44 protein-coding genes and 1 tRNA gene (1 of these 45 only partly in view) are annotated in these 57,671 nt (G+C 65.8%); 24 read left to right on the plus strand and 21 right to left on the minus strand.

Going from position 1 to position 57,671, the window contains the following annotated elements; translation table 11 throughout:
* Positions 1 to 410: 410 nt before the first annotated feature.
* The 7 genes from PI990_RS09480 to PI990_RS09510 all read right to left on the minus strand — a co-directional run bounded on the left by PI990_RS09480 (position 411) and on the right by PI990_RS09510 (position 8,089).
* A complete protein-coding gene (locus PI990_RS09480) occupies positions 411 to 2,051 on the minus strand; it encodes a BatD family protein (protein ID WP_271660461.1) in 1,641 nt (546 codons plus the stop codon).
* The gene (locus PI990_RS09485; RefSeq protein ID WP_184490694.1) at positions 2,048 to 3,790 is read right to left on the minus strand and encodes a VWA domain-containing protein; all 1,743 of its coding nucleotides are present in this window, start codon (positions 3,788 to 3,790) and stop codon (positions 2,048 to 2,050) included. The genes PI990_RS09480 and PI990_RS09485 overlap by 4 nt, the downstream gene beginning before the upstream one ends.
* Entirely contained in the window at positions 3,787 to 4,806 is a 1,020-nt protein-coding gene (locus PI990_RS09490) for a vWA domain-containing protein (RefSeq protein ID WP_021217381.1), read from the minus strand. The genes PI990_RS09485 and PI990_RS09490 overlap by 4 nt, the downstream gene beginning before the upstream one ends.
* The gene (locus tag PI990_RS09495) at positions 4,799 to 5,293 is read right to left on the minus strand and encodes a DUF4381 domain-containing protein (RefSeq protein WP_271660462.1); all 495 of its coding nucleotides are present in this window, start codon (positions 5,291 to 5,293) and stop codon (positions 4,799 to 4,801) included. Before PI990_RS09495 ends, PI990_RS09490 begins: the two co-directional genes overlap by 8 nt.
* Complete coding sequence (locus PI990_RS09500; protein WP_184490695.1) at positions 5,290 to 6,225, minus strand: DUF58 domain-containing protein; 936 nt, start codon at positions 6,223 to 6,225, stop codon at positions 5,290 to 5,292. Before PI990_RS09500 ends, PI990_RS09495 begins: the two co-directional genes overlap by 4 nt.
* Positions 6,226 to 6,228: 3 nt before the next feature.
* Positions 6,229 to 7,188, minus strand: a complete 960-nt coding sequence (locus PI990_RS09505; protein ID WP_021217378.1) for an AAA family ATPase — start codon at positions 7,186 to 7,188, stop codon at positions 6,229 to 6,231.
* Between the two features lie 151 nt (positions 7,189 to 7,339).
* On the minus strand, positions 7,340 to 8,089 hold the full coding sequence (locus tag PI990_RS09510; protein WP_271660463.1) for a carbonic anhydrase: 750 nt from the start codon (positions 8,087 to 8,089) through the stop codon (positions 7,340 to 7,342).
* Positions 8,090 to 8,424: 335 nt separating this feature from the next.
* Here PI990_RS09510 and PI990_RS09515 point away from each other — a divergent pair, with 335 nt between their 5' ends.
* The 10 genes from PI990_RS09515 (at position 8,425) to PI990_RS09560 (ending at position 26,253) form a co-directional block, all read left to right on the plus strand.
* Positions 8,425 to 13,290 carry an NAD-glutamate dehydrogenase gene (locus PI990_RS09515; protein ID WP_271660464.1) on the plus strand — a complete coding sequence of 1,622 codons (4,866 nt, stop codon included), beginning with the start codon at positions 8,425 to 8,427 and terminating at the stop codon, positions 13,288 to 13,290.
* A 320-nt stretch (positions 13,291 to 13,610) separates the two neighbouring features.
* On the plus strand, positions 13,611 to 16,346 hold the full coding sequence (locus PI990_RS09520) for a type VI secretion system Vgr family protein (RefSeq protein ID WP_271660465.1): 2,736 nt from the start codon (positions 13,611 to 13,613) through the stop codon (positions 16,344 to 16,346).
* A gap of 4 nt (positions 16,347 to 16,350) precedes the next feature.
* On the plus strand, positions 16,351 to 17,124 hold the full coding sequence (locus PI990_RS09525) for a hypothetical protein (RefSeq protein ID WP_271660466.1): 774 nt from the start codon (positions 16,351 to 16,353) through the stop codon (positions 17,122 to 17,124).
* Positions 17,084 to 17,470 (plus strand): DUF7079 family protein, encoded by a 387-nt coding sequence (locus PI990_RS09530; protein ID WP_271660467.1) that lies wholly within the window; start codon positions 17,084 to 17,086, stop codon positions 17,468 to 17,470. Before PI990_RS09525 ends, PI990_RS09530 begins: the two co-directional genes overlap by 41 nt.
* Positions 17,471 to 17,527: 57 nt before the next feature.
* A complete protein-coding gene (locus tag PI990_RS09535; protein WP_271660468.1) occupies positions 17,528 to 19,699 on the plus strand; it encodes a lipase family protein in 2,172 nt (723 codons plus the stop codon).
* A complete protein-coding gene (locus PI990_RS09540) occupies positions 19,696 to 20,484 on the plus strand; it encodes a hypothetical protein (protein ID WP_271660469.1) in 789 nt (262 codons plus the stop codon). The genes PI990_RS09535 and PI990_RS09540 overlap by 4 nt, the downstream gene beginning before the upstream one ends.
* Before the next feature lie 4 nt (positions 20,485 to 20,488).
* Positions 20,489 to 20,908 carry a hypothetical protein gene (locus PI990_RS09545; RefSeq protein WP_271660470.1) on the plus strand — a complete coding sequence of 140 codons (420 nt, stop codon included), beginning with the start codon at positions 20,489 to 20,491 and terminating at the stop codon, positions 20,906 to 20,908.
* 483 nt (positions 20,909 to 21,391) lie between these two features.
* Positions 21,392 to 21,769 carry a PAAR domain-containing protein gene (locus tag PI990_RS09550; RefSeq protein ID WP_271660471.1) on the plus strand — a complete coding sequence of 126 codons (378 nt, stop codon included), beginning with the start codon at positions 21,392 to 21,394 and terminating at the stop codon, positions 21,767 to 21,769.
* A gap of 3 nt (positions 21,770 to 21,772) precedes the next feature.
* A complete protein-coding gene (locus PI990_RS09555) occupies positions 21,773 to 22,933 on the plus strand; it encodes a hypothetical protein (protein WP_271660472.1) in 1,161 nt (386 codons plus the stop codon).
* Positions 22,934 to 22,971: 38 nt separating this feature from the next.
* Entirely contained in the window at positions 22,972 to 26,253 is a 3,282-nt protein-coding gene (locus tag PI990_RS09560; protein WP_271660473.1) for an ImcF-related family protein, read from the plus strand.
* A 95-nt stretch (positions 26,254 to 26,348) separates the two neighbouring features.
* Here PI990_RS09560 and PI990_RS09565 read toward each other — a convergent pair whose 3' ends face one another.
* Positions 26,349 to 27,221 carry a DUF6685 family protein gene (locus tag PI990_RS09565; RefSeq protein WP_271660474.1) on the minus strand — a complete coding sequence of 291 codons (873 nt, stop codon included), beginning with the start codon at positions 27,219 to 27,221 and terminating at the stop codon, positions 26,349 to 26,351.
* A 148-nt stretch (positions 27,222 to 27,369) separates the two neighbouring features.
* On the opposite strand from PI990_RS09565, the gene PI990_RS09570 reads away from it, so the two are divergent.
* The gene (locus tag PI990_RS09570) at positions 27,370 to 27,591 is read left to right on the plus strand and encodes a DUF2835 domain-containing protein (protein ID WP_236209426.1); all 222 of its coding nucleotides are present in this window, start codon (positions 27,370 to 27,372) and stop codon (positions 27,589 to 27,591) included.
* 53 nt (positions 27,592 to 27,644) lie between these two features.
* Positions 27,645 to 28,670 carry a quinone-dependent dihydroorotate dehydrogenase gene (locus tag PI990_RS09575; protein WP_271660475.1) on the plus strand — a complete coding sequence of 342 codons (1,026 nt, stop codon included), beginning with the start codon at positions 27,645 to 27,647 and terminating at the stop codon, positions 28,668 to 28,670.
* 95 nt (positions 28,671 to 28,765) lie between these two features.
* On the opposite strand, the gene rmf is transcribed toward PI990_RS09575, so the two are convergent.
* A complete protein-coding gene (gene rmf / locus PI990_RS09580; protein WP_081672218.1) occupies positions 28,766 to 28,981 on the minus strand; it encodes a ribosome modulation factor in 216 nt (71 codons plus the stop codon).
* 429 nt (positions 28,982 to 29,410) lie between these two features.
* On the opposite strand from rmf, the gene rlmKL reads away from it, so the two are divergent.
* The gene (rlmKL, locus tag PI990_RS09585) at positions 29,411 to 31,597 is read left to right on the plus strand and encodes a bifunctional 23S rRNA (guanine(2069)-N(7))-methyltransferase RlmK/23S rRNA (guanine(2445)-N(2))-methyltransferase RlmL (protein WP_021219583.1); all 2,187 of its coding nucleotides are present in this window, start codon (positions 29,411 to 29,413) and stop codon (positions 31,595 to 31,597) included.
* A gap of 123 nt (positions 31,598 to 31,720) precedes the next feature.
* Positions 31,721 to 34,504, plus strand: a complete 2,784-nt coding sequence (locus tag PI990_RS09590; RefSeq protein ID WP_271660476.1) for a sensor domain-containing diguanylate cyclase — start codon at positions 31,721 to 31,723, stop codon at positions 34,502 to 34,504.
* A gap of 36 nt (positions 34,505 to 34,540) precedes the next feature.
* On the opposite strand, the gene dacB is transcribed toward PI990_RS09590, so the two are convergent.
* A complete protein-coding gene (gene dacB / locus PI990_RS09595) occupies positions 34,541 to 35,983 on the minus strand; it encodes a D-alanyl-D-alanine carboxypeptidase/D-alanyl-D-alanine endopeptidase (RefSeq protein WP_021219581.1) in 1,443 nt (480 codons plus the stop codon).
* A 231-nt stretch (positions 35,984 to 36,214) separates the two neighbouring features.
* Here dacB and PI990_RS09600 point away from each other — a divergent pair, with 231 nt between their 5' ends.
* Positions 36,215 to 36,553 (plus strand): 50S ribosome-binding protein YggL, encoded by a 339-nt coding sequence (locus PI990_RS09600; RefSeq protein WP_021219580.1) that lies wholly within the window; start codon positions 36,215 to 36,217, stop codon positions 36,551 to 36,553.
* An 84-nt stretch (positions 36,554 to 36,637) separates the two neighbouring features.
* Here the strand turns inward: PI990_RS09600 and PI990_RS09605 are convergent, their stop codons facing one another.
* Positions 36,638 to 39,598: an HD domain-containing phosphohydrolase gene (locus PI990_RS09605; RefSeq protein WP_271660477.1), complete on the minus strand. Its 2,961-nt coding sequence runs from the start codon at positions 39,596 to 39,598 to the stop codon at positions 36,638 to 36,640.
* Positions 39,599 to 40,010: 412 nt separating this feature from the next.
* Between PI990_RS09605 and PI990_RS09610 the strand changes: the two genes are divergently transcribed.
* Positions 40,011 to 40,670, plus strand: a complete 660-nt coding sequence (locus PI990_RS09610) for a response regulator transcription factor (protein WP_021219578.1) — start codon at positions 40,011 to 40,013, stop codon at positions 40,668 to 40,670.
* Positions 40,671 to 40,803: 133 nt separating this feature from the next.
* Here PI990_RS09610 and PI990_RS09615 read toward each other — a convergent pair whose 3' ends face one another.
* From PI990_RS09615 to PI990_RS09640, 6 genes are all read right to left on the minus strand, one after another.
* Entirely contained in the window at positions 40,804 to 41,895 is a 1,092-nt protein-coding gene (locus tag PI990_RS09615; protein WP_021219577.1) for an FUSC family protein, read from the minus strand.
* Between the two features lie 49 nt (positions 41,896 to 41,944).
* On the minus strand, positions 41,945 to 43,276 hold the full coding sequence (locus PI990_RS09620) for a deoxyguanosinetriphosphate triphosphohydrolase (protein ID WP_271660478.1): 1,332 nt from the start codon (positions 43,274 to 43,276) through the stop codon (positions 41,945 to 41,947).
* A gap of 106 nt (positions 43,277 to 43,382) precedes the next feature.
* The gene (locus tag PI990_RS09625) at positions 43,383 to 44,546 is read right to left on the minus strand and encodes an EAL domain-containing protein (protein ID WP_184489204.1); all 1,164 of its coding nucleotides are present in this window, start codon (positions 44,544 to 44,546) and stop codon (positions 43,383 to 43,385) included.
* A gap of 112 nt (positions 44,547 to 44,658) precedes the next feature.
* Positions 44,659 to 45,003 carry a hypothetical protein gene (locus PI990_RS09630; protein ID WP_184489205.1) on the minus strand — a complete coding sequence of 115 codons (345 nt, stop codon included), beginning with the start codon at positions 45,001 to 45,003 and terminating at the stop codon, positions 44,659 to 44,661.
* Complete coding sequence (locus PI990_RS09635) at positions 45,000 to 45,392, minus strand: phage holin family protein (protein ID WP_442969323.1); 393 nt, start codon at positions 45,390 to 45,392, stop codon at positions 45,000 to 45,002. The genes PI990_RS09630 and PI990_RS09635 overlap by 4 nt, the downstream gene beginning before the upstream one ends.
* 2 nt (positions 45,393 to 45,394) lie before the next feature.
* Positions 45,395 to 45,709, minus strand: a complete 315-nt coding sequence (locus PI990_RS09640) for a DUF883 family protein (protein WP_021219572.1) — start codon at positions 45,707 to 45,709, stop codon at positions 45,395 to 45,397.
* A gap of 353 nt (positions 45,710 to 46,062) precedes the next feature.
* Here PI990_RS09640 and PI990_RS09645 point away from each other — a divergent pair, with 353 nt between their 5' ends.
* Positions 46,063 to 47,271, plus strand: coding sequence for an ammonium transporter (locus PI990_RS09645; protein WP_184489207.1), 1,209 nt, complete (start codon positions 46,063 to 46,065; stop codon positions 47,269 to 47,271).
* A gap of 76 nt (positions 47,272 to 47,347) precedes the next feature.
* On the opposite strand, the gene PI990_RS09650 is transcribed toward PI990_RS09645, so the two are convergent.
* The 3 genes from PI990_RS09650 to PI990_RS09660 all read right to left on the minus strand — a co-directional run bounded on the left by PI990_RS09650 (position 47,348) and on the right by PI990_RS09660 (position 50,238).
* On the minus strand, positions 47,348 to 48,643 hold the full coding sequence (locus tag PI990_RS09650; RefSeq protein WP_184489208.1) for an OprD family porin: 1,296 nt from the start codon (positions 48,641 to 48,643) through the stop codon (positions 47,348 to 47,350).
* 105 nt (positions 48,644 to 48,748) lie between these two features.
* Entirely contained in the window at positions 48,749 to 49,615 is an 867-nt protein-coding gene (locus PI990_RS09655; RefSeq protein ID WP_271660479.1) for an MBL fold metallo-hydrolase, read from the minus strand.
* A gap of 29 nt (positions 49,616 to 49,644) precedes the next feature.
* Entirely contained in the window at positions 49,645 to 50,238 is a 594-nt protein-coding gene (locus PI990_RS09660) for a glutathione S-transferase family protein (protein ID WP_271660480.1), read from the minus strand.
* 156 nt (positions 50,239 to 50,394) lie between these two features.
* Here PI990_RS09660 and PI990_RS09665 point away from each other — a divergent pair, with 156 nt between their 5' ends.
* The 7 genes from PI990_RS09665 (at position 50,395) to PI990_RS09695 (ending at position 57,424) form a co-directional block, all read left to right on the plus strand.
* Complete coding sequence (locus PI990_RS09665) at positions 50,395 to 50,976, plus strand: TetR/AcrR family transcriptional regulator (RefSeq protein WP_021219567.1); 582 nt, start codon at positions 50,395 to 50,397, stop codon at positions 50,974 to 50,976.
* A gap of 108 nt (positions 50,977 to 51,084) precedes the next feature.
* Positions 51,085 to 52,245 (plus strand): DUF5610 domain-containing protein, encoded by a 1,161-nt coding sequence (locus PI990_RS09670; protein WP_271660481.1) that lies wholly within the window; start codon positions 51,085 to 51,087, stop codon positions 52,243 to 52,245.
* Positions 52,246 to 52,291: 46 nt separating this feature from the next.
* Positions 52,292 to 52,531 carry a glutaredoxin family protein gene (locus PI990_RS09675; RefSeq protein ID WP_021219565.1) on the plus strand — a complete coding sequence of 80 codons (240 nt, stop codon included), beginning with the start codon at positions 52,292 to 52,294 and terminating at the stop codon, positions 52,529 to 52,531.
* 194 nt (positions 52,532 to 52,725) lie between these two features.
* Positions 52,726 to 53,202 carry a MarR family winged helix-turn-helix transcriptional regulator gene (locus PI990_RS09680; protein ID WP_265167983.1) on the plus strand — a complete coding sequence of 159 codons (477 nt, stop codon included), beginning with the start codon at positions 52,726 to 52,728 and terminating at the stop codon, positions 53,200 to 53,202.
* Positions 53,195 to 54,676 (plus strand): efflux transporter outer membrane subunit, encoded by a 1,482-nt coding sequence (locus PI990_RS09685; RefSeq protein WP_271660482.1) that lies wholly within the window; start codon positions 53,195 to 53,197, stop codon positions 54,674 to 54,676. The genes PI990_RS09680 and PI990_RS09685 overlap by 8 nt, the downstream gene beginning before the upstream one ends.
* 14 nt (positions 54,677 to 54,690) lie before the next feature.
* The gene (locus PI990_RS09690; protein WP_043243899.1) at positions 54,691 to 55,878 is read left to right on the plus strand and encodes an HlyD family secretion protein; all 1,188 of its coding nucleotides are present in this window, start codon (positions 54,691 to 54,693) and stop codon (positions 55,876 to 55,878) included.
* Between the two features lie 10 nt (positions 55,879 to 55,888).
* Entirely contained in the window at positions 55,889 to 57,424 is a 1,536-nt protein-coding gene (locus PI990_RS09695) for a DHA2 family efflux MFS transporter permease subunit (protein ID WP_021219561.1), read from the plus strand.
* A gap of 177 nt (positions 57,425 to 57,601) precedes the next feature.
* Here the strand turns inward: PI990_RS09695 and PI990_RS09700 are convergent.
* Positions 57,602 to 57,671: transfer RNA gene (locus tag PI990_RS09700), tRNA-Pro, on the minus strand (it continues 7 nt past the right edge of the window).

Genomic DNA, 57,671 nt, shown 5'->3' on the forward strand with positions numbered 1-57,671 from the left:
CCGGGCTTCAGCCCGGGAGCGCAGCCCCGCCTTCCCCGCGCTGAAGCACGGGCTACGAGGCAGTCACAGGTTTTAGGTAGGTCGGGTGCAACCCGACAGGCCTGGCACGAGATTTCGGTGGGTTCCACCCGCCTTACGCGAATACACCCGGCACCGTAGCCCGGGCTTCAGCCCGGGAGCGCAGCCCACACCTTCCCCGCGCTGAAGCACGGGCTACGAGGCAGTCACAGGTTTGTAGGTCGGATGCAACCCGACAGGGTTCGGCACGAGGCTCCGGCGGGTTTCACCCGCCCTACAGCGAGCACATCCTCACCCTGTAGCCCGTGCTTCAGCCCGGGAGCGCAGCCCCGCCTTCCCCGCGCAGAAGCACGGGCTACGAAGTGGCACTCCGGGTTTGGGTTGGGAGCGGATCAGCGCGGATAGAGCGGCGGCAGCCCGCTTTCGCCAGCGGCCTGTTGCTGCACCTGCGGCGTGGGCAGGGCGCGGATGGCTTTCCACAGCTCCTCACCCTGCCAGTGCTGGCCGCTTTCGCTGTAGAGGGCGCCGTTGAGCCCGTCCATGGCGTCGGACAGCGGCACGAAGCGCGCGGCCATGTCGGCCAGGGTCTCCGGCTGCTGGCGGGCCCAGGCATCCAGGGCCTGGCGCGTGGCGTGGGGATCGTTGGCCTGGCAGGCGCGCTTGAGGTCGTCCAGCAGGGTGCGCGGGCTCGGGCCGGTCTGCGCGGTGGGCAGGATCGCCGGCTGGCGGCGGGCGTGCCACCAGAGGCCGAAGCCCAGCAGAGTGGTCAGCGCCAGCAGCAGGGTGGCGAGCTTCCACGGCCAGAGCGGCGGGCCTTCCACGGCATGCGGGTTGCCATTGCTGCTTTCCACGGGCGCTTCCGGCTCCAGCGTGGGATTGGCGGCGACTTCCAGGGTGCGGCCCGGTAGCTGGCTGCGCTCCAGGTGATCCTCGCGGGTGTTCCACCACACCACTTCCACCGGCGGCAGCTCGATGCGGCCGGCGGCGGTCGGCACCAGCGCCTCGCGCTCTTCGCGGCTGCCGAGCAGGCCGCGCTCGCTGGACTGGTTGGCCAGCTGCGGCTGGTCGGGGTAGCGGCGCAGGTTGGTCACGTTGGTGGCGGGCAGGGCGGGCAACTGGGCGCTGGCCAGGCCTTCGACCTTGACCATCAGGCTGCGGGTCAGCGAATCACCCACCTGGGCCTTATCCGGCTCCGGGCTCCAGGCCTCGGCCAGGGTCAGGTTGCGCGCTGGCAGCCAGGGCGCGTTGGCCGGGTAGTCGGCGGGCTTGGCTTTCACCACCAGCGGGATCTGCGGCGAGCTGACCCGGGTCAGGCGCCCGGGACGCGGGCCGAAGGGCTGGTAGTCGTCCTGCCCCGAGCGCTCCACCAGGGTGGCGCTGAACACCTGGGCGGGGATGCTCAACTGGCCGCTCTTCTGCGGGAAGATCGCGTAGCGCAGCTCGATCACACCGTGGCGCACGCCATTGATTTCTTTCTCGTAGGTGCGCGGCTCGCCCAGTTGCTCGACCCGCGCGTCGGCCATCTGCAGCGGCGTCAGGCTGCTGTCGTCATACAGCGAGACCGAGTGATAGATGCGCAGGGTGAGGATGGTCTGCGCCTGCACGTAGACGCTTTCCTCGTCCAGGCTGGCGTCGATGAACACCGGCGCTAGCTTGCTGTTGCCGGCGGCGTTGTCGCTTTTCTGGATGTGCAGGGTGATCGGCTTGGTCTCGGCTTCGCCCAGGCGCAGCGGCGGGATGACCACGAAGCCGTTCTGCTTCGGCTGCAGGGTGACGATCCAGCGCGTGGCGCGATCGTCCTGGCCGTTCAGGGTGCTGATGCGGTTGATCTGGCGCGTGCCCAGCACCTCGAACTGCGATTCCAGCGGCTTGAGGTCCGGCTTGCCGAACAGCGTCGGGTCGGAGGACTCCAGGATCAGCTCCACGGTTTCGCCCTCGCTGAGGCGTGCGCGGTCGACGCTGGCGGTGAAGCCCGCCGCGCTGGCGGTGCAGGCCAGCAGGCTGAGGAGGAGGGCGCAGAGAAGGCGCATCATTCTTGGTTTTCCTGGCGGCGTTGCTGTTCGTACCAAAACTTGCGGCGCAGCAGTTCGGCGGGGTCGTCGGGAATCTGCCGCAGCCATTGCTCCAGGGACTGCCGGCGCTCGTCGCCCAGGGGCTCGGCCTGGCCCGGCGCGTCGCTGGGCTGTTGCTCACCGGCGGGTTTCTGCCCGGGCTCGGCGGGTTGGCCGTCGGCGCCGGCCTGTTGGCCCGGCTGCTTGTTCTCTTCGGGCGGGGTGGTGGAGGCGCCTTCGGCAGGCTGCTGCTCCTTGTCCTCGCCTTTTTCCGGGTCGCCACCCTGGGCGGCAGAAGGCTGTTCCTGGGGTTGCTGCTGGCCCTGCTGATCGTCCTGCTGCTGTTGCGCCTGTTGCTGTTTTTGCTGTTGCAGCAACTGCTCCACCAGGGCCTTGTTGTTCAGCGCCGGCTGCAGGTCGGGCTCGCGCTCCAGGGCGGATTCGTAGGCATCCAGCGCGGCTTCCAGCTGGCCGGCCTTGGCCAGGGCATTGCCGCGGTTGTAGTGGTCGGCGGCGCTGTCACCGCCAGCGAAGCGTTCGGCGGCTTCGGCGTGCTTGCCGGCCTGGTAGAGCGCATAGCCTTGCCAGCGCGGGTCCTGGAAATGCTGCGCGGCCTCTGCCGGTTGCTGGGCCTCCAGCAGGCGCTGGCCCTGTTGGTCGGGGCGCAGCCACAGGTCTTCCATTTCGAAGGCCAAGGCCGGGCGGGGCAGCACGAAGAACAGCGGCAGGCAGAAGATCCAGCCACGGCGTCCGGCGCAGGCGGCGATCAGCAACAGCGGCAGCAGCAGCCAGTGGCCCTGGTCGGCCCAGGCTTCCAGGCGCGTGGTTTCGCGGCTTTCGCGCAGGGTGCGGGCGCCCCCCAGCAGGCCGAGGGTGCGCAGGTCGCGTTCGTCGACACGGGCGCTGGCGTACTTGCCACCCAGTTGGTTGGCAAAGCGTTTGAGGCTCGCGGCGTCCAGGCGTGGCAGAAGGATGGCGCCCTGGGCGTCCTTGATGAAGCCGCCGTTTTCCTGGGCGATGGGCGCGCCCTCGGCGGTGCCGATGCCGAGGATGCTCAGGCGCTCGCTCTTCGAGCCCAGGGCATGGCGGATGCCGTCACGTTCCGCCTCGCTCAGGCTGCTGGTGATCAGCAGCAGGCGACCCTGGCCCTGGGCACCTTGCTTGAGCAGGGCCAGGGCTTTCTCCACGGCGAGATCGGCGCGTTGGCCAGCCTCCGGCATGATCGACGGCTTGAGCGCCTCCAGCAGGTTGCCGGTGGTCATCAGGTCATCGGAGAGGGGCACCAGGCTGTGGGCGCTGCCGGCGTAGACGACGATGGCGGTCTGCGCATCGCGGCGGGCATCCAACAGGTCGCGCAGCTTGCGCTTGGCCTGCTCCAGACGTGTGGGCGGCAGGTCGGAGGCGAGCATCGAAGGCGTCAGCTCGAGGATGACCACCAGCGGGTCGGCGCGCTTCTGCGTGCTTTGCTCCACCCGTTGCCAGCTGGGGCCGATCAGTGCCAGCAGGCCCAGGCTCCAGGCCAGGCCTAAAGCGATCCATGGCAGGCGGCTGCTGCGTTCCCGGCCACCGCCCAGCAACCAGGGCTGGAAGGCGATGGGCAGCAGTTGCTGCCAGCGACCGCTGCGGCGCTCGCGGTGCCAGAGCTGCCAGATCAGCCAGGCCAGCAGCGGCAACAGGAGCAGCCAGAAGGGGCGCAGCCAGTGCGGCCAGAGTTCGCTCATGGGCGCCTCCGCAGCCACTGCGGGCGTTGCTGCAGCGCGTGGGGCCAGAGCTCACGGCTGATCAGCAGCAGGCTCAGCAGCATGGCGCCGGCCAGCGGCCAGGAATACAGCGCCAGGGCCGGGCGGGCCTGGCTGGGCAGTTGCGAAACGGGCTCGAGCTGGTCCAGGGCGTGTTCGATTTCTTCCAGCTCCTTGCTGGAGCGGGCGCGGAAATAACGGCCGCCGGTCTGCTCGGCGATGCTGCGCAGGGTGGGTTCGTCCAGGTCCAGGCCGGGGTTGAGGCCGAACATGCCGAGCACGCCGCCCTGTTCCGGGTCGGCACCGATGCCGATGGTGTAGATCTTCACCTGCTCCTCGGCGGCGAGGCGTGCGGCGGTGAGCGGTTCGATCTCGCCGCCGGTGTTGGCGCCATCGGTGACCAGTACCAGCACGCGGCTATCGGCGGGGCGCTGGCGCAGGCGCTTGACCGCCAGGCCGATGGCATCGCCGATGGCGGTGTTCTTGCCGGCGATGCCGATCAGCGCCTCGTCGAGCCAGATGTGCACGGTCTGGCGGTCGAAAGTCAGCGGCGCCTGCAGGTAGGCCTGGCTGCCGAAGAGGATCAGGCCGATACGGTCGCCGATGCGGCCGTCGATGAATTCGCCCATCAGGTGCTGGACCAGGGTCAGGCGGCTGACTTGCTTGCCGTCCAGCTCCATGTCCGCGTAGTCCATGGAGCCGGAGACATCCACCGCCACCAGCAGGTCGCGGCCGCTGGCCGGCAGGGGTTGCGGCTCGCCCACCCATTCCGGGCGCGCGGCGGCGCACAGCAGCAGCAGCCAGAGCAGGGCGAAGGGGGCCTGCTGGCGCCAGGCCGGCAGGTTGGCCCGGGCGCGGCGGCCGGCGAGGGCTTCCAGCTCGCCGAGGAAGCTCACCTTGAGCGCAGCCTCGCCGCTGTCGGCGGGGGGCAGCAGCACGCGCAACAGCCAGGGCAGCGGCGCGAGCAGGAAGATCCACGGCCAGGCGAGTTCAAACATGCTTGCGAATCCAGGTGTCGACCGCCTGGGTCAGGCCCTCGATGGCCTTGTCGTCGAGCTTGCACTCGGGGCGGTAGGCGCCCTCCACCAGCACCATCCAGCGGGTCAGGCCGGCGGCGGGGCAGCGGTTGTCCAGGTAGGCCAGCCAGGCGCGGCCGCTGAGGGTGAGGCTTTGGTCGTTGGGGTAGTGCAGGCGGCACAGGCGCTTGAGCAGGCCGTTGAGCTGCTGCAGCCAGAGGCCCGCAGGTACGCCGTCATAGGGTTTACGCAGCTGCGCGAGCTCCCTGAGCGCCGCCTCGCGCATCGGCTCCAGGGGTTGTTCGGCGCGCTCGCCGCGTTGCCGGCGGGGCAGGCGGTGGCGCAGGCGCCAGAGGCCCCAGAGCAGCAGCGGCAGCAGGGCGGCAAGCACCCACCAGCCCGGCGCGGGCGGCCACCAGGGCACGGCGTCGGGGGCGATCAGCGGCTCCAGCTGGTCGAGCGGGTTCATCGCTTGCCACCCCGGTGGTGCAGGTGGTCACGCAACTGGTCGACCATGCCGGCCTGGGTACTCAGGGGCAGCAGCAGCACCCCCAGGCGCTGGGCCAGGCGTTGCCAGCGCGCCTTGCGCGCATCGCCCAGGTCACGGTAGGCCTGGCGCAGCTCGGGGTTGTGGGTGTCCAGTTCCAGCTTGGCGCCCAGCTCGGTGAAGCGCAGCAGCCCGGCGGCGGGCAGGGCATGGTCGAGCGGATCGGACAGCGGCAGCAGGATCAGGTCGGTGTGGCGGGCGAGCAGGGCGAGCTGCTGCTCCGAGGTATCGGACAGGGTGCGTTCGTCGCAGAGGATCACCACCAGGCTGCCGGGGCGTAGCACCTCGCGGGCGCGGCGCAGGGCCAGGCTGAAGCCTTCGCGGGTGGTTGTCTGCTGGGGGCCCAGGGCCTGGTTGGTGCGCACCAGGCGGTTGAGCAGTTGCAGCAGGCTCTGCTTGCTGCGCCGGGGCTTGATCTCGTGGTGCTCGTTGTCGCTGAAGACCAGGCCGCCGATGCGATCGTTGTGGCCCAGGGCGGCCCAGCCGATGAGGCTGGCGGCGTGGGCGGCGAGCACCGACTTGAACATCTGCCCGGAGCCGAAGAACAGCCGCTGGCTCTGCTCGACCATGATGAACACCGGGCGCTCACGCTCCTCGTGGAACAGCTTGGTGTGCGGCTCCTGGGTGCGTGCGGTGACGCGCCAATCGATGGTGCGCACGTCATCGCCCGGCTGGTAGACCCGCACCTGGTCGAAGTCGACGCCGCGACCGCGCAGCTTGGAGTGGTGCAGGCCGATCAAGGGGCTGCGTCGCGAAGGCGTGGAGAACAGCTGCACCTCGCGGACGCGATGGCGCATGTCGATCAGCTCGGCGAGGCTGACCTTGATGCCGGTCTGGGCGGCTGGGCTGTCCATGGGTCAGGCGACGGCGACCACGTCGAGGATGCGCTGGATCACGCGGTCCTGGTCGATGCCGGCGGCCTCCGCCTCGAAGGACAGGATCAGGCGGTGGCGCAGGGCGTCGAAGAGCACGGCCTGGATGTCCTCGGGACTGACGAAGTCGCGGCCGGCCATCCACGCATGGGCGCGGGCGCAGCGGTCCAGTGCGATGGAGCCGCGCGGGCTGGAGCCATAGGCCAGCCACTCGGCCAGCTCACTGTCGAACTTGGCCGGGGTGCGCGTGGCCATCACCAGCTGCACCAGGTACTCCTCCACGGCGTCGGCCATGTACAGGCCGAGGATTTCCTTGCGCGCGGCGAAGATCGCCTGCTGGCTGACCTGGTGCTCGGGGCGGGTCTCGCCGTTGAGGGCGACGCCACGGGCCTGCTGGAGGATCTTGCGTTCCACCGAGGCTTCGGGGAAACCGATCTTCACGTGCATGAGGAAGCGGTCGAGCTGGGCTTCGGGCAGCGGGTAGGTGCCTTCCTGCTCGATGGGGTTCTGCGTCGCCATCACCAGAAACAGCGGCGGCAGTTCATAGGTGGAGCGGCCGATGGACACCTGGCGCTCGGCCATGGCTTCCAGCAGCGCCGATTGCACCTTGGCCGGTGCGCGGTTGATCTCGTCGGCCAGCACCAGGTTGTGGAAGATCGGACCCTGCTGGAACACGAAGCTGCCGGTTTCCGGGCGATAGATCTCGGTGCCGGTGATGTCCGCCGGCAACAGGTCGGGGGTGAACTGGATGCGATGGAACTCGGCTTCGACCCCTTCGGCCAGGTCCTTGATCGCCTTGGTCTTGGCCAGCCCGGGCGCGCCTTCCACCAGCAGGTGGCCGTCGGCGAGCAGGGCGATGAGCAGGCGGTCGATGAGCTTTTCCTGACCGAGGATCTGGGTGGACAGGTACTGGCGCAGGGCGATCAGTGCTTCGCGGTGTTCCATCGTTGGGCTCGCTCGGGTTGGACGGGGGCAGCCAGGCCCCCGGAGAAGGCGAAGTACTTTAATCCAAGCAGAGGCCTGCGGCCTAGGCGAGCGCGTGGACGCGCAGCGAAATCGTGACGGGCCGAGCGCTATTCGCCCGGCCCGCGAAGGCTCATGCGATCAGCTCGACCTTGCCGCTGGCCAGCCGGTAGATGCCGCCCACCACCTTCAGGCGCCCTTCGGCAATGGCGTCGCGCAGCAGGCTGGAGCGCTTGATGAGCTGCTTGAGGTTGTCCCGCACGTTCTGTGCGATGGCGTTTTCCAGAACGTCGCCCTTATGTTTGAGCACCGCCTGCGCCGACGGCGCGATGGCTGCTGCCAGGCCCTGGATATGGCCGGGGTAGCTGGCGCCGTCGCGAGCCATCTTGAGGCCGGCCTCCACCGCGCCGCAGCCCTCGTGGCCAAGCACCATCAGCAGCGGGATGCCGAGCACGGCCACGCCGTATTCCAGGCTGGCCAGGCCGTCGTCGGTCACCAGGTTGCCGGCCACGCGGACGGCGAAGAGGTCGCCCCGGGCGGTGTCGAAAGCGTATTCCGGGGCGATGCGCGAGTCGGCGCAGCCCAGCACGGCGGCATAGGGGTTCTGTGCGGAGACCAGGGCCTCGCGTTCGGTGAGGAAGTCGTGGCGGCGGGTCAGCCCATCCACATAGCGTTGGTTGCCCTGCATCAGGCGTTCCAGGGCAGCGTCCGGGGCCAACTGGTTCTGTGGCTTGGGCGTGGGGGCCGCAGCCGGGGTGGCGGCCAGGGCTGTGTTGCTCAGCAGGGGCGCAGCGGCCACTGCTGCGGCGGTCATTCCGGCCAGGCGCAGGAAACGCCGGCGCTCCGGGCGGTCAGGGGTATGCGGTTCGTGGCAGGTGCACATGGTGGGTGCTCCGGTGGGAAAGGGGAGTGGCGAGTCTAGGGGCCGCACCGGGTCTGCCGCTGTGGGCGCGCTGTAGGCGCTACCGAAGTGCTCGTGTCGTCTTTTTTCCGTGATCCATGTCGGCTTGCTGAAGGCGGCTGTCCGAGATTGACCGAATATGTCGCAGGGCTAAAAGCGTCGCACCGGGTGCCGCCCTTAATCTGTCCACGAGGATGACTGGTCGGTCCCAGGCGGCTCCGACTCGTCACACTGCCTTGAATCTCCTCCTGATCCATCACCGCGCGATAAGCGTTCTACGCTTAACCCCCAACAACAGAGCCAAGCGGAGCACAACCATGGCGTTCTTCACCGCGGCCAGCAAAGCCGACTTCCAGCATCAACTGCAAGCGGCCCTGGCGCAGCACGTCAGCGAGCAGGCCTTGCCACAAGTAGCCCTGTTCGCCGAACAATTCTTCGGCATCATCGCCCTCGACGAACTCACCCAGCGCCGGCTCTCCGACCTGGTGGGCTGCACCCTGTCGTCGTGGCGCCTGCTGGAACGCTTCGACCCGGCCAAGCCGCAGGTACGCGCCTTCAACCCCGATTACGAGAAGCACGGCTGGCAATCCACCCACACCGCGGTGGAAGTGCTGCACCCCGACATCCCCTTCCTGGTGGATTCGGTGCGCATGGAGCTGAACCGCCGCGGCTACAACATCCACACGCTGCAGAACAGCGTGCTCAGCGTGCGCCGCAACAAGAAGGGCGAGCTGGTCGAGGTTCTGCCCAAGGGTGCCCAGGGCAAGGATGTGCAGCAGGAATCGCTGATGTTCCTGGAGATCGACCGCATCGCCGCGCCCGCCGCCCTCAAGGCCCTGGAGAAGGCCATCGAGGAGATGCTCGGCGAGGTGCGCATCGCCGTCGCCGACTTCCAGCCCATGACCGCCAAGGCCCGCGAGCTGCTGGCCTGGCTGGACAAGGCCAAGCTGAAGGTGGACAAGGCCGAGCTGGCCGAGATCAAGGTCTTCATGAACTGGTTGCTGGACAACCACTTCACCTTCCTCGGCTACGAGGAGTTCACGGTGGTGGATGAGGGCGAGGCGGGCGGTCACCTGGTCTATGACGAAGCTTCCCTGCTCGGTGTCTCGCGCCTGCGCCGCACCGGCCTCAGCGCCGCCGACCTGCATGTCGAGAAGGAGGCCGTCGACTACCTGCGCGGCCCAGTGCTGCTGTCCTTCGCCAAGGCCGCCGAGCCGAGCCGCGTGCACCGCCCGGCCTACCCGGATTTCGTCTCCATCCGCGAGCTGGATGCCAAGGGTCGCGTGGTCAAGGAATGTCGCTTCATGGGCCTGTACACCTCCGCCGTGTACGGCGAGAGCGTGTCGGAGATCCCCTTCATCCGTGGCAAGGTCGCCGAGATCCAGCGTCGCTCCGGCTTCGACGCCCGCGCCCACCTGGGCAAGGAACTGGCCCAGGTGCTGGAAGTGCTGCCCCGCGACGACCTGTTCCAGACCCCGGTGGATGACCTGTTCTCCACCGCCATGGCCATCGTGCAGATGCAGGAGCGCAACAAGATCCGCCTGTTCCTGCGCCGCGATCCCTATGGCCGCTTCGCCTACGCGCTGGCCTATGTGCCGCGCGATGTCTACTCCACCGAAACGCGCCTGAAGATCCAGCAGATCCTCATGGACCGCCTGCAGGCTAGCGACTGCGAGTTCTGGACCTTCTTCTCCGAATCCGTGCTGGCGCGCGTGCAGTTCATCCTGCGCCTGGACCCGAAGAACAAGGCCGTGGTCGACCCGGTGCGCCTGGAGAAGGAAGTGATCCAGGCCTGCCGTTCCTGGAAGGACGACTACGCCAGCCTGGTCAACGAAAGCTTCGGCGAGGCCCAGGGCACCCGTGTACTGGCCGACTTCCCGAAAGGTTTCCCCGCCGGCTACCGCGAGCGCTTCGCCCCGCACTCGGCCGTGGTCGACATGCAGCACTTGAACAGCCTCTCCGACGAGCGCCAGCTGGTGATGAGCTTCTACCAGCCGCTGACCCAGGGTGAGCAGCTGCTGCATTGCAAGCTGTACCACGCCGACACGCCGCTGCCGCTGTCCGACGTGTTGCCGATCCTGGAGAACCTGGGCCTGCGCGTGCTCGGCGAGTTCCCCTACCGCCTGCACCGCCAGGATGGCCGCGAGTTCTGGATCCACGACTTCGCCTTCACCAGCGCCTCGGGCCAGGAAGTCGACATCCAGCAGCTCAACGACACCCTGCAGGACGCCTTCATCCACATCGTCGGCGGTGACGCCGAGAACGACGCCTTCAACCGCCTGGTGCTGACCGCCTCCATGCCCTGGCGCGACGTGGCGCTGCTGCGCGCCTATGCCCGCTACCTGAAGCAGATCCGCCTGGGCTTCGACCTGTCCTACATCGCCAGCACGCTGCTGAACCATGTGGACATCGCCAAGGAGCTGGTGCGCCTGTTCAAGACCCGCTTCTACCTGGCCCGCAAGCTCACCGCCGAGGACCTGGAAGACAAGCAGCAGAAGCTCGAACAGGCCATCCTCGGCGAGCTGGACAACGTCGCCGTACTCAACGAGGACCGCATCCTGCGGCGCTACCTCGACCTGATCAAGGCGACCCTGCGCACCAACTTCTACCAGCCCGATGCCAACGGCCAGAACAAGGGCTACTTCAGCTTCAAGCTCAGCCCGCGGCTGATCCCCGACATCCCGCGTCCGGTGCCCAAGTTCGAGATCTTCGTCTACTGCCCGCGCGTGGAAGGCGTGCACCTGCGCTTCGGCGACGTGGCCCGTGGCGGCCTGCGCTGGTCCGACCGCGAGGAAGACTTCCGCACCGAGGTGCTGGGCCTGGTCAAGGCGCAGCAGGTGAAGAACGCGGTGATCGTGCCCATGGGCGCCAAGGGCGGCTTCATCCCCCGTCGCCTGCCGGTGGGTGGCAGCCGTGACGACATCCAGGCCGAGGCCATCGCCTGCTACCGCATCTTCATCAGCGGCCTGCTGGACGTCACCGACAACCTCAAGGAAGGCCAGGTGGTACCGCCGGCCAACGTGGTCCGTCACGACGCCGACGACCCCTACCTGGTGGTGGCGGCCGACAAGGGCACCGCGACCTTCTCCGACATCGCCAATGGCATCGCCCTGGACTACGGCTTCTGGCTGGGCGACGCCTTCGCCTCCGGCGGCTCCGCCGGCTATGACCACAAGGGCATGGGCATCACCGCCAAGGGCGGTTGGGTCTCGGTGCAGCGTCACTTCCGCGAACGCGGCATCGACGTGCAGAAGGACAATGTCACCGTGATCGGCATCGGCGACATGGCCGGCGACGTGTTCGGCAACGGCCTGCTGCTGTCGGACACGCTGCAGCTGGTGGCGGCCTTCAACCACATGCACATCTTCATCGACCCGAACCCGGATGCGGCCAGCAGCTTCGTCGAGCGCAAGCGCCTGTTCGACCTGCCGCGCTCGTCCTGGGCCGACTACGACGCCAAGCTGATCTCCGCTGGCGGCGGCATCTTCCTGCGGGCGGCGAAAAGCATCGCCATCAGCCCGGAGATGAAGGAGCGCTTCGACATCCGCGCCGACAAGCTGACCCCCACCGAACTGCTCAACGCCCTGCTCAAGGCACCGGTCGACCTGCTGTGGAACGGCGGCATCGGCACCTACGTCAAGTCCAGCAAGGAAAGCCACGCCGACGTCGGCGACAAGGCCAACGACGCCCTGCGCGTGGACGGTCGCGAACTGCGTGCCAAGGTGGTGGGCGAGGGCGGCAACCTGGGCATGACCCAGCTCGGTCGCGTCGAGTACGGCCTCAACGGCGGCGCCAGCAACACCGACTTCATCGACAACGCCGGTGGCGTGGACTGCTCCGACCACGAGGTGAACATCAAGATCCTCCTGGGCGAAATCGTTGCGGCCGGCGACATGACCGGCAAGCAGCGCAACAAGCTGCTGGCCGAGATGACCGACGCGGTGGGCAGCCTGGTGCTGGGCAACAACTACAAGCAGACCCAGGCGCTGTCCCTGGCGCAACGCCGTGCCCGTGAGCGCATCGGCGAGTACAAGCGCCTGATCGCCGCCCTGGAGGCCGCCGGCAAGCTCGACCGCGCGCTGGAGTTCCTGCCCAGTGACGAGGAGCTCAACGAGCGAACCGCCAACGGCCAGGGCCTGACCCGCCCGGAGCTGTCGGTGCTGATTTCCTACAGCAAGATCGACCTCAAGGAATCGCTGCTCAAATCCCTGGTGCCGGACGACGACTACCTGGCTCGCGAGATGGAAACCGCCTTCCCGCCGCTGCTGGCGAAGAAGTTCGGTGATTCCATGGGCCGCCATCGCCTGAAGCGCGAAATCATCAGCACCCAGATCGCCAACGACCTGGTCAACCACATGGGCATCACCTTCGTGCAGCGCCTGAAGGAGTCCACCGGCATGAGCGCGGCCAACGTCGCCGGTGCCTACGTGGTGGTGCGCGATGTGTTCCGCCTGGCCCACTGGTGGAAGCAGATCGAAGCGCTGGACTACAAGGTCCCCGCCGAGCTGCAGCTGACCCTGATGGACGAGCTGATGCGCCTCGGTCGCCGTGCTACGCGCTGGTTCCTGCGCAGCCGCCGCGAAGACCAGAACGCCGCACGTGATGTCGGCCACTTCGGCCCGCGCGTGGCCGAGCTGGCCGGTCGCCTGGACGAGCTGCTGGAAGGCCCGGCTCGCGAGCAGTGGCTGGCCCGCTACCAGGCCTATGTCGAAGCCGGTGCACCGGAAGAGCTGGCCCGCGTGGTCGCGGGCACCAGCCACCTGTACACGCTGCTGCCGATCATCGAAGCCTCGGACGTCACCGGCAAGGACACCGCCGAAGTCGCTGCCGCCTACTTCGCCGTTGGTGGCGCGCTGGACCTGTCCTGGTACCTGCAGCAGATCACCAGCCTGCCGGTGGAGAACAACTGGCAGGCCCTGGCCCGCGAAGCCTTCCGCGACGACCTCGACGGCCAGCAGCGGGCGATCACCGTCTCGGTGCTGCAGATGAACGACGCCCCGACGGACATGGACGAACGCGTGGCCCTGTGGCTGGAACAGCACCGCCCGCTGGTGGAACGCTGGAAGGTGATGCTCACCGAGCTGCGCGCCGCCACCGGTACCGACTACGCCATGTACGCCGTGGCCAACCGCGAGCTGATGGACCTGGCGCAAAGCGGCCAATCCGGGGTGAACATCCCCTGATAGCCGCTATGCTCAAGTAACTTGTGCTCTCAGCCCCGCTTCGGCGGGGCTTTTTTTGCCTGGTGTTCCCGTAGCCGACCGGGTGGTGCTGACGTCCGGGACGCCGGGCAGCTTGCAAGCTATTGGAGTGATTGGGTTCCTACGGCAGGTCCCGTCATTTCTTCGGAAGCTTCCCGAGCCTTTGGGGGCTTTTCCCTATTCCCTGCTCATCAGGGTTTTCAGCCTACTGTCTCGCCCCGTATGCAGGGCTTGGCGGTCTCTCCGAGATACGGTCACGAACCAGCGATGCATACGGGCCATCCCATCGATGAGGCCTCGACATGCTCGCCGAACTCCGCCATTTCTTCGATCACAGCCGTCACCGCCTGCAGGTGGGCGAACTCGACGTCGGGCTCGACGTCCTCGCCTTCGTCGGGGACGAGACGCTCAGCCAGCCCTTCACCTACCAGGTCGAGTTCACTTCGTCCCAGCGCGACCTCCCCTCCAGGCGCATCGTCGGGCAGCCCGCCAGCTTCAGCCTCTTCGCGCCTCCCAAACCGGTGCCCTTCGTCGGTCTGAGCATCCCGCCAGCCCAGCCGCTGCGCACCCTGCACGGCGTGGTCACGGGGTTCCGCAGGCTTTCCGGCTCCAATGACGAAGCCCGCTACGAGCTCACCCTGCAACCCCGCCTGGCACTGCTCGGACGCGGCCGGCAGTACCGCATCTACCAGCACCTCTCGGTGCCCGAGATCGTCGAGCAGATACTGCGCAGCGACCGCCACCGCTGGGCCGGGCAGGACTTCTTCTTCGACCTCAAGCGCGACTACCCCAAGCGCGAACAGGTCATGCAATACGGCGAAAGCGACCTGGCCTTCATCCAGCGCCTGTTGGCCGAGGTGGGCATCTGGTACCGCTTCACCGCCGACGAGCGCCTGGGCATCGATGTCGTCGAGTTCCACGATGACCAGCGCAACTACCGGTTCGGCGTCCAGCTGCCCTACCGCCCGCAGTCCGGCACCGTCAGCAGCGGCCAGGACGCTGTCTGGGACCTGCAATCGAGCCACGGCGTGGTGGAAAGGAACCTGCGCATCCGCGCCTACACCCCGCGCGACGCGACGGCCTACCTCGATGGTGACCTCGACCAGACCCGGGGCGACCCGACCACCTACGGCGAGGCCTATCACTACGGCGAGCCCTACATCGAGCTGGACGATCCCGGCTCCCGCGACGAAGACCTGAAAAGCGAAAGCGGCTACTTCTATGCCCGCCTCGCCCACGAGCGCTACCTCAACGACCAGACCCGCCTCGGCGGCCGCACCAGCAGCGCCACCCTGGCGCCCGGGCAGGTGCTGAAGATCGAGGGCGGCGCGCCCGAGGCCTTCACCCCTGGCGCCGTCATCACCCGCCTGGTCACCGTCGCCGCCCGCGACCGCAGCTTCGAAGCCCGCTTCGAGGCCATCCCCTACAGCGAAAGCGTGTGCTTTCGCCCGCCGCTGCTGCCGCGCCCCGTGATCGCCGGCACCATCCCGGCCCGCGTCACCAGCGCACAGGCCGACGACCTCTACAGCCACATCGACCTGGAGGGCCGCTACAAGGTCAACTTCCTCTTCGACCAGGACACCTGGCCCGCCGGCCAGGAAAGCATGTGGCTGCGCCTGGCGCGCGCCTATGCCGGGGATACCCACGGCCTGCACCTGCCGCTGATCCAGGGCACCGAGGTCGGCATCGCCTTCGAGCGCGGCGACCCGGACCGGGGCTTCATCGCCTTCGCCCTGCACGACAGTCGGCACCCCGACCTCGTCACCCTGAAGAACTACAAGCGCAACGTCCTGCGCACCCCGTCGAACAACAAGCTGCGCCTGGACGACACCCGTGGCCAGGAACACATCAAGCTCAGCACCGAGCACAGCGGCAAGAGCCAGCTCAACCTCGGCCACCTGGTGGATGGGCAACGGCAGAAACGCGGCGAAGGCTTCGAGCTGCGCACCGACGGCTGGGGCGTCATGCGGGCGGGTAGGGGGCTGTACATCAGTGCCGATGAGCAGGCTCGTGCCCAGGGTGATCTTCTGGAAATGGACGCAGCCATCGAACAACTCTGCAGTGCCCTGTCGCTGGCTCGTTCGATGAAAGCCGCTGCACTAGCCGCGCAGGTGAAACCGTGCGATCTCGACAGTCAGGCTCGCCTCAACACTGCACTGACGGGGCTGGCGAAGCCTGGCGTGCTGCTTCATGCCCCCGATGGTGTGGGCATCCTCAGTCCCAGCGCCGTTTGCGTGTCTTCCGGCAGCGAGAGCGTTGGTGTGATGGCGGGGCACAACCTGGATTTCAGCGCAGGCCGAGACCTGACAGCCGTTGCGCAGGAGTCGGTCAGTGTCCTGGCCCAATCGGCCGGCATGCAACTCAAGGCCGCGCACGGCAATGTCGAACTGCACGCCCAGGACGGCGACCTGCATGCGCTGGCAAGCGATGAACTCAGGATAGAAAGCACCGGCGGACGCGTTGAGATCACCGCCCCTGAAGAGCTGGTCCTGCATTGCGCGGGTGCCTACATCCGCATCAAGGGAGGCGAAATCGAGCTGGGTGCGCCGGGGAACATCTATCACAAGGTGGCGAATGTCCAAAAGCTCGGCAGTGCAAGCCTGACGACTCCGGCGACCCCTTTGCCTGGCGGGTACAGCGCCAGCTATGTGCTCAGGAACGACGCGCAATTGGCCATGCCCTTCACCAGCTATCGGATAACGACATCAGCAGGTGAAGTATTCAGCGGTGTTACGGACAAAGACGGCAAAACCATGGCTGTCCATACCCTGACGCCGGATAACTTGAAACTCGAACTCCCCCAATCAGAGGACTGGATCGGATTCTTCGGGCCAGAGGGCATGAGTTACGAAGGTATAGCGTGCAAGGCAACCATGGACGATGGCTCGGTGTTGGAAGGCCGTTTTGATGCTGACAATAAAGTACGGTTCACCTCCATAACGGGCAGGTCTTGCATCGCTCTCGAACTTGAGGGACTGGACCGAAGTGAAGAACTTCCCAGTGCCGCCGCAGCCATGATACGGACGCTTGGGGAGTAGAACCGTGGACTCTTTCTACCGTTATTACTTGTATAAAGAATATCACCCGGCCGACGAGTCGGTTCTTGAAAAAGCCCTCGAAGCACTCGAGGGTGCGGCAATCAAGTTTTCTACTGATGCAATCAGTGATGCCAATCAGAGAGAGAACTACAACAAGAACATGCGGCGTGTGGTCGAGGCGGTCAGAAGTGAGGTCAAGTCGGGCCGAATCAGCGTAAAGGACGCTGCCGAATTCTGCTATGAAATGCGGAACAAGATCATGGCGGAGACAAGGGCAAAGACTTCAGTTCAGGGATTGGCGATAGCGGAACGGCGAAAGCGCGTTCCCCCTGAGCTTATTGATCTCCTTGATAAGTACGCCGTTGAACAGTTCGGGAAGAAGTTCGCAGCGCTCACGGCAGAGCAGAAGAGCACGGTCCACTACACCATCGTCGAGTCTGCGGCGCGACCGGATGCTGTAATCAATACAACGAACAAGGTCCTCAAGGTCGCGGGAAAAGTGGCGATTATCGTAACGATAATCTACGCCGGGTATGAGATTGCCAATGCCGAGAACAAAAAGAAGGAAACGATAAGGCAGGCGGGAACGATTGGAGGTGGAGTCCTCGGAACACTGGCGGCGGGCGCTCTGGTTTCAACGGCTTGCGGCCCCGGAGCCCCAGTTTGCGCGATCGCCCTCATGCTGGCCGGCGGTGTGGCCGGTGGTTTTGTGGCGTCATCCACCCTGGATTATTTTGATGATGAAATCGAAGAATTCACCAGATGGGCAATTAGATAAAGCCCCGCTGTGGATTGCCTTGTCCGATATGTTTGTAGACAGCGAAACCAACTATGCATGCATAGCACGTGTGGCAAGGAACTATCCCTTACCCGATGTCGAGTTTGCATTGTTCGAGCGGGTGGCACCTGTGTGCATCGGGAATATGTTTTCCCCCGTGCCCCCGATCTGGGGTGGGTTTCATGAAAAACAGTTGGTTGCTGATATCGAGGCGTACTCCAGGCAACGGTCCCGCCAAGGGGTGCTTGGCATGATGGGCAGCTTTTTATTCGGGCGCTTTATAAGGCTCTACTGTTTCCATATGTGGGTTGACTTGAGAAAAGCGATCAATGCGCCGGGCAATTAGATGGCGCGAAAGTTTGCATGTACGGCTCTCGCCTGCTGCTGATACATAGGGATGGATATGAACGGAACGCATCGCACGGACACACTCGGCACGGTCAAGGAAGTGCGAGGAAGGCCCCAGGAAAAACACTGGATAGAGTTCGTTCTGCTTGATGAGCAGGGCGAACCATTAGTGGGCATGCCCTATCGCGCAGTGAATGACGCAACGCGTGCGCATTGCGCCCCAGAGTGTTCTGGCCAGAGCGATGCAAATGGAGTGATCCGCCTGGATGGGCTGCACCCCATCGCCATTACCCTGACGATTGCAGCCGCACCCCTGGCCAATGCGCTGCAAACCCGCCGTCTTCGCGCGATGCGCCCTGAGCCGCAAAGGAGAGGACTCCAGACACAGGGTTACGAGGCACCTCCCGCTGGCTGGTCGCCCATCGAGAGGCAGGCGCGGACGGTGGGCAACTTCTATCACTACCTTCGCCTTGGTCAGTTGTGCGACAGCCTGCCGCCACTCGACCCGCCTCTGCCAGATACCCAGAAGCTGCCAGGCTTCCATTTTCCGGACCCGGGCTTCAGCGGCTTTACCGTACCGGCCGAGCAACTGAATCGCCGCCATGTCCTGGAGCTTTGCCCCTTCCGCGCCTGGCAGCTGGTGCTGCACCACCAGCCCGAGTACAGCATGGTCAATGGCTACAACCTGGGGCTGATGGCAAACCTGTCGTACAGCACCGTCGTGCAGGACCAGCGCAAGAAAGCACGCCGGGCAGGTTGCGAAGTCGATCCCGAAACGCTGCCCGGCGCTGTGGAGGAGTTCTTCTTCCGCCAATGCTCGGACCTTTCGCGCACTCCCCAGATGCTGGATGCCAAGGGGGAGCAGTTCCCAGCGGTAGTGGTGGATGTACCTTTCGATGAGCGCTACACCACTGCGGTGATGCTCGACACCGTGGGGGTAGCTGCACCAGAGGAGGCACCGAATACGCCACTTAGCGTCATCCAGAACACACAGCTCTTTTACTTCAGCAACAAGAAGCAACTGGTGGTGGCCTGGCGGGGAACCCAGGAACTCATAGATTGGTTGACAGATGCCCAGTACCGCCCCCGTCTGCCCGATGGCACGGACTGTGATGTGAAAATGCCCGCGAATCAGTGCACCTTCCTGACTTCAGAAGGCGGTGTGCACCACGGGTTTCTGCAGGCTTTTGAGATAGCAAAGAAAATATTTCCAGATGACTTCGATATAATTCAAAAACAAATAGTAAATCGAAAGTTGTTCATTTGCGGCCATAGTCTCGGCGGTGCCCTTGCATTAATTCACTCTGCAAGACTTAAAAACGCTAATCCACTGCTTCACACCTACGGTATGCCCCGGACCTTCACTCGTAAGGCCATAGAAAGTCTGGGTAGCATCATTCACTTTCGGCATGTAAATGATGCCGACATCGTCACCAGCGTGCCGCCTGAAGCTGAATTGGATAACTGGCTGTACAAGTCCTTCGGACCGCTGGGACCCACCCTTGGCTATACGTGGTCGGTGCCACAGCTGGTGATCAACAAGTTGACCGGCTTCGGCGACCCCTACTGGCACCACGGCCAGATCGCCATGCACTACCGGGCCGACCAGCATTATTCCGCGCGTCCTCCAGGCGCCAACTTCCCGGCCTACCGCAGCAAGGACGGGCTCGGTGCCCCCCACTACAGCCATGTCACCAAACGCCTGCCCGAGCGTGCCTTTCTCTACCTGGTGCCCAGCCTGGACGATGCCGCAAGCCGCTATGCCGGTGAAGAGCAAAAGGCACTGATGCAGTCGCTGGCGAAAACCAGCATGCAGCGCTACTTCCCGTCACACACCAACCCGGACCGCAGTACCAGTCGAACCAGCGCGTTCGATCATTCGATGATCAGCGGCTACCTGCCCTTTCTGCATAACCAGTTGCTGGAGCTCGCGGATCCAGAGCGCCCCATGGAGCGCAAGGCCCAGCGCCAGCGCTTCGCACAGCAGATGCATCACCCGGCCGTGATCGAGGCGGAAAAGCAACGCAACGAACACTTCCTCGCCCTGCACAACTTGCTGCCCATGACCCTGCCGATGACCACTGAAATGGACGGCGGAACGGAGGCGCTGCAGCGCTTCTGCTGCGACCAGCCGGCAGGGTTGCCCATCGAGATCATGCGGGCACAGCCCTATGGGCAAGTGGCGCCGGTGCAAGTGAGTACTGACAAGGAGGTACTGACACCATGAACCAGCTTCCCCAAGTAGCTTTTGCTATTGCCGGACTCTGCCTACTCATGTCTGGCCCAGTTGGATGCACACAACTAATGAACCAGGATCTTTCACCGCCCCCCGGAGGCGAAACAGTCAGCGTCAGTGTGAAAGTTCCCAAGGATTTGGTTGCCAGAAAAATGCGAGTGATGTACCGCTCGGAGAAGTGTCCGATCACCCGCTCTGATGGTAGTGGCGGGCGATATGAGATTGACGGTGCCAAGACGATTGAGGTTGAGCCCCAGCGCCAAGGGCTGACCAATATATATGAGGCAAAGTTAGCTAAGGATGGTGGCGGATTCTGTGAGTGGAAACTAAGCAACGTAACCTTTGGCGTATTTTATGGAGCACTCGAGAAACTAGGTGAGGACCTCCGGGTGGGGGGGGGTGGGGGAGTCATAGTTATATTTGACGATAACTCGGCGCAGCGAGTGTCGCTATTAAGTCCGCCAAAAGCGATTTTCGGTGATCTGATTATTGAGAATGAATACTACATATGGCTTGATCAGCAGTATTTGATAGAAGAGAAGAAGCTGGTTTGGCTATATGATGGAGTTGATATCTACCGTACCTACAAAGCCAAAAATGCGAAGGTCGTAAAATTCGTTCCTTCTGTGTATGAGGGCGGTGTTGTTTATTCCATTGGTCCAAAAGTGAAGAAAGAAGGGAATTACGTACGCTTTTTCTATCCGGATGGCTCTGTAATGTCTGACTATCGTACTGAGCCAGATATTAGAAGGCTTAATGAACTAAGGCAGAGATAGAACAGTGAGCCAGTTTTCACGAATGGGCTTGGTCGTTGCCGCGTTATGCCTGCTGGTGAGCCAGGCAGGTTGCGCACAACTAATGAACCAGGATCTTTCACCGCCCCCCGGAGGCGAAACAGTCAGCGTCAGTGTGAAAGTTCCCAAGGACTTGGCAGCCAACACGATGCGAGTGATGTACCGCTCGGAGAAGTGTCCGATCACCCGCTCCGATGGCAGTGGCGGGCGTTATGAAATCGATGGCGCTAAGGCAATCGAAGTTGAACCTCAACGTCAGGGAATGACCGATATATATGAAGCAAAGTTGGCCAAGGATGGCGGCGGTTTCTGTGAGTGGAAGCTGAGTAATGTGACGTTTGGAGTTCATTATCAGAGCGCTACTAAGTTCGGTGAGGATGCTCAGGTTGGCGGTGGTGGGGGGTAGTGGTTATATTTGACGATAATAGGCCACAGCAAGTATCGCTTTTGCGGCGACCTGAGGAAGTTTTTGGTGATGTAGTGGTTGAAAGTGGATACTACGTATGGGTCCATGAACACTATTTAATAAGGAAGGAGACATGGGTTTGGCTTTACGATGGAGTAGGGTTGTATCGTGCCTATAAAACCAAGAATGCAAGGTCTGTGATCTTTAAGCCGTTTTTACATGAAGTAGGGGTCGTTCGTTCTGTTGGTCCAAAAGAGAAGAAAGAAGGAAATCATATACGTTTTCTCTATCCGGATGGATCTGTAAGTGCTGACTATCGTACTGAGCCAGATATTAGAAAGCTTAATGAACTAAGGCGGTGATAGATCGTGAGCCAGTTCTTACGAGTGGATTATTTCGTTGCTGCGCTATGTCTGCTGGTGAGCCAGGCAGATTGTGCGCAAGTAATGAATCGAGAGCTCTCACCTCCCGCGGAAGGTGGTAATGGCTGGCACATATGAAGCCAAGTGGATTGCAGTGTCGATTCGTGCACGAGTGCGACTCTTCATTGGCGACTTAATCTTTCCAGTTAATCGTGTGATCAAGGAAGAATTTATGCCCCGAGGATTCGTTTTGCTAGGTGACAAGACCACCCATGGTGGGCAGGTCATTTCCGCCTCTTCCACTCATGTAGTGCATGGCAAGTTGGCGGCACTGGTCGGTGATCTGGTCAGTTGTCCTATTCCCGGCCACGGCGTGAACCCTATTGTCGAGGGGTGCGCGGACTGGTCCGAGAATGGTCGCGCGCTGGTGGTCGATGGATGTCGAAGTGCTTGCGGTTGCCAGGTGATTTCCAGCGCACCAGATTGTGCGGTGGTGTGAGTCATGGCTTGGTATCGCCGCCCCCCTGAGGCCATCGCCGCTCCTGAGCCGCTGTCGACTGTTCGTTGGCTTGGTGCGGGACTGTTGATGGTGGTTATCGGTATCGGTTTTTTTATGCTGGCGGCCGCAGGTGAGGTTCCGGTATCGGGCACTTTCAATATCTGGATGCTATCGGCGTTGCCATCGCTGCTCTGGTTGTTGGCGTTCAGTGCGTGTGCTTATCGCTACGGTAGGGCGCTGGGTCGATTCCAGTTCCTGACGGATGAGGCGGTAGAGGCAGGAAATGCCTGGAACCAATGGGCTCAGCGCAATATGGCGGTGCTGGCCAGTTGTGTCGTGTTGCCGGACCAGATCTCAGCCGCCGCGCTTGCCCAGGGGGCGGACAGTCTCCCCCCGCGCGCGGGGATGGCCAGGCGAATCGTTTCTCTGCCTGCGGAGGTTGGGCGACTCCAGGTTGGGCTGGATCTGTTGCTGAAAGGGGTGCGGCCAATGCTGGCGGGACTTACCGTCGAGCAACCCGTACAGGTCACGCTTCTCAGCGACCTGGCTCCTGAGGAGTCCGAGCAGCTTCGCAGTGCATGGGATGGTTGCTGCAAGCGCCTGGTGCCGGAGCTCACCACGGTCGTTCCTCGTTTTGCTCACGCACTGTCCCCCGGTTGGATCGAGGTGTCCCTCAAAAAGCCGGGGGCCCATATCGACCTGATCCTCGTTCTTCAGGTTAACGGCGCAGAGGAATACTCCGACGGCCTTGCTGCATTGCTGTTGTGTCCGGATGTCTTGGCCGACCTTGAGCATTTGACGGTAGAAGCCCGACTGCTGCGCCCCATGCCTTTGACGCTGGAGCAGCTTGATCAGGAGTTGCCGTTGTTTCTCCAAACCCAGTTACAGGCGCGATCGGCCACGGCGATCCTGGCTGACGGCATGCATTGGAAAGCGTCGCTCACCACCATCCTTTCTCTCAATCAACTGCATGACGGCGAGTTGCAGGCCGAGTGCCAGTGGATCCAGGAGTCGCTGAGTGGACTGCCCGGGCCCCTGAGCCACTGGTTGGCCGCTGCACTGGGAGCCGATATGGCCCGGCATCGACAGCAGCCATTGCTACTGATCACACGCGAAGGGTCGCAGCACTGGATCAGCACCTTAACCACGGGAGGCCGCGCATGAAGGGGTATGGCAACGCTTGGAGCCGAATTGGCGTCGCAATGCTGATCGTTGTAGCGGCGACGCTTGTTGGTGTGCTGATCTGGCGATTCGGCGGCAAGATTGGCCTGGTGGAGGATCTCCACAAACTGTGCGCGTTCCTGTCGATCATGTTCATCGGGATCATCGGTTGCACGCTACCCAGGATGCTGGCCTACCTCGAAGGGCGGCAACATCGGGATCAGAGCCTGGCTTCAGGGGTGTTGCCGAGCCCTGATGGGAAGCTCCCGCCATCCTCTCGGGGCGTGAAATTGCCCTCTTATATGAGTGCGCTATACGGGCCGTTCTGGCGCCGCCGCGCCCGCCTGCTTCTGGTGATCGGCGAGCCGGACGAAGTCACGGCCATCGCTCCCGGCCTGGCCAATGCGCAGTGGCTGGAAGGCGAGGGCGTCGTTCTGCTCTGGGGCGGTGCGGCCGAGGAGGCCGCTGGCGATGCGCGTCTCGAACGATGGCGCAGGCTCCGTCCGCGTCGGCCCGTGGACGGCATCGTCTGGGCGCTCAGCGCGCAGCAGGGCGCCGATGCGGGCTACCTGGCCCGCTACCAGCACCAGTTGCGGGATATCGCCGGGCGGCTGCGCTGGCAGGCGCCGGTGCACCTCTGGGAAGTCTGCCGCAGCGAGTGGGAGCAACCGGCCACCGAGGCCGCGGTGGGCTGCATGCTGGCGCCTCGCGCCGGGCCGGCGCAGCTGGAAGGCCGTCTGGGGCAGTTGCTCGAGCCGCTGCGTGAGCAAGGGCTCGCCCGGATGCAGGCCGATAACCGCCACGATTTTCTCCTGCGTCTCGCCCAGGGCCTGCGGGACGAAGGCATCCCCCGCTGGCGACGGACCTGGGACCACTTGCAGCGGAGCCATGGGGCGATGCCGCGCGGGCTCTGGTTCAGCCTCGCGATGCCGGGCGCTGGGGGCACTGCGGTGCATCATTGGCTGCCGCCCCCGGCCTGGCGGGGCGTGCTGGCGGACCGGCACGGCGGCCGGCCCTACGGGTGGCCCTGGTGGCGCACCGCGACTGCCGTCGCGTTCGGCCTCCTGGCGTTCTGGGGGCTGGGGACGCTGCTCTCCTTCGCCGGCAACCGCGTCCAGATCGCCGAGATGCAGGCCGTCCTGGCCACCCTGGACCAACCCCGGGAAGGCGACGAGCAACTGCTTGCCCTCAACGCGCTGGTCCATGAGCTCGACCGCCTCGACCAACGCAGCAAGCACGGCGTGCCCTGGTGCCAGCGTTTCGGCCTGAGCCAGAACGACGGCCTGCTCGCCGCGCTCTGGCCCCGCTACGAGGCGGCCAACAACCGGCTGGTCCGCGACCCGGCAGCGGCCGGCTTCGAGCGCCAGCTGCGCGGGCTGCTCGGCCTGGCGCCGGGCAGCGCCGAGCGCGCCACCCGGGCCCGGGAGGCCTACGAGCCGCTCAAGGCCTACCTGATGATGGCCCGGCCGGAGAATGTCGATGCGTCATTCCTCGGCAAGGCGCTGGCGGCCGCCGAGCCTGCCCGCATGGGCATCGGCGAGGGCACATGGCAGGGCATCGCGCCGAACCTCTGGCGCTTCTACGCCGCGCAGCTGGAGGCGCACCCCGGTTGGCGCATCACCACCGACCCGGCCCTGGTCGCCCGGGCCCGCCAGCTGCTGATCAGCCAGCTCGGCCAGCGCAACGGCGAGGCGGCCCTCTACCGGCAGGTGCTCGACGCCGTCGCCAACCAGTACCCGGCCATGGGGCTGCAGCAGATGGTCGGCGATACCGACGCCCAGCCGCTGTTCTCCACCGCCGTCGAGGTGCCGGGTGTATTCACCCGCCAGGCCTGGGAAGGCGGGGTGCGCAAGGCCATCGACGAGATCGCCGCCGCGCGCCGCGAGGAGATCGACTGGGTACTCAGCGATGACCGCAGCCAGATCGACGCCGCGCTGACCCCCGAGGCCCTGCGCGAAAGCCTGACCGCACGCTACTTCCAGGACTACGGCCGGGCCTGGCTGGACATGCTCAACAGCCTGCGCTGGCAGGAGGCCGGCAGCCTCGCCGATGTGGTCGACCAGCTCACCCTGATGACCGATGTGCGCCAGTCGCCGTTCATCGCGCTGGTCAATACCCTGTCCTACCAGGGGCGTGCCGGCACCCGTGGCCAGGCCCTGGGCGAGTCGCTGCTGCAGTCCGCGCAGAACCTCATGGGGCCGGACAAGGCCCCGGCCATCGAGCCGTTGGCGGCGCTGCCGAAAGGGCCGCTGGAAGAACGCTTCGGCCCGCTGCTGGCGTTGCTCGGCAAGGGCGCCGAGCCCTCGCGCAACGACGACAACCTCAGCCTGCACGCCTTCCTCACCCGCGTGACCCGGGTGCGCCTGACGCTGCAGCAGGTGAGCGCCGCCCAGGACCCCCAGGCGATGATCCAGGCCCTGGCGCAAACCGTGTTCCAGGGGCGCAGCGTCGACCTCACCGACACCCAGTCCTATGGCAGCCTGATCGCCGCCAGCCTCGGCAGCGAATGGGCCGGCTTTGGCCGGGCACTGTTCGTCCAGCCGCTGGACCAGGCCTGGCAGCGCATCCTGCAACCTTCCGCTGCCGGGCTCAATGACCACTGGCAGCGCGCCATCGTCGGGCCCTGGAACAGCGCCTTCGCCGGCCGCTACCCCTTCGCCGCGAGCGCCAGCGACGCATCGCTGCCCATGCTCGGGCAGATGATCCGCGCCGACAGCGGGCACATCGACCGCTTCCTCACCCGCCAGCTGGGTGGCGTGTTGCGCAAGGACGGCAATCGCTGGGTGCCCGAAAGCACCCAGGGCCAGGGGCTGCGCCTCGATCCCGCGTTCCTCGCGGCGGTCAATCGGCTCGCCGAACTGGCCGACGTGCTCTACACCGACGGCGGCATGGGCATCGCCTTCGAGCTGCGGGCCAAGCCGGTACGCGACCTCGTGCAGACCACCCTGACCCTCGATGGGCATCGCCTGGCGTACTTCAACCAGCGGGAACGCTGGCAACGGTTCGACTGGCCCAGCGCGAGCGATCACCCCGGCGCGCGCCTGAGCTGGACCCACGCCAGGAGCGGAGAGCGGCTGCTTGGCGACTACGCCGGCACCTGGGGCCTGATCCGGCTGCTGGAGCGGGCCCGGGTCACTCCGCTGGATGACAGCGAAACCCGCTATCGCCTGGTGCTGGAGGCCCCCGATGGCCTGGGGCTGACCTGGCACCTGCGCACCGACCTGGGCGCGGGCCCCCTGGCGCTGCTGCAACTGCGCGGCTTCAGCCTGCCGGCGCGGATCTTCCTCGAGCCCGGCGGCGCCTCGCGCCAGCTGGCGCATTAAGGAGCGCAGCCATGAGTCTGTCTGTTCTTGAGTGGTTTCGGGTTCAACGAAAATCCTTCGCCAGCGGTACTTAGTCTGTGTGACGTAAGAGGCAATCAGCCGAGGGCGTAGAGGTAGCGCACCACATCGGCGGCGCCGGCCAGGCGCAGGCCTTCGCCAAGGGCGGTGGCCTCGGGGTGGTCCTTGGGCAGCAGCAGGAGTTCGGGGGCACCGCTGTTCTTCAGCAAGGCGAGGCGGGCATAGGGGATGCCGCCGTCGAGCAAAAGGCCCATGAAGGCCGGGTCGCTCCATGTCTGCACCGGCATGGCCAGTACGTGGTAGTGGGTGTCCAAATCGACGAGGCCGGCCGGGTTGAGGCGGTAGGTGGTGAGTTCGGCCGGCAGGGCCACTTCCAGCTCCCGCCGGCGCGCATAGGCGATGGCGCTGGCGAAGGCTTCCAGATGGTGGGTGCCGCTCCAGAACACCCGTTTGCCATGCCAGCTGGACTGGCACAGGGTAATGCGCTCACCGGCGAGGAAGCGCGGCAGCGGCAGGCTGATGGCCTTGACGAAGTCCTTGTAGCTGATGATGCGCACGCTGCGGCAGGCGGGCGTGGCGGCGAAGGCTTCGAAGCTGGGGCTGGGCGCCGCCACACAGTCGCTGCCACAGAACCCATCGATCAGGCGCAGGTCGAAATTGGCGAGCTCCCGTGGCTCCACTTCCACCACCCGGACCAACACCGCGTGGGCCTGGGCCTTGTCCTCCTGCACCGGCCCGGAGAGGGCGTTGCGGGGGAGGTCGACCAGGCGTTGCAGGGGCGGCGCGTTCTGCCACCAGATATCGGCCTGCGGGGGTGGCAATTGCTGGAAGGGCAATCGCAGCTGGCTGGCGCTTTCCAGCAGGCGCGGCGCACGTCCTCCCAGGCCAAGGCGCTGCGCGAGGGCAGCCAGGCGTGAGGAAAGAGAGGATGGGGACGACTGCGAACTCATGGCCAGACTAGGACTCCCAGGTCACGAGTGGCAGTGTGGCAGAGGTCGGGCGAGGCTGCACGGCTTTGCCCGGCAATGGGTCCGTACCTGGCGTCCACTGGGGGCGCGGAACGATACTGTTATTCATTTCAACCAAGAGGATGCCTCCATGCCCAGCCTGGTGCTGGATATTTCCCTGAGTGCCGAGCGCTTTCTCGCGGTCTACCAGGGCCACGCCAACCGAGTGATGTTGCGCAGCCGCGACGGGCGCAAGGTTAGCCTGCCTGCACATCATTTGCGGCCTTTTCTGACCCATGATGGCATTCATGGTTCATTCGAGCTGGAATTTGATCCCTCCGGGTCGCTGCTGGCGTTACGTCGCCTCGCCTGAGGCGGGGCTGGCAGCTATAATCGCCGGCCCATCCCGCCGATCGATACCCGCCCATGTACACCCTGGCCCGCGAGCTGCTGTTCAAACTGTCCCCGGAAACTTCCCACGAGCTGTCCATCGACCTGATCGGCGCCGGTGGCCGTCTGGGCCTCAACGGCTTGCTGACCAAGGCGCCGGCCAGCCTGCCGGTGAAGGTCATGGGGCTGGAGTTCCCCAACCCCGTTGGCCTGGCCGCCGGCCTGGACAAGAACGGTGACGCCATCGACGGCTTCGCCCAGCTGGGCTTCGGTTTCGTCGAGATCGGCACCGTGACGCCGCGCCCGCAGCCGGGCAACCCCAAGCCGCGTCTGTTCCGCCTGCCCGAGGCCGAGGCGATCATCAATCGCATGGGCTTCAACAACCATGGCGTCGATCACCTGCTGGCCCGGGTTCGCGCGGCGAAGTTCAAGGGCGTGCTGGGCATCAACATCGGCAAGAACTTCGACACCCCGGTCGAGCGCGCAGTGGACGACTACCTGATCTGCCTGGACAAGGTCTACGCCCATGCCAGCTACGTGACGGTCAACGTCAGCTCGCCCAATACACCCGGCCTGCGCAGCCTGCAGTTCGGCGACTCGCTCAAGCAGTTGCTCGAAGCCCTGCGCCTGCGCCAGGAAGACCTCGCCGTCCAGCACGGTCGTCGCGTGCCGCTGGCGATCAAGATCGCCCCGGACATGAGCGACGAGGAAACCGTGTTGGTGGCCGCTGCACTGGTCGAGTCGGGCATGGATGCGGTGATCGCCACCAACACCACCCTGGGTCGCGAAGGCGTCGAGGGGCTGGAGTACGGTGACGAGGCTGGCGGCCTTTCCGGTGCGCCGGTGCGCGACAAGAGCACCCATACCGTTCGCGTCCTGGCCGGCGAGCTGGCCGGGCGCCTGCCGATCATCGCCGTGGGCGGCATCACCGAAGGCCGTCACGCGGCCGAGAAGATCGCCGCTGGGGCGAGCCTGGTGCAGATCTATTCGGGCTTCATCTACAAGGGCCCGGCGCTGATCCGCGAAGCGGTGGATGCCATCGCCGCGCTGCCCAAGGCCTGAATCGCGGGCAATAAAAAGGGCTCCCTTAGGGAGCCCCTGGGCTTGCGCCCGCCGCCCGGATGGGGCGTGCTTGGTGAAGTCGGTGTGATCCAGTGTCAGCCGACGGCGTGGAGTTCGTTGAGTCGATGAATGCCGGCAGTGCCGGTAAAGCCATCCCAGTGGTCGCCGCGACCTTCACGCCAGCCGTTTATCCAGGCTTGGCGAGTGGTGGGATGGGTGAAAGGACAGAGATCGCGGGATTTGCCATGAATGCCGTGCTGATAACCGCGCAGAAATGCTCGTTCCATCGGATCACGCTTAAGTCTTCTCATAGGGTGTAGCCCTCATTTGTTGACTGTTATGTCCATTGGCCCCAAGTCGGGAGCCCGGCAGAGAATGCTCTGCCACTGAAGAACGGCTGCCGGCGTTACCGTTCTCCTTCCGCTACCGTTGCGGCAGCGGATAACTGAGTTCTAACCGTTGCTCCGGGGCATTGGAATGATCGTTTTGTCATAAGGACGTAACGAGAATGGGTTCCGGACCATAAGCTGTAAGAGCCTGTTACGTGTGCGAACAGGCTCAGCCCCCATGGGATGGGGCCTTGAGAAACCCATGATGTCGCGGTGCTATGGGCCCGCGCGGATGAGAATGGGAATTTTCCTATCCGACGAAGGGCCGTTCTGCGACCTTTAGTCACATATTTTATGACCGCACGGAGATGAATCCGTGCCGCTGATCAGCCGCAAGGCACTGGAACTACCATGTCGGATGTTTTCGAACTCTTCCTCACCTGCCCGAAAAGCCTGGAGGGCCTGTTGCTGGAAGAGGCCACCTCGCTGGGCCTTGCCGAGGCGCGCGAGCAGGTGGCCGCCATCCGTGGCCAGGGCGACCTGGAAACCGCCTACCGCCTGTGCCTCTGGTCGCGCCTGGCCAACCGCGTGCTGCTGGTGCTCAAGCGCTTCCCGGTGCAGAACGCCGAAGACCTCTACCAGGGCGTGCTCGACGTTGACTGGCACGACCACCTGTCACCCACCGGCAGCCTGGCGGTGGAATTCAGCGGCCACGGTTCGGGCATCGACAACACCCACTTCGGTGCCCTCAAGGTCAAGGACGCCATCGTCGACAAGCTGCGCACCGCCAGCGGCGAGCGCCCGTCCATCGACAAGGTCAACCCGGACCTGCGCATCCACCTGCGCCTGGACAAGGGCGAGGCGATCCTTTCCCTCGACCTCGCCGGCCACAGCCTGCACCAGCGCGGCTACCGCCTGCAGCAGGGCGCCGCGCCGCTGAAGGAAAACCTGGCCGCCGCCATCCTGCTGCGTGCCGGCTGGCCGCGTATCGCCGCCGAAGGCGGCGCGCTGGCCGACCCCATGTGCGGTGTCGGCACCTTCCTGGTGGAGGCGGCGATGATGGCCGCCGATATCGCCCCCAACCTCAAGCGCGAGCGCTGGGGCTTCTCCAACTGGCAGGGCCATGTGCCGGCGATCTGGAAGAAGCTCCACGAGGAGGCTCAGGCCCGCGCCGATGCCGGCCTGGCCCGCCCGCCGCTGTGGATCCGTGGCTACGAGGCCGACCCGCGGCTGATCCAGCCCGGGCGCAACAACATCGAGCGTGCGGGGCTGTCCGACTGGGTGAAGATCTACCAGGGCGAGCTGGCCACCTTCGAGCCGCGCCCCGACCAGAACCAGAAGGGCCTGGTCATCAGCAACCCCCCGTATGGCGAGCGCCTGGGCGACGAGGCCAGCCTGCTTTACCTCTACCAGAACCTTGGCGAGCGCCTGCGCCAGTCCTGCCTGAACTGGGAAGCGGCGGTGTTCACCGGCGCACCCGAGCTGGGCAAGCGCATGGGCCTGCGCAGCCATAAGCAGTACGCCTTCTGGAACGGCGCGCTGCCGTGCAAGCTGCTGCTGATCAAGGTGCTGCCCGACCAGTTCGTCACCGGTTCGCGCCGCCAGGACGCCGCTGCCGAGCCCCAGGCCGGTGCTGCGCCCGTGGTGGAGCAGGCGCGCCTCTCCGAAGGCGGGCAGATGTTCGCCAACCGCCTGCAGAAGAACCTCAAGCAGCTGGGCAAGTGGGCCAAGCGCGAAGGCGTGCAGTGCTACCGCCTGTATGACGCCGACATGCCCGAGTACGCCCTGGCCATCGACCTCTATGGCGACTGGGTGCACGTGCAGGAATACGCCGCGCCGCGCTCCATCGACCCGGAGAAGGCCCAGGGCCGTCTGCTCGATGCCCTTGCCGCGATTCCCCAGGCACTGGGCATCGACCAGTCGCGCGTGGTGGTCAAGCGCCGTGAGCGCCAGTCCGGCACCCGCCAATACGAACGCCAGGCGACCCAGGGCCAGTTCATGGAGGTCAGCGAGGGTGGCGTGAAGCTGCTGGTCAACCTCACCGACTACCTCGACACCGGCCTGTTCCTCGACCACCGCGCCATGCGCTTGCGCATCCAGCGCGAGGCCGCCGGCAAGCGCTTCCTCAACCTGTTCTGCTACACCGCGACCGCCAGCGTGCATGCGGCCAAGGGCGGTGCCCGCAGCACCACCAGCGTCGACCTGTCGCGCACCTACCTGGACTGGGCGCGGCGCAACCTCTCCCTCAACGGCTTCTCCGACAAGCAGAAGCTGGAGCAGGGCGACGTGATGGCCTGGCTGGCGGAGGACCGTGGCGAGTACGAGCTGATCTTCATCGACCCGCCGACCTTCTCCAACTCCAAGCGCATGGAAGGGGTGTTCGACGTACAGCGCGACCATGTGCAGTTGCTGGACCTGGCCATGGCCCGCCTGGCGCCGGGCGGGGTGCTGTACTTCTCCAACAACTTCCGCAAGTTCCAGCTGGATGAAAGCCTCGACCAGCGCTACCAGGTGAGCGAGATCAGCGCCGAAACCATCGACCCGGATTTCGCCCGCAACCAGAAGATCCACCGCGCCTGGAAATTCACCGCGCGCTGAGCCGCGCTGCCGTCCGTCAGCCGGGGCAGGGGCGGCAGGGTTTTGTCTAGGCAAAGTGCCAGTATGTTGGCTAAGTTTGTGATCACAGGGGCCGTCCTCATCACTTAGCTCCGAGATGTAAGCATGCTGTCGCTTGCCCTGGGAAAGTCGTCCCTGCACTCCCGCCTGACCGGCCGCAGCCTGCTCTGGCTGGCCTGCCTGCTGGTGATCTCCGGCGGCCTCAGCCTGACCGTGCTGCTGGCCAGCCTGGTGCACGACTCCGAGCGCAACCAGCTGCGTGAGCGCTTCTCGCAGATCGCCACCGAACGCCTCAGCCGGATCCAGGAACGCCTCGGCGACCAGTTGAAGGAGCTGGACGCCCTGCAGCGCTTCTTCCTCAATTCCCAGACGGTCAGCCGTGACGAATTCCAGGGCTTCGTCGAGCCGCTGCTGGACGACACCCTGGCCTATTCCTGGGTGCCCTGGGTGGCGCGCAGCGAGCGCCCCGTGTTCGAGGAGGAGGCCCGCGCGGATGGGCTCAAGCGCTTCCGCTTCCATGACCTGGACCAGGGCGGCACCGCCCAGGCCAGCCCCGAGCGCGACCACTACCTGCCGGTGTTCTACAGCGTGTCTGGGCTCGCCGGGCGCTTGCCCCTGGGGCTGGACCTGAGTTCGCAGCCCGAGCGTGCAGCCTTGCTGGACAAGGCCCGCGCCGGGCGCCAGGCCGTCGCCTCCGATGCCCTGACGCTGATTGGTGTGCCCGGGGCCGACGCCCGGGGCATTCTCATGGCGGTACCGGTGTTCAACCCGGCCGCCACCGAGGGGCACGCGCTGCGCGGCTTCGTCCTCGGTGTGATCAGCCTGCGCCGGGAAATGGAGCAGGGCATCCCCGACGAGGTGCTCGGCAGCCTGGCCATGCGCCTGATCGATATCACCAAGGAAGACGACCCGCAAGCGCTCTACCTGAGCAAGGCCGAGGACGATGATTCGGGCCTGCTGATCACCCGTTCCTTTGCCTTCGCCGACCGCACCTACCGCCTGGAGCTGCGCCCCAGTGAAGGCTTCGCCATGGCCAACCGTTCATCCGCCTGGCACCTGGTGATCGCCACCGGCGGGCTGATCACCCTGCTCATGGCGGCCTACCTGATGCTGTTGATCAGCCAGCGTCAACGCGCCCTGCGCCTGGTGGCCGAGCGCACCCGCGAGCTGCGCGAGCGCGAGCTCGACCTCAAGCTCAGCGAGGAGCGCTGGGCCTTCGCCCTGGACAGCGCCGGCCACGGTGTATGGGATTGGGAGATCGCCTCCGACACGGTATATTACTCCCGTGCCTGGAAGGGCATGCTCGGCTATGACGTGGACGAGGTGCCCGACGAGCCCGAGCTGTGCCTGCGCCTGCAACACCCCGACGATGCGCCAGCGGTGGATGCCGCCCTGCAGCGTCACCTGCGCGGCGAGGCGCCGATCTACCAGAGCGAGCACCGCATGCAGCGCAAGGGCGGTGCCTGGGTGTGGGTGCTCGACCGCGGCAAGGTGGTGGAGTGGAACCCCGATGGCTCGCCCCTACGGATGATCGGCACCCAGACCGATATCAGCGCCAGCAAGGCCGCCGAGCTGCAACTGGCGCTGGCCCACGGGCAGTTGCGTGGGGTGCTGGACGCGGCCACCCAGGTGTCGATCATCGCCACCGACCTCGATGGTTTCGTCCTTCAGTTCAACGTCGGCGCCGAACGCATGCTCGGCTACAGCGCCGCGGAGATGGTCGGCAAGCGCCCGCGCATGCTGCACCTGGAGGCGGAGATCCAGGCCCGCTGCGAGGCCCTGTCGAAGCGGCTGTCGCGGCCCATCCGCGACTTCCACCACTATGTGGTCGAGGTCACCGCTGGCGATTGCTACGACGAACACGAGTGGACCTACGTGCGCAAGGACGGTGGCCACCTTACCGGCAACCTCATCCTCACCGGCGTGCGCGACCAGCACGACCAACTGGTGGGCTACCTCGGCGTGGCCATCGACGTGACCGACCGCAAGCGCGTGCAGGAGGCCCTGGAGGACCGCGACCGCCTGCTGCAGAAACTCAGCGCGCGGGTGCCGGGCGCCATCTACCAGTACCAGCTGTACCCCGATGGCCGGCATCGCTTCCCTTATGTCAGTGCCGGGGTGAGCGACATCCTCGAGGTCGAGCCCGAGCAGGTGAACGGAGATGCTTCCCAGGCCTTCACCCGCCTGCACCCGGAGGACCTGGAGCGGATCTACGCCAGCATCCTGCATTCCGCCGCCGTCATGCAGACCTGGCGCGAGGACTTCCGCGTGCTGCTGCCGCGCCAGGGCCTGCGCTGGCTGCGCGGCGAGTCGGAGCCCGAGCGCATGGCCGATGGCAGCGTGCTGTGGCACGGCTATATCTCCGATGTCACCGGGCACAAGCTGGTGGAGCAGGAGCTGCGGGCACTGTCCATCACCGACGCCTTGACCGGCGTGTTCAACCGTCGCCATTTCCAGGAGCGCCTGGATGCGGAGATCGCCAGGGCATTGCGCAGCGAGGGCCCGTTCTCGCTGGTGATGCTGGATATCGATCACTTCAAGCTGGTGAACGACCAGCATGGCCACGAGGCGGGCGACCGGGTGCTCAAGCAACTGTGCCAGCGCATTGGCCAGCGGCTGCGGCGCATCGACGTGCTGTGCCGGCTGGGCGGCGAGGAATTCATCGTGCTCTGCCCGGAGACCAACCTGGAGCAGGCGCGATCATTGGCCGAAGCGCTGTTGCAGGGCATGCGCCGGGATGAGGTGGCGGGCGTCGGCCACGTCACCGCCAGCTTCGGCTGTGCCTGCTGGCGTGATGGCGAGACCGCCGATGCACTGCTGCGGCGGGTGGATACGGCGGCCTATTCCGCCAAGCAGGGCGGCCGCGACCAGGTGTGCTGCGCCGAGTGAGACGGGGGCGGCGTCGCCCCCGTCAACGGGGCGGGATCAGCGGCGCGGCTGGTTGTAGAGGTCCAGCAGCACCTGATCGAGGATCGAGGAGGCGCCCCACGGACGCTGGTCGTTGAGGATCGCCACCACCGCCCAGGTGTTGCCGTTGTCGTCGCGGCTGAAACCGGCGATTGCACGCACCGTGTTCAGGGTGCCGGTCTTGATATGCGCCTCGCCTGCCATGGGCGTGCGGCGCAGGCGCTTGCGCATGGTGCCGTCCATCGCCACCAGCGGCAGGGACGCGATGTACTCCGCGGCGTAGGGGCTCTGCCAGGCGGCATGGAGGATGGTCGCCATCTCCCGCGCGCTGACCCGCTCCTGGCGCGACAGCCCGGAGCCGTTCTCCATCACCAGGTGCGGCGCGGTGATGCCCTTCTTCGCCAGCCAGGCGCGGATCACCCGTTGCGCGGCCTTGGCATCGTCGCCGTCGGCCTCGTTGCGGAACTGCGCGCCGATGCTGAGGAACAGCTGCTGCGCCATGGTGTTGTTGCTGTACTTGTTGATGTCGCGAATGATCTCCACCAGGTCCGGGGAGAAGGCCCGCGCCAGCAGCTTGGCGTCCTTGGGCACGCCGGCGAGGCGGTCCTTGCCGAGGATGCTGCCGCCCAGTTCCTTCCAGATCGCCCGCACCGCGCCGGCTGCGTAGCCCGGGTGGTCGAGCAGCGACAGGTAGGTCTGCGCGCTGCAGCCTTCGGGCAGGCTGCCGCTGGCGATCACCGTGGTGCCATCGAACTGGGTCACCGGGTTGTAGCGCACGTCGGGCCAGGCAGGGCAGGGCGCGGCCTTGGTCACCTTCACCTGGTTGTCGATGCGGATGCTCTCGATGGGCGGCTCGGCGGCGATGCTGGCGCGGCCGCCGTCGGCGCGGGCGATGAAGCGCAAGGCCTTGAGGTTGACCAGCAGGGAGTCCGGGCCGACCAGGAAGGGCTTGTTCTCGTCGCCGCCGTCGTCATTGAAAGCCGGTAGTTGCGGGTGCACGAAGCGGCTGCGGTCGAGCACCAGGTCGCCGGTGATCTTCAGCACGCCATTGGCGCGCAGGTCACGCATCAGCAGCCAGAGCTTCTCCATGTTCAGCTTCGGGTCACCGCCACCCTTGAGGTAGAGGTTGCCGTGCAGCACGCCGTCCTTGACGGTGCCATCGGTGAAGAACTCGGTCTTCCACTGATAGGTGGGGCCGAGCAGCTCGAGGGCGGCGTAGGTGGTGATCAGCTTCATGGTGGAAGCCGGGTTCACCGACACATCGGCGTTGAAGATGGTCTGCGCGCCGGGGCCGGTCAGGGGCAGGGTCACCAGCGAGAGGGAGTTCTGCGGGATCTTGTTCTTCTTCAGCGCCTGCTGGACCTTGGCCGGGACGTTGGCATTGACCTGAACGGCGAAGGCCGGTTGGGCGAAGGGGAAAATGAGGCCGGTGAGGGCGAGGATACGAATGGACTTGAACATCAACGAATGCCCTCCGCACGAGGGCGAGTAACGCAAATTGGCATGGCAGGTTCCCACGACGTGTTCGGGAAATGGTGCGCATTATGCCGCAAGCGTTTCCTGGGCGCTCGTGCCGCTGACCGCTCGCACGCTCTGCGGCGGGCTTCGTTTTGCCGTTCCGCCACGCGGGCGGGCAAGCTGGCGGGGAAACTGCTAGAGTGCCGCGCTTGAACACATGAAGAGGATTGCCTGATGGCTACTAACCGTTCCCGCCGCCTGCGAAAAAAGCTTTGCGTCGATGAATTCCAGGAGCTGGGTTGCGAGCTGAGCCTGACCTACAAGGACGGGCTGGCCGAAGCGGAGCTGGAAAGCTTCCTCGATCAGTTCATCGACGATGCCATCCAGGGCAATGGCCTGGGCTATGTCGGTGGCGATGACTACGGTTTCGTTTGCCTGTCCAAGCGCGGCTCGGTCAACGAAGAGCAGCGCAGCAAGCTGGAAGCCTGGCTCAAGGGCCGCAGCGAGCTGGCCAGCTTCACCCTGAGCCCGCTGGTGGATGTCTGGTACCCGGAAAACCCGATCAACCAGTGATCCCGGCGGTCATGAAAAGGGGCGCACCATGCGCCCCTTTTTCATGCCTGCGATTTGTCTCCCGCCGATGCGAGATACCGCGGGTTACCCAGCCAGGCCCGCCCGCTCGAGAATCGACCCTTCGTCCACCGCGTCGATCTGCTCCGGCCGCAGGAAGCGCTCGGCGTAGTCGCGGTACACGCCGGAGCGGATGAACAGGCCGAACAGCTCCGGGTCGATGTGCGCGCCCTTGCACATGCCGACCATGATCCCCAGCGCCTCGGACAGCGTCTTGCCCTTTTTGTAGGGGCGGTCCACCGCCGTGAGTGCCTCGAAGATGTCGGCGATGGCCATCATCCGCGCGGGCAGGCTCATCTGCTCGCGGGAGAGGCGTTTCGGGTAGCCGCTGCCGTCCATCTTTTCGTGGTGCCCGCCGGCGATCTCGGCCACGTCCTTCAGGTGTGGCGGGAAGGGCAGGCGGTTGAGCATGAGGATGGTCTGCACGATGTGGTGGTTGATGATGTAGCGCTCCTCGGCCGTCAGCGTGCCGCGGGCGATGGAGAGGTTGTGCAGCTCGCCACGGTTGAACTTGTGGGTCGGCACCTCGAGCTTGAAGCCCCAGGGGTTGTCGGCCGTCATGCGCTCGCCTTCCGGGCGCTCCAGCAGGTGCTCGGGGCGGTCGGCCAGCAGGGGTTCTTCTGCCGGTAGCGGGCGGGGCGGGGTGCGGGCCATGCGTTGCGCCTCTTCCCAGGACACGCCGAGGCGGTCGTCCAGGGTCCGGCTCCAGGTGCGCGAGGCGATGCGCTGCAGGCGCTGCTGGTCTTCCTCGGCCATGAACTCGCCGCCCAGGTTGCTGCGGGCGATGAAGGCGAACTCCTCGTCCAGGGCTGCCAGCAGCTCGTCGCGCAGCTGTGCCTGCCCGGGTTCGTCGGCGCCCTGGGCGACGGCCTGCCAGTAGCTGATCCAGGCGTCGCGCTTGAGCACCTCGAAGCGCATGCGCACTTCGTGGATGCGGTCGTAGAGGGTTTCCAGCTTGGTGGCCTTGTCCACTACGTATTCGGGGGTGGTGACCTTGCCGCAATCGTGCAGCCAGGCGGCGATGTGCAGGGCTTCCCAGTCTTCGTCGCTGGGGTTGTAGGTATGGAACGGCGGCTCGTCGCTGGCGGCAGCGGCGCGGGCCAGGGCCAGGGTGATTTCCGGTACGCGCTGGCAGTGGCCGCCGGTGTAGGGGCTCTTGGCGTCGATGGCGCCAGCGATGAGCTGGATGAAGGCGTCGAGCAGCTGTTTTTGCTTCTCCAGCAGGCGCTGGCTTTCGATGCACAGCGCGGCGACGCCGGAAATCGCCTCGACGAAGGCGATGCGCTCGGGCTTGAGCATGGCCAGTTCAGTGCCGTCGCCGGTGTCGCGGTGCAGCAGCACCAGCACCCCGACCGTGTCGCCCTGGCGGTTGTGCAGGCCGGTGCTGACCAGGTGCACGCGCGGGCTTTCCAGGCTTTGCAGCACCTGGCGGAAGCCGTCGGCCTGGTCATAGCCGAAGGTGCGCAGCTGGCTCGGGCCGCCGCTGGCAGGCAGGCGCAGCCAGTCGGGCAGGTCGTCGTCGTGGAGGGCATGGCTGCGCAGGTCGTGGCTTTCGAGGTCGTGCTCGCCTTTCTTGCCGAGAAACAGGCCGTTGGGCTCGAGGCGTCCGCTGGTGGTATCCAGCAGGTAGATGAAGCCGCCCGAGGCTTCGCTGATGGTCACCGTTTCTTCCAGCACGCGGCGCAGCAGGGCGTCGAAGCGGTTCTCGGCGGAGAGGCTGGCGGTGATCTCCAGGAAGCTGGCCAGGGTGTCTTTCATCCGCGCCATGGCCACGGCCAACTGGTCCACTTCCAGCACCGGCGAGCGGCCCATGGCCGGTGCTTCGAAATTGAAGCTGCGGATCGCCTCGGCTTCGGCCACCAGGGCCTTCAGCGGCTTGACCAGGACCCGCGACAGCAGCCAGCCGAGTGGGATGCACAACAGCAGGATGCACAGGGTGAGCACGGCACCTTGCCAGCGGATGCGGTAGGCGTCCGCCAGCAGTTCGTCCTCGGGCGCCAGCAGGGCCAGGTAAAGCCCGTCCGGCCCCCCGGATTGCAGATGGTTCTGCGACACCACCCAGCGCCGCTTGGCCAGCTCCAGGGTCGAGCGCTGGTCACCGGAGAGGCCGAGGTCGAGCAGCGCGGCGATTGCCGGGTCGAGGTCACGTGCGCGGGCCAGTTGGGGCTTGTCGTCGACCCGCACGATGAGCCGGGAACTGTCCGGATAGGCCACGGCGCTGCCATCCGGCGCGAACAGCAGCACCTGGGTGGAGGGGGTGACCCGGTGCTGCGCAAGGGTGGCGGAAAGGTCGTTCAGGGTCAGGTCGGCGGCGATCACCGCGTCGCTGCCGGCCGGCAGGGCCAGGGTGGTGCCCACCGCGCCGGTGGAGAAGAACACGTAGGGCTGGGTGGTGATGTGCCGGCCCTGTTCCAGGGCGCGTGAATACCAGGGGCGGTTGCGCGGGTCGTAGCGCTCGTTGAGTTCCTGGCGTCGGCTGATCAGCTTGAGTTCTTCATCGAAATACAGCGACTCGGAGCGGGCACGGGCGAGGTTGTCGCGCTCGATGCTCCAGACCTGGTAGGCGGCACCCGTCGGGGCATCGAAGCGCTGCTTGAGCTCGGGAGTGCGCAGCGGCCGGACCATGAAGAAGTCGCCGTCGTCGAAGCCCAGGTAGAGGGAGGCGAGCTTGGGGTTGTCGCGCAGCGCCTGGGCGAAGCTGCGCAGGAGTTTTTCCTGGCGGCGGTAGCCGTCGTCGAGCTGGGTGCCGGGGTCGAGGGTGAGCAGATTGAGCAGGTGGTAGATGGGCTGGTAGGTGTGCTCCAGGTCAATCGCCACGTCCTGGCTGATGCGTTCGAACAGCGTGTCGCTGCTGGACAGGATGATCTGGCTCGTCTGCCGGTAATTGAAGACGCCGAGCACGACGCCGGTCAGCAGCAGCAGGAGCGTGAACAGCAGGCTGATATGCACGTGCAGAGGAAAACGACGTTCGACCGGCTTGTACGGCATTGCCCGAACTCCTTGAATCCCTGTCTTGGAAAAGACCCGGATGGAGCATAGATGAGCCCCTGTGCAGATGCGTGCCCGGTGCCAGAAATAACGACACCTTGGCCAGCTCTGCCGGATGGGGGCTGAAGTGGGGCGGGCGATCGCCTTGATCCCACGGCGGGCGTCGGGCGCTGTGTGAACGCTCCGAAGGGGGGGCCGACGGCAGGCTGCGATGCACGCTACCCGGTACTTTTCAGGCGAGTTCTGTGCCGCTTTCGTGAGGATGGTGTAGGCGCAGTCGCAAGATGTTGAAAGTCTTGTCCTGAAGATTCAGCAGTGCCCCCGAGGGTGCTCGACAGGCTTGATGGCGCCTCTATCTTGGCAGCTTCGTATCGCCGCTGATGGAGACGCAAAGGTGAGCAAACTCGTAGACATGGACTCATTCCTTCGCACGGGTGCCGAGTCCCCGGGCAAGGTCCTGATCGTGGATGACCATCCCGTCATTCGCCTGGCCGTTCGCTTGCTGCTGACACGTGAGGGCTACCAGGTGATCGGCGAGACCGACAACGGCGTCGATGCCATAGCCCTGTCCCGTGAGCACCTCCCCGACCTGGTGATTCTCGACATCGGCATTCCCAAGCTCGGCGGGCTCGATGTGATCGCCCGCATCAGCTCCCTCGACCTGCCCTTGCGGGTGCTGGTGCTGACCGGGCAGAACCCCAGCCATTACGCATCCCGTTGCATGCAGGCCGGGGCTGCGGGCTTCGTCTGCAAGGGCGGGGACCTGGGCGAGCTGACCGCCTCGGTGCGTGCCGTGCTGTCGGGCTACAGCTACTTCCCCAGCGAGGTGATCCGCAGTGGCAAGCGCCAGGTCGGGGTGCCCAGTGACACCGAGCTGATCGAGCGCCTTTCGGACCGCGAGCTGGTGGTGATGAAGTACCTGGCCAATGGCCTGACCAACAAGCAGATCGCCGACGAGATGTTCATCAGCAACAAGACGGTGAGCACCTACAAGTCGCGACTGCTGCTCAAGCTCAATGCGCGCTCGCTGATCGAACTGGTGGAGTTCGCCAACCGCAACGACCTGGTGTGAGTCGCTCGATGGCAGCGCATCCGCAGCGGTGCGCTGCCATCGATCCTTCCTTTCCTGTCCCTTCTCCTGCCCCTTCCTGCCAGTGCCCGCTTCCGGTGCTCACGCTGGCTTTTTCCCGATGCAGCCGTCGGGCCTATTCCACAGTGGGCTGCGGCGCGTGGTGCTCGGTGCCGGAGGGAGCCGGCTCTGCGACCTTGCGCTCGCCCCAGCGCAGGCGTGCCCGGTGGGCCGCGTAGGCCATGAGCAGCGCCAGGGCGCAGCCCAGCAGGCTGTTGTAGAGGCGCACCTCGGGCAGGTGCCAGTCACGGGCGAGGCTTTCGGAAAGCAGTACGAAGCAGACGGTGGTCTGCACCACGAACAGGCCGTAGTGCTGGGCGATGAAGGCGCGGCTGAGCACGATCAGCGGCAGCATGCAGGCCACCAGCAGCGTCGGGCTCTGCAGCCAGTGGCCGAAGAGAATCAGCAGCAGCGCGCCGATGAGGGTGCCGAGGCCGCGCTGGATACCGCGCACCAGGCTGCTGTCGAGTTCCATCTGCAGGGTGGTGACCACCGTCAACGTCAACCAGTAGCCGCGCGGCATGCCGGTGAGGTTGGCGGCGAGGCCGGCGAGGGCGATGGCCAGGGTGCAGGCCAGCGCGTGGATCCACCAGAGCCGCCTCGGCAGGCGAGCGGCATGGCGGCGCAGCACGCGGATGAAACCGAGCATGCGCGGCAGCAGGGGCCACAGACGCAGGCCGTGCATGCCGCGCAGGAAGAACGCCAGCAGCATCACCCAGAGGCCGCCGATGGCGAACAGCGCGCCTACCGCCAGGCCGTTGTTGAGGCTACCGCTGCCGGCCTGGCCCTGGCCGAGGCAGAGGCACACCGCCAGGCCCACGCCCAGCTTGCCCAGCTCGGTGCCGTAGCGTTGCAGCAGCGCCAGGAGGAAACCCCAGAGGGCGAAGCTGGCGAGGCTCAGCAACGGGTGGCTGGCGGCCCAGAAGCCGACGCCTGCGCTGAGGGCGCCGAGCAAGGTGAGCAGCAGCATGCGCAGCATGCCGAAGCGGTGCATGGGGTTGGCCAGGGCGGCCTGGAAGGCGCCGGTTGCGGCCCAGAGAAAGCCGGTGTGGGCGGTGAACAGACCGAGCATCAGCGGCAGGCCGCACCCCAGGCCCGCGATGGCGGCCGGGCCCCAGGCGGGAGGGCCGGTGTGCCAGTGCAGGCTTTGTCTGAGCGCCTTGCGCATCTGTCGTGACTCCTTGCTGCGGCCACCTCCCACGGGTGGCCTGGTAACCCTAGACGGGACTGGAGCGCCCGGTCATTTCGCGGGCCATTTCCGTGGCGTAGCTGTCGGTCATCCCGGCGATGAAATCGATCACCCGCAGGAATGAGCGGTACAGCGGCCAGCTCGGGTCCGGGGCATTGTTGCCGAGCAGGTCGAGGATGCGCCGGTTCTTGAACGAGGGCGTGCGCCCGCCATGCTGCTCCAGCGCCGCACCGCAGAACGCGTTGAGCAGGATCTCCAGGGTGGTGTAGGCGCCGATTTCATGGAGCGTCTTGCGCTTGTCCTGGAAGATGCGCTCGCGGGCGATGGCCTTGGCACGCAGCACGCAGTGTTTGGCCGGGCCATGCATGTGCTCCACCAGGTCGCCCTGCAGGGTGCCGCTGAGCAACGCGCCCTGCTGGTCGACGAAGGCATGGGCGGCGGCATTGGTCAGGTGTTCGATGGCCTTGCCGCGGAGGATCGCCAGCTTGCGCCGCCGCGAATCACGCGGGCCCAGCTGGCGGTAGGTTTCCGGCAGGTCGTCGCCCACCAGGCCGAGCAGCACGGCCTCCACCTCCTCGTAGTCGAGCAGCTCCATTTCGAGGCCGTCTTCCAGGTCGATCAAGGCGTAGCAGATGTCGTCGGCCGCCTCCATCAGGTACACCAGCGGATGGCGCGCCCAGCGCTGCTCCTCCAGTTGCGGCAGACCGAGCTTGTGGGCGATCTGCTCCAGCAGCGGCAGCTCGCTCTGGTAGCAGCCGAACTTGTGTTTCTTGTAGCCAAGGGCTTCGGCGTGGCGGGCCGTCCAGGGGTACTTGAGGTAGGTGCCGAGGGTGGCGTAGGTCAGCCGCGTACCGCCATCGAACTGGTGGTATTCCAGCTGGGTGAGCACACGGAAGCCCTGGGCGTTGCCCTCGAAGCTGAGGAAGTCGGCGCGCTGGGTGTCGCTCATGGCGTCCAGCCAGCCGCGTGCGCAGGCCTGCTGGAACCAGTGGCGGATGGCGTCCTCGCCGGAATGGCCGAACGGCGGGTTGCCGATGTCGTGGGCCAGGCAGGCCGACTGCACGATCACGCCGAGGTCGGCCGGGTCGCACCAATCCGGCATCTCGTCACGCAGCACTTCACCCACGCGCATGCCCAGGGAGCGACCGACGCAGCCGACTTCCAGCGAATGGGTCAGGCGGGTGTGGATGTGGTCGTTGCTGGAGACCGGGTGGACCTGGGTCTTGCGCCCCAGGCGGCGGAATGCGCCGGAAAAGATGATGCGGTCATGGTCCTTGTGAAACGAACTGCGGCCCAGTTCCTCGGTGCTGTGCACCGGTTTGCCGAGCCGTTCACGGGTGAGCAGTGTCTGCCAGTCCAACGCCAGTCCTCGCCTTCAGTGGCTGAAGGGGGCTAGCTTCCGGATTAACGCGGGGCACCGCAAGGGGACCAAGGGCGAATGCGCGAGTTCCCGCAGGCGCCGTCCGTCAGAGCCCGGCGGCGTCGATATCCACCAGCAGCAGGCGGTCGCCGTTGTCGATGAACTGGCCGGCGGTCAGGCAGTACTGGTTGGTGGTGGCGTCGCGGTAGGTGCTGGAGAGGGTTAGCCGGCGTTCTTCCCAGCCCTCGGCGAGCAGGTGATAGAAGTACGGCCGCCAGGACCAGTTGTGGCCCTGGTAGCGTGCGTCTTCACGCCATTGCTGGCCGTGCCATTCCAGGTTCGGGGTGAGCTGGGTGCCATTGCGGTCGCATTGGTAGATGCGCAGCAGCCAGGGGTAAAGCTCGGGGGAGGGCAGGGCCTCGAGCCGTGCGTTGCCTTCGGCCCAGTTGCGCAGCTGGTTCATCAGCTGGGTCAGTTGCTGGCGCATGGTCATCAGCCGTGCGCGTTCGGCCAGCTTGCGCTGCACGTACTGGTCGCGCAGCTGGGCGAAGCGTTCGACGAAGGCGTCGGCGGCGAAGAATTCCAGCTCCGGTTTGGCGAATAGGTAGCCCTGCACGTAGCGGGCGCCGCACTCCAGGGCGAAGTCCAGCTCGGCCTCGGTTTCCACGCCCTCGGCGATGATCCAGCAGCCGGTCTTCTCGGCCATCTGTGCCAGTGCCTTGACCACCTCGCCGCTGGGGCCGCCCCGGGCCGCGGCCTGGAACAGCTGCATGTCGAGCTTGAGGATGTCCGGTTGCAGGGCCAGCACCCGGTCGAGCTGGGAGTAGCCGGCACCGAAGTCGTCGATGGCGATGCGTGCGCCGGCCTGGCGGTAGCGGGCGACCACGTCCGGCAGGCGCTGGCTGGCGCCGCCCAGTTCGGTGATCTCGAAGACGATGCGTTCGGGCGCCACGCCGTTGCGCTCCAGCTGCTTGAGGCTGGGCAGGGCCTGGCCCGGGCGCAGGCGGCTGATCCAGCGGGGCGAGATATTGATACTGAGGAACCAGTCCGCCGGTGCCCCGTGCAGGCGCTTGAGGGCGTCCTCGCGGATTTCCCGGTCGAGGCGGCGCAGGGCTGCGGGCGGTACCTTGGAGTCGGCGAACAGCGGGCCGACCGAGAGCAGCCGGCCATCATCCTGGCGCAGGCGCCCCAGGGCTTCGACCCCGGCGATGCGTCCTGTCGCGGTGTCGATGAACGGCTGGAAGCAGGCAAGTGGTTGCCCCTCTATCACGGTGACTCCTTAGGGCTGGCCCGAAATGCACGCGCTCGTCGAAACGACGCGAAGGGAACCGGTCTCTACCGGCTCCCTTGCATAGCAAGAATGTGGCCAGCTTGTCCGACGATCAGACCTTTGGAGGGGACGGCGGCTTCGCAGAGGGGCGGCGCAAGGCGGCGCCCAGCAAGGGCATCAGGCTGCTGCCCAGGCGGATCAGTCGAGTCAGATTGCCACTACGGGCGGCGAAGAAGCCCAGGGCGGCGACCCCGGCAATGCCCCAAAGTGGTGCGTGGGGCATGCCGCCCAGTTGCTGCTGCCAACTGCTGGCGATGCCCTTGGCGCGGCGCAGGGGCTGGGTGAGGACCAGGGTCTCGTGGCGGATCTCCTGGCGGTGCATCTCCAGGCGCAGGCGCACCAGCGCCTTGCGCAGTTCGCGGCGGGAGGTGGTGCGGTGCGTTTCGGGAAGGCTCATGGCATCAGGCGCTCGCGGTCCTGGGCCAGCTCTTCGAGCGTGGCGGAGAAGGGGGAGGACTCATCGTCCACGGCCTGTTTCAGGCGCCAGGCGCAGTAGCCGGTGAGCAGGAAATAGAAGAGGCACAGGCCGCTGATGGTTTCGATCCGTGCACTGTCCCAGAACAGCACCAGCAGCAACGCGGATAGAGCCACCAGCAGGAGCAGGGCGAAGATCAGCGACAGGCCGGCGAACAGCAGCAGGCGCAGGGTGTTGGCCTTCTGCTCCTGCAGCTCGATGCCGAACAGCTCGACGTGGCTGTGCAACAGGCCGAGGAAGGCGGCGCCGAGGCGCCGCGGCGAGGGGCCTTGGCCCGCGTTCTGCGGGCCGGATTCCATTCCCGGCTCCATGGTCAGCGACGCGACGCGAGCAGACCGAGGAGGAAGCCGATGCCGGCGGAAAGGCCGATGGTCTGCCAGGGGTGTTCCTGCACGTAGTCCTCGGTGGCGGCGACGGCGGCCTTGCCCTTGTCGACGATCTTCTCTTCGGTCAGTTGCAGGGTCTCGCGGGCGCGCTTGAGGGATTCGTGGATCTGCAGGCGCAGCTCCTCGGCCTGGTCGCCGGCCAGGCTGGCGGTGTGTTGCAGCAGTTTCTCGGTGTCACCGACGAGGGCCTGGAATTCGGTCAGCAGGTCGTCTTGGGCGCGGCTAGCGGACTTGCGGGGCATGGCGTGAATCTCCTTGGAGGGGCTTGGTTGTTGTGAGTCGCCGCGCTTGGGTTAGGTTCCGCCGATATTTGCCCCCGGGCGCTGGTATGGCGCTTGCAACGCCCTGGTGCGCCAGCGTGCCGGAGCGCCCCGTTATCGGGCGCTCAATGAGGCTCCGACAAGGCTGTTGACCGCTGGCAAGCATATGAAAAACAAAGAGAAAGCCTGAAAACTCAAACTGCCGTCTCCACCGCTTCGCCCCGTTATGGCCCCAGGTCGCGACCCGTTCGAGGGCGTGGCGGCTTCAGGGTGGTGCGTGTCCGGCGCGATTTGACCCGTATTGGTGCTTTTTATCTGCCGGAGCCTTCCTGCCAATGGAAAACCTCAACAGTGCCGTGCAAACCCTGATCCACGGCTCCAACACCCTGTTCATCCTGATGGGCGCCGTGATGGTGCTCGCCATGCACGCCGGCTTCGCCTTCCTCGAAGTGGGCACCGTGCGCCAGAAGAACCAGGTCAACGCGCTGTCGAAGATCCTTTCGGACTTCGCCATTTCCACCCTGGCCTATTTCTTCATCGGCTACTGGGTGGCCTACGGCGTGACCTTCCTGCAACCGGCCAGCGAGCTGGCGGCCGACCATGGCTATGCGCTGGTGAAGTTCTTCTTCCTGCTGACCTTCGCTGCCGCCATCCCGGCGATCATCTCCGGCGGCATCGCCGAGCGCGCCAAGTTCGGCCCGCAGCTGTGCGCCACCGCCCTGATCGTGGCCTTCGTCTATCCCTTCTTCGAGGGGCTGATCTGGAACGGCAACTTCGGCCTGCAGGATTGGCTGAAGGCGAGCTTCGGCGCCAGCTTCCATGACTTCGCCGGCTCCGTGGTGGTGCACGCCGTGGGCGGCTGGCTGGCCTTTGGCGCGGTGCTGCTGCTGGGGCGCCGTGACGGCCGCTACCGCGATGGCCGCCTGGTGGCCTTCGCACCGTCGAACATCCCCTTCCTGGCGCTGGGCTCGTGGATTCTCATCGTCGGCTGGTTCGGCTTCAACGTGATGAGCGCGCAGACCCTGCAAGGCGTCAGCGGCCTGGTGGCGGTCAACTCGCTGATGGCGATGGTCGGCGGCACGGTTGCCGCGCTGCTGGTGGGCCGCAACGATCCGGGCTTCCTGCACAACGGCCCGCTGGCCGGGCTGGTGGCGATCTGCGCCGGCTCCGACCTGATGCACCCAGTGGGTGCGCTGGTGACTGGCGCCATCGCGGGCGGCCTGTTCGTCTGGGCCTTCACCGCAACCCAGGTGAAGTGGAAAGTGGACGACGTGCTGGGCGTGTGGCCGCTGCACGGCTTGTGTGGCGTCTGGGGCGGTATCGCCTGCGGCATCTTCGGCCAGGAGGCCCTCGGCGGCCTGGGCGGCGTCAGCCTGGTGAGCCAGTTGATCGGCACCGGCCTCGGCGTGCTGGTGGCGCTGGTGGGTGGCTTCCTGGTCTACGGCCTGCTGAAGAAGACCCTCGGCATCCGCCTGTCCCAGGAGCAGGAGTACTACGGCGCGGACCTGTCGATCCACAAGATCGGCGCCACCAGCCAGGATTGATCGGGCCAAGCCCGGCACACTCCCATTAAACGAAGAAGCCCGCCGATTGGCGGGCTTTCTCGTTGCGCAGTGGCGACTACCAGAGCGGTACCACGTAGCTGACGATCAGGCGGTTCTCGTCGATGTCGCTGCCGAAGTTGGTGGAGCGCACCGTCGCGTTGCGCCATTTCACGCCGAGGTTCTTCAGCGGGCCGTCCTGGAAGACGTAGGCGATGTCGGTGTTGCGTTCCCATTCCTTGCCTTCGGGGCGACCGGCACCCAGGTCGACGTTGTCGCCGGACAGGTAGCGGGTCATGAAGGTCAGGCCGGGGATGCCGATGGAGGCGAAGTTGTAGTCGTAGCGCGCCTGCCAGGATTTTTCGTCCTTGGCGGCGAAGTCGCCGATCTGCACGTAGTTGACCAGGTAAGGGTCGGTGCCGTTGATGTAGGCGTAGCCGGTGTCGCCACTCATGCTCTGGTAGCCGAGGCCGAAGGCGTGGCCGCCCAGGGCATAGGTGAACATGGCGCCGAAGGCCTTGTTGTCGACGTTGCTGTTGCCTTCGTCGGTGGAGCGGGCGTAGCGGATGTCGCTCTTCAGCGATTGCTTGTCACCCAGTGGCAGGGTGTGCAGCACGGTGAAGATGTGCTGTTTGTAGAACTCGTCCAGGTTGCCGTAGTTGTAGCCGGTGGAGAGGCTGTCGTTCCACTTGTAGGTGGCGCCGGCGAAGTTGAATTCGTCGCTGGTCTGGCCGCCGCGGAAGGTGATGCCACGGGCACCGCCGGCACCGGTGGAGGCCACGCGGCTGTTGGTGATGGTCATGTCCTCGTAGTCCGAGGAGTCGCGCTGGTTGACCTGCTTGAGCTGGCCGGCGTCGAGGGTCAGGCCGTCGATTTCCATCGAGTTGATGTGGCCGCCCTGGAAGGTCTGCGGCAGCAGGCGCGAGTCGTTGTACTGCACGGTGGGCAGCTTGGGCAGCAGGGTGCCGACCTTGAGCACGCTCTTGGAGGCGCGCAACTTGGCGGTCAGGCCCACTTCGCCGTATTCGTCCTGGGCGCGGTTGGGCGCTTCGCGGTCGCGCTTGAGCAGGCCGGTGCCGGTGCGGTCGGGGCTGGAGTCGAGCTTGATGCCCAGCGCGCCGATGGCGTCGACGCCAACGCCGATGGTGCCTTCGGTGAAGCCGGATTCGTAGCGCAGCAGGAAGCCCTGGGCCCACTCCTCGGCCTTGGACTGGGCGGCGCCGTCCTGGCGGAAGTCACGGTTGAAGTAGAAGTTGCGCAGCTCGACGCTGGCCTTGCTGTCTTTCAGGAATTCGGCCTGGGCGAGGCCGGGCAGGGTGAGGCCGGTGCTGAGCGCTGCCAGGGCGATGGCGTGCGCGAGCGAGGTCTTGCTCATTGTTATTGTCTCCTCGTTGGGGTTTCGGGGCGGTTGGGCCGCCCCGTTGCAACGAGTGGAATTAAGCATCTGGTAACAGAATCGTCATTTAGACATTGGTCGGCCTCACTGCACCCACTGCGGGTAGTAGCCGAGGCGGTCCTGCACGGCGGCGTCGTGGGCCGGCACCACGGTGAGGTTCGGCTGGGCCAGCAGCAGGTCGTGCACCCGTTGCAGCTGGGCGCGGGTGCCGTCGCGGTCGTTGTCCACCATCCGCCGGCTGACCCAGAACTTCTCGTGGGGCCCGGTGAAGCCTTCCAGGCGCCAGCTGGTATCGCCGGTGAAGAAGAAGCGCCGGCCGTCGTCGAGGGTGAGGAACAGGCCCACCGAGCCTGGTGTGTGCCCGGTGAGCGGCACCAGCACCAGGCTGCCGTCGCCGAACAGGTCGAGGCTCTCGTCGAAGCCCATGTAGGGCTCGGGCAGGAACTCGAAGGGCTGCCAGAGGACCTTGTGGGCGAACTGGCTGGGCAGCACCGCCGGCGGCGTGGCGATGTGGCTGAACTCGATTTCCGCCCAGGGCGCCCAGACCGGCACCTCGGGGAAGTCGGCCAGGCCCGAGGCGTGGTCCCAGTGGGCGTGGGTGAGGAGGATGCGGTCGACGCGGATGCCGTCACGGTCCAGTTGGTCCCGTGCGGGGGTGACGGTTTCGTACTTGAACAGCGGCTTGTCCCACCAGGGCATGTCGCCCTGGAACTGGGCGTCCACCTGGCGGCCGAGCCCGGTATCCAGCAGCAGGGTGGCGGCGTGGTGCTGGATGAGCACGGCGACGTGGTTGACCGCGACGGTCTGCGTCCACTGGCCGCCCTCCATGGTGAAGGCGTCGAGGGTTTCGGCGTGGGAGGTCTTCACCAGGGCGAAGCGCAGGCCCTGGGCGCTGGCGAAGGGGCTGGCGATCAGCAGCAGGCTGGCGAGGAGGAGGGGGAGCAGGCGCATGTACGGCTTCCTTGCGATGGCGGAGAGGTTCAGAGGTGCGGCAGCTCGACATAGCCGGGCAGGGCGCGGATGCGCTCGCACCATTGGCGGATGTGTGGGTAGGGGGTGAGGTCGAGCCCGCCTTCCCCGGCCATCGCCAGGTAGGGGTAGTTGGCGACATCGGCGACGCTGGGCGCCTCGCCTTCGGCCAGCCAGGCGTGCCGGCCCAGTTGCAGTTCCACCATCGCCAGCACCTGGCGCGCCTTGGCCTGGGTGGCTTCGAGGTCGCCGGGCCGGCCGAACAGCTTCATCACCCGCGCGGCGGCCGGGCCGTGGTACAACTCGTTGGCGGCGTAGCTCAGCCAGCTGGCGATGCGGCCCTGCTGCAGGGCATCGTCGGGCAGCCATTGCGGCGCATAACGGCGTGCCAGGTAGACGAGGATGGCCTGGGAGTCGGCCAGGCTGTTGCCTTGGTCCACCAGCAGCGGAACCTGACCCCGTGGGTTGATGGCGAGGAATGCCGGTTGCTTCTGTTCGCCGGCGGGCAGGTTGACCGTGACGATCTCGGCGCGCTGGCCGATCAGGCCGAGGAACAGGCGCACCTTGTAGCAGTTGCCGGAGAGGGGGAAGTCGTGGAGCTGCATGGTGGTGATCCCTGTGGTCGTTGTGCGGCTGGATATTAGACAGACAGGTCTGTATATTTCAAGCGCCAACCGTATCGCGCTGCAGGAAGGCAGCTGCGGTGCGGGTTTGAGCCGGTGCGGGCGGATGCGCATAATGCGCCGGTCAGGAGGTTCCACATGGCTTCGAGCAAACGCGATCAGTTGATCGACACCGCCATCGCGCTGTTCTACCGCGATGGTTTCCACGCCACCGGCATCGATCGCATCCTCGCCGAGTCCGGCGTGGCGAAGATGACGCTGTACAAGCATTTCAAGTCCAAGGACGAGCTGATCGAGGCGGCCCTGCGCCAGCGCCTGGAACCCAGTCGCCAGATGATGGCCTGGGCGCTGGAGAACCTGGCGCCGAGGGCGGCGATCCTTGCCGTCTTCGATGGACTGCACCAGTTGCTGCATGGCAAGGAGTTCTTCGGTTGCGCCTTCGTCAACGCCGCCGCCGAGTTCCATGACCGCGAGCACCCGATCCACCGCGTCGCCGCCCTCCACAAGGCCAACGCCCAGCTGCATTTTCGCACCGCCCTCGAACGCCTGGGGGTCGCCGAACCCGAGCGCCTGGCGCGGCAGTTGCAGTACCTGATGGAAGGGGCGATCGCCATGGCCCATGTGCAGGGCCCGGCCGAGCAGGCACGGGAGGCCAGGGATGCCGCAGCGGTGCTGTTGGGCGCGGCGGGTGTCGCCACGTCGGACGCGACGAACGTCTGACGTCAATTTCGGTCACTGCCGTCCATCGGCTGCGTACGGATTCGTTCTCAAGGTTTCCAAGGGGCTGCCGTCAAATCGGTGTACATCCGATTTTCCGGGACCGCCACTATGAAGACCCTCGATTCCCTGGCTTCCGCAACCACGCGCCCGAGTTATCTGAACAAGATCGACAGCGCGACCCGTAACGCCACCAATGCGCAGAACGTGTTGGCCAACCGTGTTGCCCAGCGCCTGGGCATCGAGCCCGGCAGCCTGGCCGGCAAGACCCAGGATGACTACACGCCCGACAAGGTGGCCGGGCGCATCCTCGACTTCGTTGGCGGGCGCATCAAGGCCGAAGCGGCCAATGGTGCCGACACCGAGAAGCTGCAGAAGATGCTCGACCAGGCCCGCGAAGGCGTGGAGAAGGGCTTCGCCGAAGCGAAGAAGATCCTCCAGGGCCTGGGTGTGCTCGGCGGCAAGATCGCCAGCGACATCGAAGACACCTTCGGCAAGATCCAGGATGGCTTGAACAACCTGGCCAGCTCCCTGGGCCTGGATGGCAACACGCCGAGCACCGGCACTTCCGGCAGCACCAGCGTCAGCAGCTCCACCCAGAGCTTCTCCGCGCGTTCCTCGACCTTCGACATGGAGGTGACCACCAAGGAAGGCGACAAGGTGAAGATCTCCATCGCCCAGGCCTCGGCCGACTGGTCGAAGACCTCCTCGACGGGCTCCGACAAGGACGGCAAGAGCACTTCGGGCACCCGCTCCGAGTCCGGCAGCATGCAGATCGGCGGCTGGAAGGTGCAGGTGGATGGCGACCTCAACGACGAGGAGAGAGCAGCGCTCAGCGACCTGCTCGACCAGGTGCAGGATGTCTCCAGCAAGTTCTACTCCGGTGACCTCAACGGTGCTTTCGACCGCGCGCTGGCCCTGAACATGAACGGCGATCAGCTGGCTTCCATGTCGCTCAATCTCACCCAGACCAGGGTCAAGGCCACCAGCACCTACGGCTCCGTGGCCCAGGAAGGCGGCCAACCGGCCAGCGCGGTGAACACCTCGCTGCAGGACTACGCGAAGGGCATGCTGGAGGCGCTGAAGAACGCCGCCAAGCTCTCCGACGACCCGAAAGGCACGTTGCAGGACCTGCTCAACGGCGGCTTCTCGCTCAACGACCGCCTCAGCGACAACCAGCTGGACAAGGCCCAGGCGTTCAACAGCAAGCTGCTGGACGGGCTGCAGAACCTGCTGCCGGCCGCCGCCAAGGACGACTCGGCCAAGGCCTGAGGCATGTTAGAATTCGCGCCTTTCCTGATTGGCGAGGCGCGTGGCGATGCTCCCCGAATGCAGCCTGTTCGGCACCCTGGGTTGCCATCTCTGTGAAGTGGCGGAGGGTGTGCTGATGCCCTTCGTCGAGCATGGCCTGATGGTCGAGCTGATGGACATCGCCGACCGCGAGGAATGGATGGACGACTACGCCCTGCGCATTCCCGTACTGCGTCGCTGCGACACCGGTGCCGAACTGGACTGGCCTTTCGACGCGGCCAAGGTCGCCGCCTTCCTCGAACGCTGACCGCCGGTCGGCCGCTTCCCCTCTCCGTACCTTCTCTCTGCACGTCACGGCAGCCCGTGGCGACTGCCTTTGCGCCGATCAATCCCCCTTTTTCGGAACGGATTGTCGATTTAAAGCAACAGTGAATACCTTGCCAAATGTTTCGTCGCTCGTATGATTGCCCAGTCAGTTACTGCCTAGGCAGATATTAGCCAATGAAGCACTACAGCCCCGCCGACTACCCCTTCACCGGCTCCGTCGGCCAGTACATCGGGCGCTCCGCCATGCTCAAGGACCGCCTGCTCGATCGCTACCTGGCGCCCCTGGACATCACCTCCGCGCAGTTCAAGGTGCTGATGTTCATCTACATGGACCGCGCCAACACTCCGGCCGACCTGTGTCGCGAGCTCTCGGTGGACAGCGGCTCCATGACCCGCATGCTCGACCGCCTGGAGAAGAAGGGCCTGCTGCTGCGCAAGCCCTGCCCGGAGGACCGTCGCAGCGTGCGCCTGGCCCTCAGCGAGGACGGCCTGCGCATCAGCCAGCAGATGCCGGAGATCGTCGCCGACGCCATGAACGAACTCACCAGCCCGCTGACCACCGAGGAACTCCGGACCCTGGTGGGCCTGCTGGGCAAGATCCTGCAAGGGCGCGACCCGTGCGCGCCGATCGGAGCCACTAACAATGAGTGAATTCAGCTGCACAGCACGCCTGGGGCGTAGCGCCCTGGTGCTCGGTGCCGCCCTGGCCCTGGCCGCCTGCGCCAGCTCCAGCGGCCTGGAGCCCGAGGGCAAGGCCCTGGATGCCGCTGCCCTGCAGGCCTGGCGCAACCTCGCGGGTACCCCGTTGAGCGCCGCCGCCTGGCCGCGTCAGGACTGGTGGAAGCAACTGGGCGATGCCCAGCTCGATGCCATGGTGGAGGAAGCCCTGGCTGGCTCGCCGGACCTGCAGGTGGCCAGCGCCCGCACCCGCAAGGCCCTGGCCGAAGCCCAGGCGCAGGACGCCGCGCGCATGCCCAGCGTCAATGCCAGCGCCAGCTATTCCGGTGCCCGAGCGCCGGAGAGCGTGGTGCCCGCGCCCATTGGCGGCAGCTATGCCGCGGTGAAGTACCTGTCCCTCGGTTTCAGTTACGACCTCGACCTCTGGGGCGGCAAGCGTGCCGCCTGGGAAGCCGCGCTCGGCCAGGCCCGCGCCGCCGAGGTGGACCAACAGGCCGCGCGCCTGAACCTGTCCGCCAGCGTCGCCCGCGCCTACAGCCAGCTCGCCTATGCCTTCGTCGCCCGTGACCTGGCGGAAGAAGAGCTGAAGCGCTCCGAACACCTCTACGCCCTCAGCAAGCAGCGCCTGGCCGCCGGCCTGGACAGCAAGGTGCAGCTGCAACAGAGCGAGGCCCAGCAGGCCGCCGCGCGCCAGCAACTGCTGGCCGCCGAGCAGCAGATCGACAGCGATCGCATCACCCTCGCCGTGTTGCTGGGGCAGGGCCCCGACCGTGGCCAGCGCATCCAGCGCCCCGTGGTGCTGCAGCCCACCGCCCTGGCGCTGCCGTCGAACCTGCCGGCCGAACTGCTCGGCCGCCGCCCGGACGTGATCGCCGCGCGTTGGCGCGTCGAAGCGGCGAGCAAGGGTATCGACTCGGCCAAGACCGGCTTCTATCCCAACCTCAACCTCAGCGCCATGGTCGGCCTCGCCGCCCTCAGCAGCGGCGACCTGTTCCAGGGCGACAGCCGCTTCTACCAGGTGGCGCCGGCCATCTCCCTGCCGGTGTTCGATGGCGGCCGTCTGCGCGCCAACCTGGCCGGCGTGGACGCCGACTACGACCTGGCCGTGGCCCAGTACAACAAGACCCTGGTGGGCGCCCTCGGCGAGGTCAGCGACGACCTCAGCCAGCTGCGCTCCCTGGCGCAGCAGATCGAGGTGCAGCGCCAGGCCCGTGACATCGCCAAATCCAACTACGACCTCGCCATGCGTCGCTACGGCGAAGGCATCGGCAACTACCTGGACGCCCTCAGCGTCGAGCAGCAACTGCTGGTCACCGAACGCCAGCTGGCCAGCCTGGACGTCCAGCAGATCGACACCTCCGTGCGCCTGGTGCAGGCCCTCGGCGGTGGCTTCCAACCCGAACCGACTCCGCTCGCCCAGGGCGCCCGCCCGGCCGCCGCTGAATGAACGAGGCACAGACCATGACCACCCAGACTTCGGAAACCGCCGTCCAAGGCAACCCCAAGCGCAAGCGGATGCTGCTCATCCTGCTTGCCGTGATCCTCATCCTCGCCGCCCTCAGCTTCGCCTGGGAGCAGCTCTTCGGTCGCTGGAGCGAGCACACCGACGACGCCTACATCGGCGGCAACGTGGTGCAGATCACCCCGCAGACCGTGGGCACCGTGACCAGCATCGGCGCCGATGACGGCGACCTGGTGCACGAAGGCCAGGTGCTGGTGCGCTTCGACCCCAGCGATGCCGAGATCGGCCTGCAGCAGGCCGAAGCCAACCTGGCGCGCACCGTGCGCCAGGTGCGCGGCCTGTACAACAGCGTGGACGGCTACAAGGCCGAGGTGGCGGCGAAGAAGGTCGCCCTGGAGAAGGCCCGTGCCGACTTCGCCCGCCGTCGCAACCTGGCCAAGGACGGTGCGATCTCCCAGGAGGAACTGGCCCACGCCCGTGACGCCCTGGACTCCGCACAGAGCTCCCTGACCAGCTCCGAGCAGCAGCTCAACAGCAGCCGTGCCCTGGTGGACGACACCGTGATCGCCTCCCACCCGGATGTGAAGGCTGCCGCCGCGACCCTGCGCCAGGCCTACCTGGAAGACGCCCGCGCCACCCTGGTGGCCCCGGTCACCGGTTATGTCGCCAAGCGCACCGTGCAGCTGGGCCAGCGCGTGCAGCCCGGCACCGCGCTGATGGCGGTCATCCCCCTGGACCAGGTGTGGATCGACGCCAACTTCAAGGAAACCCAGCTGAAGAACATGCGCATCGGCCAGCCGGTGGAGATCGAGTCGGACCTCTATGGCGGCGACGTGAAGTACAGCGGCACCGTGGACAGCCTCGGCGTCGGTACCGGCAGCGCCTTCTCCCTGCTGCCGGCGCAGAACGCCACCGGCAACTGGATCAAGATCGTCCAGCGCGTGCCGGTGCGCGTCCGCATCAACCCGGAGCAGCTCAAGGAGCACCCGCTGCGCATCGGCCTGTCGATGAGCGTCAAGGTCGACCTGCACGACCAGAGTGGCCCGTCCCTGGCCCAGCAGGCACCGAAGAAGCCGTTGTTCGCCACCGACGTCTACCAGCGCCAACTGGCGGAAGCCGACCAGTTGATCGAGCAGCTGATCCACGCCAACGGCCCGGACGCCACCCACAAGACCGCGCAGCGCTGAGACGGCGACCATGAGCGAGAACGCAGCAGCCAGCTTCACCCCGCCGAACCTGGTGCTGGCCACCATCGGCCTGTCGCTGGCGACCTTCATGCAGGTGCTCGACACCACCATCGCCAACGTCGCCCTGCCGACCATCGCCGGCAACCTGGGGGTGAGTTCGGAGCAGGGCACCTGGGTGATCACCTCCTTCGCGGTGAGCAACGCCATCGCCCTGCCGCTGACCGGCTGGATGAGCCGGCGGGTGGGTGAGGTGCGCCTGTTCATCGGCGCCACGCTGCTGTTCATGCTGGCGTCCTTCCTCTGCGGCGTGGCCCAGTCGATGAACAGCCTGGTGGGTTTCCGCGCCCTCCAGGGTTTCGTCGCCGGGCCGCTGTACCCCATCACCCAGACCCTGCTGCTGTCGATCTACCCACCGGCGAAGCGGGGCATGGCCCTGGCGTTGCTGGCGATGGTCACGGTGGTGGCGCCCATTGCCGGGCCCATCCTCGGCGGCTGGATCACCGACGACTTCAGCTGGCCGTGGATCTTCTTCATCAACCTGCCCATCGGCCTGTTCGCCGCCTTCGTGGTCTACCAGCAGTTGCGCAAGCGACCGGTGACGCTCAAACGCGAGCCCATGGACTGGATGGGCCTGGCGACCCTGGTGATCGGCGTCGGCGCGTTGCAGATCGTGCTCGACAAGGGCAACGACCTGGACTGGTTCGAATCGAACTTCATCATCGGTGGCACGGTGATCGCGGTCATCGCCCTGGCGGTGTTCATCATCTGGGAGTTCACCGACCGCCACCCCATCGTCAACCTGCGGCTGTTCCGCCACCGCAACTTCACCGCAGGCACCGTGGCGCTGGTGGGCGGCTACGCGGCCTTCTTCGGCATCAACCTGCTGTTGCCGCAGTGGCTGCAGACCCAGCTCGGCTACACCGCGACCTGGGCCGGCCTGGCGGCGGCGCCCATCGGCCTGCTGCCGGTGATCATGTCGCCCTTCGTGGGGCGCTACGCGCAGAACTTCGACCTGCGCGTACTGGCCAGCCTGGCGTTCTTCGCCATCGGCGCCAGTTGCTTCATGCGGGCCTCCTTCACCACTGAGGTGGACTACCTGCACATCGCCCTGGTGCAGCTGTTCATGGGCTTCGGTGTGGCGCTGTTCTTCATGCCGATCCTCAGCATCCTGCTCTCGGACCTGCCGCAGAACGAAATCGCCGACGGCTCCGGCCTGGCCACCTTCCTGCGGACCCTGGGCGGCAGCTTCGCTGCCTCGCTCACCACCTGGATCTGGATACGCCGCGCCGACCAGCACCACGCCTACCTCACTGAACACATCAGCGCCTACGAGCCCGGCACCCGCCAGGCCCTGGAGCAGATGGGCGGCATGAGCCAGCAGAACGCCGCGTCCCTGGACCACATCGTCACCGGGCAGGCGTACATGATGTCGACCATCGACTACTTCACGATGATCGGCTGGGTCTGCATGGGGTTGATCCTGCTCATCTGGCTGGCCAAGCCACCCTTTGGTGCCAAGCCCGGTGCGGCGGCCAACGCCCACTGAGGCAATGCGCACAGGTAGGTTGGCGCCGAGCGTAGCGAGGCCCAACACGACGAAGCCCGATGCCCTTGCATCGGGCTTCTTTTGGGCGGAGTGGAGGGGGCGGGGGAAGAAAGGAAGAGGGCCAGCTTTTTCGCAGGCAATAAAAAACCCGCCTATAAGGCGGGTTTTTTCGGGATATGGTCGGAGCGACTGGATTCGAACCAGCGACCTTCTCGTCCCGAACGAGACGCGCTACCAAGCTGCGCTA

Origin of the sequence: Pseudomonas sp. TUM22785 (assembly GCF_028198105.1) — a bacterium.
Classification (GTDB): domain Bacteria; phylum Pseudomonadota; class Gammaproteobacteria; order Pseudomonadales; family Pseudomonadaceae; genus Metapseudomonas; species Metapseudomonas solani.

Bases quoted from the DNA above. Each gene is read 5' to 3' on its own strand.
- PI990_RS09480 (WP_271660461.1), bottom strand. From the start codon at position 2,051: ATGATGCGCCTTCTCTGCGCCCTCCTCCTCAGCCTGCTGGCCTGCACC.
- PI990_RS09485 (WP_184490694.1), bottom strand. From the start codon at position 3,790: ATGAGCGAACTCTGGCCGCACTGGCTGCGCCCCTTCTGGCTGCTCCTG.
- PI990_RS09490 (WP_021217381.1), bottom strand. From the start codon at position 4,806: ATGTTTGAACTCGCCTGGCCGTGGATCTTCCTGCTCGCGCCGCTGCCC.
- PI990_RS09495 (WP_271660462.1), bottom strand. From the start codon at position 5,293: ATGAACCCGCTCGACCAGCTGGAGCCGCTGATCGCCCCCGACGCCGTG.
- PI990_RS09500 (WP_184490695.1), bottom strand. From the start codon at position 6,225: ATGGACAGCCCAGCCGCCCAGACCGGCATCAAGGTCAGCCTCGCCGAG.
- PI990_RS09505 (WP_021217378.1), bottom strand. From the start codon at position 7,188: ATGGAACACCGCGAAGCACTGATCGCCCTGCGCCAGTACCTGTCCACC.
- PI990_RS09510 (WP_271660463.1), bottom strand. From the start codon at position 8,089: ATGTGCACCTGCCACGAACCGCATACCCCTGACCGCCCGGAGCGCCGG.
- PI990_RS09515 (WP_271660464.1), top strand. From the start codon at position 8,425: ATGGCGTTCTTCACCGCGGCCAGCAAAGCCGACTTCCAGCATCAACTG.
- PI990_RS09520 (WP_271660465.1), top strand. From the start codon at position 13,611: ATGCTCGCCGAACTCCGCCATTTCTTCGATCACAGCCGTCACCGCCTG.
- PI990_RS09530 (WP_271660467.1), top strand. From the start codon at position 17,084: ATGATGAAATCGAAGAATTCACCAGATGGGCAATTAGATAAAGCCCCG.
- PI990_RS09535 (WP_271660468.1), top strand. From the start codon at position 17,528: ATGAACGGAACGCATCGCACGGACACACTCGGCACGGTCAAGGAAGTG.
- PI990_RS09540 (WP_271660469.1), top strand. From the start codon at position 19,696: ATGAACCAGCTTCCCCAAGTAGCTTTTGCTATTGCCGGACTCTGCCTA.
- PI990_RS09550 (WP_271660471.1), top strand. From the start codon at position 21,392: ATGGCTGGCACATATGAAGCCAAGTGGATTGCAGTGTCGATTCGTGCA.
- PI990_RS09555 (WP_271660472.1), top strand. From the start codon at position 21,773: ATGGCTTGGTATCGCCGCCCCCCTGAGGCCATCGCCGCTCCTGAGCCG.
- PI990_RS09560 (WP_271660473.1), top strand. From the start codon at position 22,972: ATGCTGATCGTTGTAGCGGCGACGCTTGTTGGTGTGCTGATCTGGCGA.
- PI990_RS09565 (WP_271660474.1), bottom strand. From the start codon at position 27,221: ATGAGTTCGCAGTCGTCCCCATCCTCTCTTTCCTCACGCCTGGCTGCC.
- PI990_RS09570 (WP_236209426.1), top strand. From the start codon at position 27,370: ATGCCCAGCCTGGTGCTGGATATTTCCCTGAGTGCCGAGCGCTTTCTC.
- PI990_RS09575 (WP_271660475.1), top strand. From the start codon at position 27,645: ATGTACACCCTGGCCCGCGAGCTGCTGTTCAAACTGTCCCCGGAAACT.
- rmf (WP_081672218.1), bottom strand. From the start codon at position 28,981: ATGAGAAGACTTAAGCGTGATCCGATGGAACGAGCATTTCTGCGCGGT.
- rlmKL (WP_021219583.1), top strand. From the start codon at position 29,411: ATGTCGGATGTTTTCGAACTCTTCCTCACCTGCCCGAAAAGCCTGGAG.
- PI990_RS09590 (WP_271660476.1), top strand. From the start codon at position 31,721: ATGCTGTCGCTTGCCCTGGGAAAGTCGTCCCTGCACTCCCGCCTGACC.
- dacB (WP_021219581.1), bottom strand. From the start codon at position 35,983: ATGTTCAAGTCCATTCGTATCCTCGCCCTCACCGGCCTCATTTTCCCC.
- PI990_RS09600 (WP_021219580.1), top strand. From the start codon at position 36,215: ATGGCTACTAACCGTTCCCGCCGCCTGCGAAAAAAGCTTTGCGTCGAT.
- PI990_RS09605 (WP_271660477.1), bottom strand. From the start codon at position 39,598: ATGCCGTACAAGCCGGTCGAACGTCGTTTTCCTCTGCACGTGCATATC.
- PI990_RS09610 (WP_021219578.1), top strand. From the start codon at position 40,011: ATGGACTCATTCCTTCGCACGGGTGCCGAGTCCCCGGGCAAGGTCCTG.
- PI990_RS09615 (WP_021219577.1), bottom strand. From the start codon at position 41,895: ATGCGCAAGGCGCTCAGACAAAGCCTGCACTGGCACACCGGCCCTCCC.
- PI990_RS09630 (WP_184489205.1), bottom strand. From the start codon at position 45,003: ATGAGCCTTCCCGAAACGCACCGCACCACCTCCCGCCGCGAACTGCGC.
- PI990_RS09635 (WP_442969323.1), bottom strand. From the start codon at position 45,392: ATGGAGCCGGGAATGGAATCCGGCCCGCAGAACGCGGGCCAAGGCCCC.
- PI990_RS09640 (WP_021219572.1), bottom strand. From the start codon at position 45,709: ATGCCCCGCAAGTCCGCTAGCCGCGCCCAAGACGACCTGCTGACCGAA.
- PI990_RS09645 (WP_184489207.1), top strand. From the start codon at position 46,063: ATGGAAAACCTCAACAGTGCCGTGCAAACCCTGATCCACGGCTCCAAC.
- PI990_RS09650 (WP_184489208.1), bottom strand. From the start codon at position 48,643: ATGAGCAAGACCTCGCTCGCGCACGCCATCGCCCTGGCAGCGCTCAGC.
- PI990_RS09655 (WP_271660479.1), bottom strand. From the start codon at position 49,615: ATGCGCCTGCTCCCCCTCCTCCTCGCCAGCCTGCTGCTGATCGCCAGC.
- PI990_RS09660 (WP_271660480.1), bottom strand. From the start codon at position 50,238: ATGCAGCTCCACGACTTCCCCCTCTCCGGCAACTGCTACAAGGTGCGC.
- PI990_RS09665 (WP_021219567.1), top strand. From the start codon at position 50,395: ATGGCTTCGAGCAAACGCGATCAGTTGATCGACACCGCCATCGCGCTG.
- PI990_RS09670 (WP_271660481.1), top strand. From the start codon at position 51,085: ATGAAGACCCTCGATTCCCTGGCTTCCGCAACCACGCGCCCGAGTTAT.
- PI990_RS09675 (WP_021219565.1), top strand. From the start codon at position 52,292: ATGCTCCCCGAATGCAGCCTGTTCGGCACCCTGGGTTGCCATCTCTGT.
- PI990_RS09680 (WP_265167983.1), top strand. From the start codon at position 52,726: ATGAAGCACTACAGCCCCGCCGACTACCCCTTCACCGGCTCCGTCGGC.
- PI990_RS09685 (WP_271660482.1), top strand. From the start codon at position 53,195: ATGAGTGAATTCAGCTGCACAGCACGCCTGGGGCGTAGCGCCCTGGTG.
- PI990_RS09690 (WP_043243899.1), top strand. From the start codon at position 54,691: ATGACCACCCAGACTTCGGAAACCGCCGTCCAAGGCAACCCCAAGCGC.
- PI990_RS09695 (WP_021219561.1), top strand. From the start codon at position 55,889: ATGAGCGAGAACGCAGCAGCCAGCTTCACCCCGCCGAACCTGGTGCTG.